Below are 54,152 nucleotides of genomic sequence, written 5' to 3' on the forward strand. Positions count from 1 at the left end.
ACCGCCTCGTAGACGGTCTGGCGGGGGTTGAGCGAGCCCATCGGGTCCTGCAGGACGAGCTGGACCTGGCGGCGGTAGGACCGGAGCGCCTTGGAGCCGTAGTTCAGCGCGTTGCCGTCGTAGCGGACCTCGCCGGACGTGGGGCGTTCGAGGCCGAGCAGCGTGCGGGCCAGCGTGGTCTTGCCGCAGCCCGACTCGCCGACCAGGGCCACGATCTCGCCCTGGCCGATCGCCAGGTTGACGCCGTCGACGGCGCGGGCGCTGCGGCCCCGCGAGGAGAACGCGACGTGCAGGTCACGGGCCTCCAGCAGCGCGCCCTTGCCCGTCGAGACGGTCTCGGCCGCGGTCTGCGTCTCGGTCATGAAGCCTCGACCTCCTCCTTGGAGCGTACGTGCACGCAGGCCGCGGCGTGGCGGGGACCGGCGGGCCACAGCTCGACGTCGAGGCCCGCGCATTCGTCCAGCGCGACCGGGCAGCGCGGGTGGAACGCGCAGCCGGTCGGGAGCTGCATCGGGTCCGGCGGGTCGCCGCCGAGCCCCTTGGGGGCCAGCCGCGAGACCGGGTCGCCCACGGTGGGGAACGCGGCCGCCAGCGCCCGGCTGTAGGGGTGGCGGGCGTCGTGGAACACCTCGCGGGAGGGGCCGTGCTCGACCACCCGGCCGGCGTACATGACCGCGAGCTGGTCGCAGACGTCGGCCAGGACCGACAGGTCGTGGGAAATCATGATCAGGGAGATGCCGTGCTCGGCGATCAGCTCCTTGATCAGCGTCAGGACCTGCGCCTGGACCATCACGTCGAGCGCGGTGGTGGGCTCGTCGGCGATGATCAGGCGGGGCGAGCAGGCCAGCGCCATCGCGATCATCACGCGCTGCCGCTGACCGCCGGACAGCTCGTGCGGGTAGCTGCGGGCCCGCCAGGCGGGCAGGCCGACCTGTTCGAGCAGCTCGCCGACGCGCTTGCGGGCGCCGTCCGGCTTGGCCAGGCCGTGCACGAGCAGCGGTTCGGCGATCTGCTCGCCGATCCGGCGCACGGGGTTGAGTCCGTGCTGCGCGCCCTGGAACACGATCGAGGCCTCGGCCCAGCGCACGGCCCGCATGCGTCCCCACTTCATGGTGAGGACGTCGTCGCCGTCGAGCAGGATCCGGCCGCCGACGCGCGTGCTCTTGGGCAGGAGCCTGAGCAGCGCCATGGCCAGCGTCGACTTGCCGGATCCCGACTCGCCGGCGACTCCGAGCGCCGCTCCGGGGTCGAGGGTCAGCGACACGCCGCGCACCGCGGGCACCTCGCCCGACGCGATGCGGTAGGTCACCGACAGGTCGTCCAGTTCGAGGAGACTCATGCCGCCCTCCTGAGCCTTGGGTTCAGCACGGCCTCCAGCGCCCGTCCGACGAGGGTGAACGCCATGACGACCACGAGGATGGCCAGACCGGGGAGGATGATGTACCACCACGCGCCCTCGTTGGCCGCGCCGTAGTCGTAGGAGCCGCGCAGCATGGTGCCCCACGACGTCTTGTTCGCGCTGGCGCCGAGGAAGGCGAGCGTGGACTCGGTGACGATCGCGCTGGCCACCTCCAGCGTCGTGCTGGCCAGCAGCAGCGGCGCCACGTTGGGCAGCACGTGCCGGGTGGTGATGTGCCAGTGGCCGCCACCGAGCGCCTTGGAGCGTTCGATGTAGGGCCGGGCCTCGACGGCGAAGGTCTGCGCCCGGATCAGCCGGGCCGTGGACGGCCAGGTGGTGACGCCGATCGCCATGATGATGGTGAACGTGCTGCCGCCGAGGATGGCCGCCAGCACCAGCGCGGTCACCAGCGAGGGCAGCACCAGGAACCAGTCGGTGACCCGCATCAGCGCGCCGCCGAGCCAGCCGCCGAAGTGCCCGGCGGCGATGCCGATGACCATGCCGATCACGATGCTGAGCAGCGCGGCGAGGAAGCCGATGAGCAGCGAGGCGCGCGAGCCCCACCAGATCATCAGCAGGATCGACCGGCCCGACTCGTCGGTGCCGAAGGGGAAGTCCAGGCCGGGAGCTTGGAACTTCTCGCCCGGCGCGTCGATGACGCTCGTCACGCCCTCGTCGATGAACAGCGGCGCGACCAGCGCGAGCACCACGGCCACCAGCAGGACGACCATCCCGGCCACCCCGGCGCGGTGCTTGCGGAAGTCGGTCCAGAAGTTGGTCAGCGCCTGCCGCCTGCGCGTGGCAGCGACACTCGTCATGCCGACCTCACCCTCGGGTCGAGAACGTGGTAGAGCAGGTCGGCCAGCGTGTTCATGAGGATCACGGCCACGGTGATGAGCATGAACGTGCCCTGCATGAGCGTGAAGTCGGGGACCCGGACCGCCCGGTAGAACAGCTGCCCGAGGCCCGGCCAGGTGTAGATCGTCTCCACGGTGACCGCGCCGCCGACCACGAAGCCGATGCGCATGAAGACCAGCGTCACCGTGGGCAGCAGGGCGTTGGGCACCGCGTGGCGGCGGCGTACCTCGTCGTCGCGCAGGCCCTTGGCGCGGGCCACGGTGACGTAGTCCTGGCTGACCTCCTCCAGCAACGACGACCGCATGACCAGCAGGTACTGGGCGTAGATCACCGCCACCAGGGTCAGGCACGGCAGCACCATGTGCGAGGCCACGTCGAGCACGTAGGCGAACCCGTCGGGCGCGTCGACGCTCTCGATGCCGCGGAAGGGCAGGATGCCGGGGATCGGGCCGATGCCCACGCCCAGCACCATCATCAGCAGCAGGCCGAGCCAGAACGTCGGCACCGACCACAACACCAGCGACAGACCGGTGGAGAAGCGGTCGAACCGGCTCCCCCGCCGCCATCCGGCCCTGGTGCCCTGCCAGATGCCCAGGCTGACCGCGATGACCAGACCGGTCCCGGCCAGCAGCAGCGTCGGGCCGATGCGCTCGCCGATGAGGTCGAGCACCGGCCGCTTGTACTCGTACGACGTGCCCAGGTCGAGCCTGAGCGTCTTGCCGACGAAGTCGAGGAACTGGTCGAGCACCGGCTTGTCGAGACCGAGCCGGTGACGTTCCATGTCGAGCTGCGCCGGGGTCATGTTGCGGCCCTGCGCCAGGTTCCGCACCGGATCGCCGGGCAGCAGGCGGAAGACGAAGAACGTCCCGACGATCACCGCGGCGATGCTGAACAGCGCCCCGCCGACCTTCGACAACGCGTACTTCAGCGTGCCGCGGCGGGCGGGGCGGTCCTCACCAGGGCCCGCCGCCTGGACGGCGGCGGGCTCTGCTGCTTCGAGCGGTGTGGTCATTCGCGCTCGTCCGCGACGCTCTTGCGCCGCCTGGTCAGGAAGAAGGCCACGAGGCCGATGACGACCACGCCGCCGACCACGCCGACGATGAGACCGGTGTTGGAGCCGGAGTCGCCGCCCGCGCCGGAGCCGCCGGCCGCGGACGCCTTGACGTCGGCCGTGTAGAACGGCCAGTAGCCGCTGCCGCCGTACAGCAGGCCCTTGTCCTCGGGGATCGGGGTGATGCTGGTGATCCGGTCCTTGCGGTAACCCTCAAGGTCGTTGGGGTAGTAGATCGCGATGACCGGGGCGTCGGTGTAGAGCCGCTCCTCCATCTGCTTGATGATCTCGGCGCGCTTGGGCCGGTCGAGCTCCTTGAGCTGCTCCTGGTAGAGCTTCTCGAAGGTCGGGTCGCAGTAGAACGACTCGGTGCCGCCGCCCTCGCCACCCGGCGCCGGCCTGCGGCTGCACAGGTGGGTGGCCAGGATCTCCTCGGGGTCGGGGTTGACCGACCAGCCGCTGATCGCGATGTCGAACAGCGCCGTGACGCCGGTCTCCTCGGTGAACTTGCTGGAGTCGAGCTTCTGGGTGGTCAGCGTGATGCCGATCTCCTTCCAGAAGCCGGTCAGGTACTCGGCGAGCTTGTCCTCGATCGGCGTGTCGGTGTGGATGCTGAAGCGGAACTCCAGCTTGCGCTTGCCGTCGGGCATCGTCCGGACGCCGTCGGCGCCCTTCTTGTAGCCGGCGTCGTCGAGGATCTTGTTCGCCTTGGCCACGTCGAAGGTGACCTTCTTCTCGCCCGTGGCCTCCCAGAAGAAGTCCTTGTACATGGGCGGGATGATCGAGCCGTCGGCGGGCTTGGCCAGGCCGCTCTGGACCTCGTCGACCAGCTTCTGCTTGTCGATGGCGAAGTGCAGCGCCTGGCGCACCTTCGGGTCCTTCAGCGCCGGGTGGCCGTCGCCGATGGGCTTGTTGTCGGTGGTCGTGGCGCCGTGGTTGATCTGCAGGTACGCGGCCCGGCGGCCCTGGGTGTTCCACGCCTCGATGTTCGGGTCGTTCTCGATGGCCTGGAACTCCGGCGGCGTCATGCGGCCGAGCAGGTCGATGTCGCCCTTCTTGAGCCCGGCGATGGCGGCCTGCGGGTTGTCGTAGAAGATGAACTGGAGCTCGTCGATCTTCGGCTTGCCCCGCCAGTAGTTGGGGTTGGCCTGCAGCTTGACGTACTGGTCCTTCTTCTGCTCGACCGCGATGAACGGGCCGCTGCCCACGGTCGGGTACGTCTCCGCGTCGTAGTTGGCCATGTCGGTGACCTTCTCCCACACATGCTTGGGCATGATCGGGACCGGGTTCTCCAGCATGGACGCCTGCGGGGCCTTGGTCTTGATGACCAGGTCCTGACCGTTGGCGGTGACACTCTCGAAGTTCTCCACGGCGGGGCCGTTGGCCGTCTTGGCCGCCTCGTCCGTCATCATCTTGTTGAACGTCCAGGCGGCGTCCTCGGCCGTGACCGGCTGGCCGTCGGACCACTTGGTGTTACGGATCTTGAACGTCCAGGTGAGCCCGTCGTCGGACGTCGTCCACGACTCGGCGAGATCGGGGCTGGGCTGGAGCGTCTTGGAGTCAGGGACGGTGAGGAAGCCGTACATCGTGCGCTGGATCGCGGTGGAGACCAGCCGGACCGCCAGGAACGGGTTCATGGAGTCCATCGCCTGGGTGGCGCCGACGCGTAGGATCTTCTTCCCCGCCGCAGGTTCCTGGGCTTGGGCCGCCGTGGCGCCTTGGCCGGCCACTAACAGCGCGACGCCCAGCACAGCCAGGCGTGCGAACCATTTCCTCATGATGCCTCACCTTCAGGCGGGGGATTCCTGTGTAGATGAAGGCACACCATACGGAGACCGCGTGTCAACGAGTCGCGGAAAATTGTTTCATTCTCGTTTCCTTTTGCGGTGTAAATTTTCAGTAGGCTTGGCACTACCGTGATCGGGTGCCCCGCCTGCCCGTTCTCCTCGCCGCCGTCGCGACCGTCGTGGCCGGGCTCGGCGTCCGGGTGTTGTGGGACGGGCCCGTGCCCAAATACGCCGGTGACGCGCTCTACACCGTGCTGATCTACGCGCTCGTCGTGCTGGCGCTGCCGCGGGTGCGGCCGTGGGTGGCCGCGACGGTGTCGGGCGGGCTGAGCTGGGCGATCGAGTTCGCCCAGCTCGGTGAGATCCCGGCAGTCCTGCGGCCGCTGCTGGGCAGCACCTTCAACCCGCCCGACCTGCTCTGGTACGCCGTCGGCGCGGCCGCCGCGTGCGCCGCGCACACCCTGTGGGCCCGGCGCCGATCCCCCTGAGGGGTCAGTGGCAGCCGCCCGAGCCGCAGCACGACCCGGCCTGCGGCAGCAGGTCGCGACCGCCGCCCAGCTCGTAGCCGGCCTCGACGACGGCCGACTCGATGACGGCCTGGTCGATCGGCGCGCTGCTGGTCACGACCATCTCCTTGGCCGCGAGGTCGACCTCGACGGCCTGGACCCCGTCGACCTTGCCGACCTCGGCCCGCACCGAGCTGACGCAGTGGCCACAGGTCATGCCCTCGACCTGGTACGCGGTGATCACCATGCCCGAACTCCTCTTCTCTAGGCTTCGCGGCCCACTCTATACCCCCCCAGGGTAAGGAGTGCATACTTCCCCGGTGTCCGGATAGGGGAGGCGAAAACGAAGGGACAGTCATGTTGAACGGCAAGACCATCGCGTTCCTCGTCGCTCCCGAAGGGGTCGAGCAGGTGGAGCTCACCGAGCCGTGGAAGGCGGTCAAGCAGGCGGGCGGCACGCCCCGGCTGGTCTCCACGTCCTCCGGGAAGATCCAGGCGTTCAACCATCTGGACAAGGCCGACACCTTCACCGTGGACGCCACGGTGGACGACGCCGACCCCGGCGACTTCGACGCCCTGCTGCTCCCCGGGGGCGTCGCCAACCCCGACTTCCTGCGCACGGTGCCGCAGGCCGTCCGGTTCGCGCGCGCCTTCTTCGACGCCGGCAAGCCGGTGGCCGCCATCTGCCACGCCCCCTGGACGCTGGTCGAGGCGGACGTCGTGCGGGGGCGTACGCTCACGTCCTGGCCGAGCCTGCAGACCGACCTGCGCAACGCCGGCGCGACCTGGAAGGACCAGGAGGCCGTGGTCTGCACGGACGGCCCGAACACCCTGGTCACCAGCCGCAAACCGGACGACCTCAAGGCCTTCTGCCAGGCCGCCACGGACGCCTTCTCGGCCTAGCCCGGCACAACGGTCCGAGCCGGGCCTGCGGCCGCGCCGGCCCGGCCCGAGCCCGGCCCGAGCCTGGCCCGAGCCCGGCCCGAGCCTGGCCCGAGCCTGGCCCGAGGCCGCCTCGGCCCCTTGGTGGGATCAGGCGCGCAGGAGGGCCTCGGCGACGCCGCGCACCGAGGCCCTGAGCCGGTCGGCGCCGCCCTCGGCCATCACGTGCCGGGCGAGGTCGGCGTCGAAGGAGGCCAGCAAGGTGTGGGCGGCGAACTCGGCGTCGAGCCCGGGCGCCGCCGCCGCGACCAGCCCCGTCACGTGGGCGTGCCACCGCAGGTAGGTGGGGTCGCGGTATTTGTCGGCCGCGCAGGCCCGTTCGTGCGCGGCGAACAGCGCCAGGTTGCGCTCGGCCAGCCCGGCCAGCTCGTCCAGGAACGCGAGCAGCCGCTCCCGCGGCGGCGCCCCCGGCCCGAGCGGCGAGCCGGGCGTCTCGATGGCCTCGGCCAGGGCGGCGGCGCGCTCGGCCAGCAGCTCCTGGAACAGGCCGGTCCTGCTGCCGAAGCGGCGGAAGACCGTGCCCTTGCCCACCCCGGCCGCCGCGGCCACCCGGTCGAGCGAGATGTGCTCGGCGCCGTGGGCGTCCAGGAGCTCTTCGGCGGCCCGCAGGATCGCCTCCCGGTTGCGGGTGGCGTCTGATCGCACCAAGGCCCCTCCTTGCAAGCGGACTATCGGTCCCCATAGTATCCCGGCAACGAAGCGGACCGCCGGTCCGCATGATGGCGGGAGGATCTCGTATGCGCGCACTGGTGGTCGGCCCCGGGGCCGTGGGGCGGCTCGCCGACGTCCCCGAGCCCGTTCCGGGGGCCGGGCAGGCACTCGTCGAGGTGCGGCGGACGTCGGTCAACTTCAGCGAGCTGCGGCACATGGACCGCCTGCCGGAGGGCGTCGTGCTCGGCTACGACGCCGCCGGGGTGGTGCTGCGGCCCGCCGCCGACGGCACGGGCCCGGCCGAGGGCGCGCGGGTGGCGGCGTTCGGGGCGGGGGCATGGGCGGAGCGGGCGGCGTTCGACACCGGCTCGCTCGCCGTGGTGCCCGACGGGGTGGACCTGGCGGTGGCCGCCGCCCTGCCGATGTCCGGCCTGTCCGCCCTGCGCTCACTACGCGCCGCCGGCGTCTCCCTCGGATCGCGCGTGCTCGTGACGGGGGCGTCCGGCTCGGTCGGGACCCTGGCCGTGCAGCTCGCCAGGCTGGCCGGGGCCCACGTCGTCGCCTCGGTGAGCTCCCCCGCCCGCGCCGCGCTCCTCGGCCCGGACGTGGACGTCGTGACCGCCCTGGACGGCGTGGCCCCCGTGGACGTCGTGATCGAGCTGGTCGGCGGCCCGACCCTGGTGGCCGCCTGGGGCCTGCTCAAGCCGGGCGGCAGCCTCCAGAGCGTCGGCTGGGCCGGCGGGCAGCCGGCCGTCTTCCCGCCCGGCTCCACCTTCTCCCTCGGCCCCGCCCGTTCGATGAACTCCTTCGGCGACGTCAGCCCCCCTGGCCCCGACCTGGCCTTCCTGCTCGGCCTCGTGGCCGCGGGCGATTTGGCCGTCGAGATCGGCCGCCGCGTGCCCTGGGACCGCCTGGACGAGGCCGCCGCGGCCCAGCTCGACCGCACGGTCACGGGCAAGGTCGTGCTCGACGTCGGCCCGGCGGGACACGCTCTCTCCTGACCACGACGAAACTCGTCTGTCACGCCTTGTCCCTGGGGAAGAAATGGTCTAGACCTAGACCAAACAGAGCGTCCTCCGCGCCCCCCAGGGAGACCTCATGTCACTCGAAGAGGATTCCAGGCGACTCGCCGAGCTCGGCTACAAGCAGGAGCTGGCCCGGACCTGGAGCGGCTTCTCCAACTTCGCGATCTCCTTCTCCATCATCTCGATCCTCGCCGGCTGCTTCACGACCTTCGGGCAGGCCTGGAACAACGGCGGCCCCATCGCCATCTCGTGGGGCTGGCCGCTGATCTCCGCGTTCATCCTGATCATCGGTTTCTGCATGTCGGAGCTGGTCTCGGCGTTCCCGACGGCGGGCGGCATCTACTGGTGGGCCGCCACCATGGGCAAGCCGATCCACGGCTGGTTCACCGGCTGGCTCAACCTGATCGGCCTCATCGCGGTCACCGCGTCGGTCGACTACGGCTGCGCCACGTTCCTCAACATCACGATCAGCCGCCTGACCGGCGGCGCGTGGGAGGGGACGCTCCCCCAGGCGTTCCTGCTGTTCGTGATCATCCTCATCCTGCACGCGCTCATCAACATCTTCAGCCACCGGCTCATCTCGCTGCTGCAGAACATCAGCGTGTGGTGGCACGTCGCGGGCGCGGTCGTGATCGTGGCGATCCTGGTGTTCGCGCCGTCCGAGCACCAGTCGCTCGGCTTCGTGTTCGGCGGCACGATCAACAACTCCGGCTTCGGCGACGGCGACGGCGGCGTGCCCTTCTGGCTGTACGTGCTGCCGCTCGGCTTCCTGCTCACCCAGTACACGATCACCGGGTTCGACGCCTGCGCCCACGTGTCGGAGGAGACGCAGGGCGCGGCCAGGACGGCCGCCCGCGGCCTGTGGCAGTCGATCTTCTACTCGGCGATCGGCGGCTGGATCCTGCTGCTGGCGTTCCTGTTCGCCGCGACCAACGTGGACGAGATCAACAAGCAGTCCGGCTTCGTCGGCGCCATCTTCGAGACCGCGCTCTCCTCCCCGCTGGCCACCGCGATCTTCGCGATCTCCACGATCGGCCAGTTCTTCTGCGGGATGAGCTGCGTGACCTCGATGTCGCGCATGACGTACGCGTTCTCGCGCGACGGCGCGGTGCCCGGCTGGCGGCTGTGGTCGAAGGTGGACCGCAACCGCACCCCGGTCAACGCGATCCTGGCCGGCTGCCTGATCGCGGCCCTGATCACCCTGCCCGCCCTGTACGCCCCGGCCGGCTCGACGACGCCGGTCGCCTTCTACGCCGTCGTGTCGATCGCGGTCATCGGCCTCTACCTGGCGTTCCTCATCCCGATCTGGCTGCGCCTGCGCATGGGCGACGCCTTCCGTCCCGGCCCGTGGACGCTCGGCCGCAAGTACCGGGTGCTGGGCTGGATCGCCTGCGTCGAGATCGTCATCGTGTCGATCTACTTCGTCATGCCGTTCTCCCCGGCCGGCGTCCCGGGCAACAAGGACTTCACCTGGACGTCGGTCAACTACGCGCCGATCGCGGTCGGCGTCGTGCTGATCGGCATCTGGTTGTGGTGGAGCCTGTCGGCCAAGCACTGGTTCACCGGCCCGCGCCGCACGATCGACGAGGTGCCGATCTCCTGAGCACCCCTGTGGGCGGGCACGGCCGATCCGGCCGTGCCCGCCCCTTTTTGCTGCTTGACACCGCTTGGCTAAAGGCTTTAGCTTTAGGGCTATAAGAGTTAGCCGAGAGGGGTTGGACATGACGGAGTTCCTGACGGTCGAGGGTGGACAGCTCGCCTACGAGGTGACCGGCGAAGGGCCGCTGATGGTGCTGGCGCACGGCATGGGCGTCGGGCGGCAGTCGTTCAGGTTCCTGGTGCCCGAGCTGGTGGCGGCGGGCTTCCGGGTGGCGACCCCCGACCTGCGCGGTCACGGCGAGTCCAGCCTCGACTGGCCCTCCTACACCCGCACCGACGTCGCGGGCGACCTGCTCGCGCTGGTCCGCCACCTGGGCGGCCCGGCGGTCCTGGTGGGCCACTCGTTCGCGGGCGGGGCCGTCACGATCGCCGCCGCGCAGGCGCCCGAGCTGGTCAGCGCCGTGGTGGAGATCGGCCCGTTCACCCGGGCGCAGAAGATCGACGGCGGCGGCCTGCTGCGCAACGCCCGCCATCGCAAGGGGGCCATGCTGCTGCTCGGCGCGGCGCTCCTGCGCAGCATCGGCCTGTGGAAGAAGTACCTTGACCACGCCATGCCGGGCGTCAGGCCCGCCGACCACGCGGAGCACATCGCGGCGCTCGAAGCCGACCTGCGCCGGCCCGGCCGGATGGCCGTGGTCTCCAAGATGGGCCAGGTGCCCCCCACCGACGCCGGCGCGCGGCTTCCCGACCTGACCCGCGACGTCCTGGTCGTGATGGGCACGCTCGACCCCGACTGGGCCGACCCGCGCGCCGAGGCGGAGGGCATCGTGGCCGCCATGCCCGCCGGGCGCGGCCGGATCGCCATGATCGAGGGCGCGGGCCACTACCCGCACGCCCAGTTCCCGGCCCAGGTGGCCGCCGAGGTGCTGGCGTTCGTCAAGGGGCGCGTGCATGCCTAGGGCGGCCTTGTCCCGGGACACGGTCGTCGACCTGGCGGTGTGCCTGGTGGACGAGAACGGGCCCGAGTCCCTGACGCTCTCGGCGCTGGCGGCCCGCGCCGGGGTCGCGACGCCGTCGCTGTACAAGCACGTGCGCAACCTGGCCGAGCTGCGCGAGCTGCTGTCGGTGCGGGTCGCCGACGAGATCTCCGCCGAACTGGCCCAGGCGGTGCTGGGCCGTTCCCGCGACGAGGCCGTCGGCGCGCTGATGGACGCCTGGCGCGCCTACGTCACCCGCCACCCGCACCGGTACGCGATGGTCATCCAGCAGCCGCACCCCGGCATGCGGGCGGCGGGCGAGCGCCTGGTGGGCATCATGCTCGCGGCGCTGCGCGGCTACGGGCTGGAAGGCTCCGACGCGATCCACGCGGCCCGCTGCCTGCGCGCGACGGCGCACGGGTTCGCGGTGCTGGAGGCGTCGGGCGGGTTCGGCCTGCCCGAGCGGCTCGACGACAGCTACGACCTGCTCAAGCACATGGTCGTGGCCGGGCTGACCACTCCCCGCTGAGCGGTCAGGACGCCTCGAAGGCGGCGGCCACGGCGGGCCGCACGTCCTGCATGGTGATGTCGCCCAGCTCGCGCTTGAGCGAGGTCATGTCCACGTCGGGCATGCCGCAGGCCACCGCCCAGTTCCAGGGCGTGAGGTCGCCGTCGACGTTGAGCGCGAACCCGTGGCTGGTGACGCCCCTGCTCTGGCGCATGCCGATCGAGATGATCTTGCGGCCGGTCGCGGACGTCCAGACGCCGGTCAGCAGCTCCGAGCCCGGCGGGGTGTCACGCCGCTCGGCGGGCAGGCCGAGCTTGCCCAGCGCCTCGACCAGGCGCAGCTCCACCTCCCGCACGTAGTCGACGATTCCCTCGTCCTCGCCGAGCTTGACGATGAGATAGCCCACGAGCTGGCCGGGGCCATGGTAGGTGAGCTGCCCGCCGCGCCCGGTCTCCAGCACGGGGATGCCGCGCGCGGGGTCGGGCAGGTGCTCGGCGGGGGTGCGCCGGCCGACGGTGTAGACGGGCGGGTGGCTGAGCAGCCAGAGCGTGTCCGGCCGTTCGTCGCGCTGGCGCTGCCCGACGAGGTCGGTCATGCGCGCCATCGCCGTGTCGTAGTCGACCAGATCGTCCTGCAGAAGTGTCAGCGGCCTTGCCCTCATCCTTCGAGGATAAGACGCATCCCGGACACCAGCGCACGCAGCCCGAACTCGAAGTCGCCGTCGGGGTCCTCCACCGGCCGCGCGTCGAGCGGCACGGCCGGGCCGCGCTCGTCGATCGCCGAGCCGAGGGCGAACCTGCCGACCGCGATCAGCGCCCTGACCGCCTGCTCGCCGGTGAAACCCGCCTCGGTCAGCGGCCTGATGAGCGCCGGGAGCTCGGCCAGCCGGCGCGGCGTGGGCCGGGACCCGGCGTGCACGAGCGCGCCGTCCCGGTACGACAGCAGCGTGCCGCGGATCGCCCGGCCGCGGGACATGAGCCAGTTGTCCCATTCCTGACCCGGTTCGGGCACGTCGAGACGCCCCAGCGTGTCGGCGAGCATCTCCTCGGCCATCTCGTCGAGCAGCTCCTGCTTGTTCTTGAAGTGCCAGTAGAGAGCCGGCTGCTTCACTCCCAGCTCGTCGGCCAGCCTGCGGGTGGTCAGCCCGTCGATGCCCACCTCGTTGAGCAGCCGCAGGGCCGCGCGTACCGCCGTCCGCCGTTCCACGCTTGACAACTTATCAAAGATAAGGCTTTATCACTGATAAGCATTTATCGCTGATAAGGAGACGTGGATGGACGTCGTCATCGCCGGGGCCGGGCCGGTCGGGCTGATGCTGGCCTGCGAGCTGCGCCTGCGCGGCGTGCGCACGCTCGTGCTCGAACGGCTCGCCGCCCCCACCGGCCTGTCCAGGGCGCTCAACCTGCACCCCCGCTCGGTCGACACCTTCGCCATGCGCGGGCTGCTCGACCGGCTCGGCGACGCGCCCCGCCTGGACCTGCAGCACTTCGCCGGCATGCGGGTGCTCGACCTGACGGCCACGCGGACCCCGCACCCGTACGGGCTGCTGGTCCCGCAGTCGCGGGTGGAGGAGATCCTGGAGGCGCGGGCGCTGGAACTGGGCGCGGAGATCGTCCGGGGCCGGGCGGTGACCGGCCTGGCGCAGGACGGGTCGGGCGTGACGGTCGAGACCGGCGACGGCACTGCGTACCGGGCGGGCTGGCTCGTCGGCTGCGACGGCGGCCGGAGCACGGTGCGCAAGCTGGCCGGGATCGCCTTCCCCGGCACCCCCGCCACCCTGGCCGCCTACGTCGGCGACGTCACCGTGACCGGCGGCACGCCGACCGGCTGGGTCCGCACCGGCCACGGCCTGTTCCAGTGGCCGTTCGTCCGGCCCGACGGCACGACCAGGATCCTGACCGTCGACCACGGCCGGGTGCACCCGGACAGGGACGCGCCCGTGACGATCGAGGAGTTCTCGGCCAGCGTGCGCCGGCACCTCGGGGACGCCGCCCCCGAGATCACCGGGGCGACCTGGCTGTCCCGCTTCTCCGACGCGGCCAGGCAGGCCGAGCGCTACCGGGCCGGCCGGGTGTTCCTGGCCGGCGACGCGGCCCACGTGCACATGCCGTTCGGCGGCCAGGGGATGAACACCGGCCTCCAGGACGCCGTCAACCTGGGCTGGAAACTGGCCCTGGCGGTGCGCGGGACGGCCCCGGCCGGGCTGCTCGACAGCTACCACGCCGAACGGCATCCGGTGGCCGCCGCCGTGCTGGCCAACACCCTGCAACAGGTCGAGCTGGCCGCGCCGGACGCCGGGACGACCCGGCTGCGCGACCTGTTCGCCCAGCTCATGACCGTCCCCGAGGCCAACAGGATGCTGGCCGAGGACGTGAGCGCGGTGTCGGTGCGGTACGCGACGGGCCCGAACCCGCTCGTCGGCGCGTTCATGCCCGAGGGCCTGCGGCTGGACGACGGGCGCGGGCTGCTCGTGACCTCCGACCCGGCCCTGCTCGCCGCGGGGGCGCGCTGGGCCGATCGGGTGGACGTGGTGCCCGGCGACCGCGGGCTGCTGGTGCGGCCCGACGGTTACGTGGCCTGGGCCGAACCCTGCGCGGAGCCCGCCGAGGCGGCGCTCACGCGGTGGTTCGGCGAGCCGGCGGACGCGTCAGTGGGAGTAGCCCCTCGGCTCCTCCGGGACGAGGATCCACATGGCGACGTAGACCACCCAGAGCGGCCCGGGGATGAGCGACAGCAGCAGCCAGAGGATGCGGACGAGGGTCGGGGGCAGGCCCATCTTGTCGGCGAGCCCGCCGCAGACGCCGGCCAGAATCCTGTGCTCCCTTGAGCGGTACATGCTGTTCCTCCGTGTCGTGATGACCTACCGGTAAAACGGACAGCAGTGCCGCCGATATCCCGCTAGGGACCCTGAGAAAACCCTGTAAGGGTCAGCCACTCATGAGCCATGCCCAGATGTTCCCTGGTCAGTCCATGTCTGGGATCGACGTGGATCAACAGGAAATTCTCCAGACCCTGATCGACCCTGAGGTACTGCTCGTCCTGCGCCCACACCTGGTCGTCGAACCACACGAACGGCCGCCGCCCGGCGTACGCGGCGACGTGCGGCGTCTTGAACATCTCGCCGTGCTCGGTACGGGTCCGCTCGGGGCCCATGGTGACGACCGGGAGCGTGGGCAGGCCGATCCTGGGAGAGATCCACTCGTTGGCGTGCTGCTCCCAGGTGGTGGCCCAGACCAGCTCGGCGCCCGTGGTCAGGGCCAGGTCGAGCAGCCGGCGGCCGTGGCGGGGGTTGAGGTGCACGGTGTAGACCTCGGTGCCGATCGTGCAGCGGTAGCGCCGGAAGTCGGGCGTCGGGCGGCCCATCGGGTTGAGCACGCCGTCGACGTCGAGCAGCAGCAGGGGCTTCACCTCGACGCTCCGGCCCGGTGCTCCTGGGGGCTGACGCCGCGTACGCGCTTGAAGGCCGCGCTGAGCGCGAACGGGCTGCCGTAGCCGACCTTCCTGGCCACCGAGCCGATCGTGGCGTCGGGCTCGCGCAGCAGGTCGGCGGCGAGCGCGAGCCGCCAGTCGGTGAGGAAGGACATCGGCGGCTCCCCCACCAGGTCGGTGAACCGCCTGGCCAGCGCCGCCCTGGAGACCCCCACCTCGGTGGCGAGGGCGGCGACCGTCCAGGGGTGGGCGGGGTTGTTGTGCAACATCCGCATCGCCCTGCCCACGATCGGGTCGCCCATCGCGCGGTACCAGGCGGGCGCCTCGTGCGTGGCGAACCATGACCGCAGCACGGCGATCAGCAGCAGGTCGAGCAGCCGGTCGAGCACCGCGGACTGGCCCGGGTCGTCCTTGACGATCTCGGCGCCGAGCAGCGCGATGACCGGCCCGCCGGGCTGCACGAGGAGCTGGGGCAGCGCGTCGAGCAGGCGCCTGCTGACCTCGCCCTCCAGCGTGTACGTGCCGGTGATCAGCACGGTGCCGCCCGCCGGGTCGTTGCCCCAGGTGCGCACGCCGAGGTCCATCGACTGGTACAGCGACTCGCCGTCGAGGGTGGTGCAGCGCTGGCCGGGGTGGATGACGATCTGCGGCGCGGTGCCGGGGGCGTCGGCCACCACGTACGGCTCCGGCCCCCGCAGGATGGCCACCTGCCCGGGTTCGAGGCGGGCCGGCTCGCCCTCGTCCGGCAGCACCCACGCCTCACCGGACACCAGGGCCACCAGCGTGAGCGGGGCCTCGTCCTGGATGCGCATCGACCACGGCGGGTCGAGGATGGACCGGAGCAGGAAGGCGCTCCGCGCTCTCGGTCCGTCGAGCAATGCCGCGAGCTGATCCATGGGCTAGACGATCGCATATGGCAACGCGCTTCTCAACCATGGAGAGTCTTATGGGTATGACGGCTTACTAGATGCATGACGATTTTGGTTCTGGGCGGAACCGGCAAGACCGGCCGCCGTGTCGCTGACCGGCTCACCTCTCTCGGCCTTCCCGTGCGGATCGGCTCCCGCTCGGCCACGCCGTCCTTCGACTGGGCGGACCGCTCCACCTGGGCCGCCGCGCTCGACGGCGTCGAGTCCGTGTACGTGGCCTACTACCCCGACCTGGCGTTGCCCGGCGCGTACGAGGACGTCCTGGAGCTCACCCGGCTCGCCGCGGACGCCGGGGTGCGGCGGCTGGTGCTGCTGTCGGGCCGGGGCGAGCCGGGCGCCGAGGCGAGCGAGCGGACCGTGCGGGAGTCCGGCCTCGACTGGACGATCGTGCGCTGCGGCTGGTTCATGCAGAACTTCAGCGAGGGCTTCCTCCTCGACCAGGTCCTCGACGGCGTGCTGGCGATCCCGGTGGCCGACGTGCCCGAGCCGTTCGTGGACGCCGACGACATCGCCGACGTGGCCGTGGCCGCCCTCACTCAGGACGGGCACGCGGGCCGCCTGTACGAGCTCACCGGCCCGCGGCTGCTGACGTTCGCCGACGCGGCGGCCGAGCTGTCGAAGGCCACGGGCCGCACGATCACCTCCATCGAGGTCACGCCGGAGGAGTACGTGGCCGGGGCCGTGGCGGCGGGCGTGCCGAAGGAGGAGGCCGAGGGCCTGACCGGGCTGTTCACCGAGGTGCTCGACGGCCGCAACGCCCACGTGGCGGACGGCGTCCGGGAGGCGCTGGGCCGTCCGGCCCGCGACTTCGCCGACTACGCCAGGGCGAACGCCGCGGCGTGGGCCGGACGCTGAGAACGGGCCGGCCCGCTCGACCAGCTGGTCTCCCCCGGCCCGCTCGACCTGCTGGTCTCCCCCGGCCTGCTCAACCTGCTGGGCGGGCAACTGCGCGGCCCCCGTTTCCGCTAACCTCACCCTGGTCACTCCCGTAACCGGAAGGTGTAGTCGTGATCGGCTGGCTCGAAGCGGTGGTGCTGGGGCTCATCCAGGGGCTCACGGAGTTCCTGCCGATCTCCTCCAGCGCCCACATCCGTGTGGTCTCGGCCTTCTTCGGCTGGCAGGACCCGGGGGCGGCCTTCACGGCGGTCATCCAGCTCGGCACCGAGGCCGCGGTGCTCATCTACTTCCGCAAGGAGCTGTGGGAGATCGTCTCCACCTGGGTCCGCTCGCTGTTCGACCGGGAGCTGCGCGGCCACTGGGCGGCCCGCATGGGCTGGTACGTCATCGTCGGCACGCTCCCGATCGGCGTGCTGGGCCTGGCGTTCAAGGACCAGATCGAGACCGTCTTCCGCGACCTGCGCGTGGTCGGCACGACGCTGATCGTCTTCGGCTGCATCCTGTGGTTCGCCGACCGCACCGCGCGCAACAAGCTGACGCTGGAGAAGCACCTCAGCTTCACCCATGCCATCGTCTACGGCTTCGCGCAGGCGCTGGCCCTCATCCCGGGCGTCTCCCGCTCGGGCGGCACGATCACGGCCGGCCTGCTGCTCGACTACCGCCGCGAGGACGCCGCCAAGTACTCGTTCCTGCTGGCCATCCCCGCCGTGCTGGCCTCGGGGGCGTTCGAGCTGAAGGACATCGGCGAGGGGCAGGCCCCCGCGTGGGGGCCCACCATCCTGGCGACGCTGATCTCGTTCGCCGTCGGCTACGCGGCGGTGGCCTGGTTCCTGAAGTACATCAGCACCCACCGGTTCACCGCGTTCGTGATCTACCGCATCCTGCTCGGCTTCCTCGTCATCCTGGCGGTCACCGCGGGCTTGATCCCGGCCGCCTAGGCCGAGACGGCCGTCCGGTCGAGGGCGGGCGAGGGGTAGTAGGCCGCCCACGCCTCGTCGCCCATGCGCAGCACCTTCAGGCCGGTCCAGCCGAGGCCGGCGACGGGCAGGGCCCAGAACAGCACGGTCACGGGGCCGTACTCGATGGGGAAGGAGACGACGTATCCGACGAAGACCAGCAGCGGCACCCACCAGCCGACGAACCCGGCCCGCCACACCGCGACGACCAGCAGCGGCAGGCCCAGCACGGCGAAGAACATCCACGGCATCTGGAAGCCGAAGATCACGCCGGGCAGGTTCAGCATCTCGTCGAGGATCTTCTGCGCCTGCTCCGGCGGGTTGTGCCGGCCCAGCCACCACTCGACGGGGTCGATCATCAGCAGGGCCGACGTCGAGATGTAGCCGATGGCCGTCGCCGCCCCGGCGATGTGGCCGAGCACGGTGGCCTTGCGCCTGGTGAGGTGCACCAGGGCGATGGCCGCCAGGCCCATGAGCATCCAGCTCCAGTGGTAGAGCGCCGACTCGGCCTGGGCCAGCGCGGGGTTGTCGCCGTAGCTGACCGCCTCGCGGGAGTCGCCCCACGTGCCGGGGTCGATGACGACGGCCACGAACTGCAGGAGCGGGGCCGCGATGAGCAACGTGCCCGCCGCGACGCGGCGGAAGGTCACCTGGTTCCTGAACATGGCGGCGACGGTACGTGCCGCCGCCGCCACCCGTCGTCCGCCTGCGGGGCGACCGCAGGTCACCTCCGAGGCGGAGAAGATCAGACCGCCACCGGCGTGCGCGGGGCGGCGGGGGCCGGCTGCGCCCGGCGGCCGGGCAGGGCGAGCAGGACCAGGCCGAGCAGCGCCCACAGGGCCAGCACCCCGACCGGCGTCCACAGGGCGGCCCCGCCGAAGAACACCGTGTTGCGCACCGCCTCGGCGGCCGGGCCCACGGGCAGGACGCGGCCGACGGCGGCGTACCACTCGGGGATGTAACGGGCGCCGAGCGGCCCGCCGCTGGCCGGGAGCCCGATCGGGACGAACAGCAGCGCCGCCACCCCCACCCCCGGCGTGCCGATGACCTTGACCAGCCCGGCGACCACCAGGCCGACCGCCAGCGCGATGCCCGCCGAGACCGCCACCAGCGGGACGAAGCTGCCCGGCAGCGCGCCGAACACCACGTCGGCCAGCCACGCGACGGCCGTGCCCGTCACCAGCGCGCCCGCGGCCAGGACGCCCGTCCGCGCCGCCGCGCCCAGGCCGGGCGCGACCCGGGCGAGCAGCACGGCCAGCGCGATCCCCGGCAGGAGCACGCTGAGCACGTAGAACATGCCGGCGATGCCGCCGGCGTCACCGGGCGGCAGCGGGACGGCGTCCTCGACCTCCAGGGTGCGGCCCTGCGCCTGCGCGGCCCCCTGGAAGGCGGCGGTGATCACCGTGGCGCCGGTGCGGCCGCCCGCGCTCGCCACCACCAGCCTGCCCTCCCCCGGGACGAGCACGGCGTCCACCTCCCGCTCCAGCAGCGCGGCCCGCGCGGCCTCGGCCGACCCGTACGGGCTCAGCGTGAACGCCCCCGGCCGCCGCCCGTCGATGCCGCTCTGGAGCTGCCGCACCTGCCCGGCGGGCGCGACGACGGCGACGGGCACGCCGTGCGGTTCCGGCGCGTGGAAGGCCCCGAGGAACGACCCGGCGAACACCATCCCCAGCAGCGCGACCCCGACCACGAGGCCAATGATCCTGCGCATTTTTCACCACCTGATGAGTTCATCGATGTTGAATTCGAGGGTAGATGAATTCCACGTGGTTGAATAGCCCCATGGCCGAGGAACGCGGAAGACGACCGGGAACCCCGCAGACCAGGCAGGAGATCCTGGAGGCGGCGATGGAGTCCTTCGCCGCCCACGGCTACGGCGGCACCACGATCAGGGCCGTGGCGCGGGCCGCGGGCGTCGATCCGGCGCTGGTGATGCACTTCTTCGGCAACAAGGACGGCCTGTTCGAGGCCGCGATCAAGGCCAGCATGCCGGTCGCGCTGATGGTCGGCGCCCTCGACGGCGACGCGTCCGGCATCGGCGAGCGGCTGGTGACCCGCTACCTGGAGCTGTGGGAGGACCCGCGGCACGGCCCCCGGCTCTCGGCCGTGCTGCACGCGGCCGCCGCCACCCCGGCGACGGCCGCGCTGCTGAAGGAGCTGCTGGGCCGGGAGCTGCTGGCCCCGATCGCCCGCCGGCTGCCCGGCGCCCATCCCGAGGTCCGCGCGCTGCTGGCGGCCTCGCAGCTGCTCGGCCTGGCCATGATCCGCTACATGCTCCGGCTCGACCCGCTGGCCTCGCTGCCCGCCGGCCAGGTCGCGGCCCTGACCGCGCCCAACGTCCAGCGTTACCTGACGGGCACGCTCTCGCTCGACGAGATCGCCGCCGCCCGGGGGTAGGTCGCCAGGGTGAACAGCAGCGCCGCCACGCCGAGCCCGGTGGCCAGCACGACCACCCCGGCCCTGCCGTAGGCGTCCAGGGCCACGCCGCCCGCGATGCCGGCCGCGAACAGGCCGACGTACTGGGCGGACGACAGCAGGCCGAGCCCGATGGGCACGTTGTCCGGCACCGCGGCCACCGTCCTGAACTGCTGGGCCGGCGCGACCAGCCAGCCGAGCGCGCCCCACAGGAGCGCCCAGACCAGCGCGATGGGCAGGGCCAGGTTCGCGACGGGGATCAGGGCCAGGAAGACCGTGGAGGCGGCCAGGCCGATCAGCACCATCCTGCGCGGCCCGTAGGCGTCGGTGAGGCGCCCGCCGAGCTGGTTGCCCACGATGCCGCCGAGCCCCCACGCCCACAACACGGCCGGCAGCGGCAGGTCGAACAGCGACCCGATGTAGGTGTAGGCGGTGAACCCGGCGCCGAACATCAGCAGCTGGGTGACCAGCACCACCAGCACCCGCCGGTCGGCCAGCGGCGCGAAGCGCTCGCCGAGCCGTCCCGACACGGCGACCCGCACGTCCGGCACGAGCGCCGCCACCCCGGCGAAGCCGATCACGCCCAGCCCGACGACCAGCCACATCGTCGCCCGCCAGCCCGAGACCGAGCCCAGCCAGGTGCCCAGCGGCACGCCGACGGCCGAGGAGACGCTCAGCCCGCCCATCACCAGCGCCAGCGCCCGCCCGCGCCGCTCGGGCGAGGTCAGCGCGTTGGCCACGCCCGAGGCGGTCGGGGTGAACATCGCCGCCCCGGCCGCGGCGACCACCCGCGTGGCCATGACCAGCGGGTACGTCGGAGCCAGCGCGGTCAGCACGTTGCCCGCGACGAACACGGCCAGCGCCAGCAGCAGCAGCCGCTTGCGCGACAGCCGGGCGGTGAGCGCGGCCAGCAACGGGGACAGCAGCGCGTACGCCAGGGCGAACACGGTCATGAGCTGCCCGGCGGCGGACGTGGAGATCCCAAGGTCCGCGGAGATGGGGGTGAGCAGCCCGGCGGTGACGAACATGCCAGTACCGATGGCGAAATTTCCGGCAGCAAGGGGGTAGAGCCGGGAACTCATGGAACCTCCAGCCAATTAGTTGGACGGGCATCAAACTGTCATCACAGTTGGATAGTTGTCAAACAATCAGAGCGAGGTAGGGTGCCACCATGCGCCTGCTACCGCACCCCGCGAAGGAGGACATCCAGCTCACCGAGGTCCTGCGTGCGCTCGCCGACCCCGTCCGGCTGGAGATCGTGGTCCGCCTGGCCACCCTCGGCGAGATGACGTGCACCGCCGCGGGCGACCATCTCGGCGTCCACAAGTCGACGGCGTCCCACCACTACCGCTCGCTGCGCGAGGCCGGCGTGATCGTCTCCAAGCAGGAGGGCCGGCTCAAGTACATCAGCCTGCGCCGCGGCGACCTCGACGAACGTTTCCCCGGCCTGCTCGACTCCGTGTTGTCGGCCTCGCATGCCCCCGCCTGACCGGCTGCCGATCCACGACGCGCTCCCCGAGCTGCTCGCCACACTGGAGCGCCACGGCACGGCGGTGCTCACCGCGCCGCCCGGCACGGGCAAGACCACGGTCGTGCCCCTGGCGCTGGCCGAAACCGGGCTGCGGGTGCTGGTCGCCGAGCCCCGGCGGCTGGCCGTCCGGGCGGCGGCCCGGCGCATGGGCGTCAGCTACACGATCCGCGGCGAGCGGCACACCGGGGCCAACCCCATGGTCGAGGTCGTCACCACCGGCGTGCTGCTCCAGCGGCTCCAGCGCGACCAGGAGCTCGCCGGGGTCGACGCGGTCGTGCTCGACGAGTGCCACGAACGCCATCTCGACGCCGACACCACCCTCGCGTTCCTGCTCGACGTGCGCGAGACGCTCCGCCCCGACCTGCGGCTGCTGGCCACCTCGGCCACCGCCGACGCGGCCCCCTGGTCACAGCTGATCGGCGGGCCCGTGGTGGCCGCCTCGGGAACGGCCCATCCCGTGGAGACCGTGTGGGCGCCGCCGGAGCGTCCGGTCGCGCCGCCCCACGGCCTGCGCGTCGATCCGGCGCTGCTGTCGCACGTGGCCTCGGTCGTCCGGCGGGCGTACGCCGAGCGCGACGGCGACGTGCTCTGCTTCCTGCCCGGTGTGGGGGAGATCGCCCGGGTCGCGGGGATGCTGGGCGACCTCGACGTGCTCCAGGTGCACGGCCAGGCGCCGGCCCGCGTCCAGGACGCCGTCCTGTCGCCCGGGGCCGGCCGCCGGGTCGTGCTGGCCACGTCGGTGGCCGAGTCGAGCCTGACGGTGCCGGGCGTCCGCGTGGTGGTGGACTCGGGGCTGGCCCGCGAACCCCGTACCGACCACGCCAGGGGGCTCGGCTCGCTCACCACGGTCCGGGTCTCGAAGGCGTCCGCCGACCAGCGGGCCGGCCGCGCCGGGCGGGAGGCCCCCGGGGCCGTGTACCGCTGCTGGACGGCGGCCGAGCACGAACGCCTGGCCGACCACGCGCGGCCGGAGATCGCGCTGGCCGACCTGACCGGGTTCGCCCTCCAGGCGGCCTGCTGGGGCGACGCGGACGCGGCCGGCCTCGCCCTCCTCGACCGGCCGCCGCCCGCCGCGATGGCGGCCGCCGTCCGCACCCTTGAGGCGCTGGGCGCGCTGGAGGCCGGCCGGGTGACCGGCCGCGGGCGGCGCATGGCGCTCGCCGGCGTGCATCCCCGCCTGGCCAGGTCCCTGCTCGACCTCGGCCCGCGGGCCGCCGAGGTGGTGGCGCTGCTGTCGGAGCAGCTGCCCAGGGACGCGGGCGACGACCTCGCGGAGGTCTGGCGTGCGGCCCGCGGCGGCGGCACCGGCTTCGCGGCCCGCTGGCGCCAGGAGACCAGGCGCCTCGCCCGCGCCTGCGGCCAGGGACCGGACGTGCGCGAGGTGGGTGACGACGCGCTGGCCGGCATGGCGGTGGCGCTGGCGTTCCCGGAACGGGTGGCGCGGCGGCGCGGCGGCGGCTATCTCATGGCGTCGGGCACGCAGGCCCAGCTCGCCGAGGGCTCCAGGCTGTCCACCGCGCCGTGGCTGGCGATCGCCGTCGCCGACCGGCCCACGGGCTCGGCCTCGGCCCGGGTGCGCCAGGCCGTGGTGATCGACGAGGAGATCGCCCGGCTGGCCCTGCCCGTCACGGTCGAGGAGGAGGTCGCCTGGCGGGTGCCGCCGGGCGAGCGGCGCGGCGACGTGTCGGCCCGCGTGGTCGAGCGCCTGGGCGCGATCGAGCTGTCCGCCACGCCGCTCAAGGACGCCGAGGTGCGCCCCGCCATCCTGCACGGCCTGCGCACCGAAGACCTCCTGACCTGGACGAGACAGGCCAAGGACCTCAAGGACCGCCTGACCTTCGCCCACCGCGCGATCGGCCCCCCGTGGCCCGCCACCGACGACCTGATCGCCCTGGCCGACCAGTGGCTGGAGCCGGAGCTGTCCAGGGCCTGCCGCCGCGCCGACGTCGAGCGCATCGACGTGGCCGCCGCCCTGCGCCGCCTGATCCCGTGGAGCGAGCGCCTGGAGAACGTGGCCCCCGAACGCGTCGAGGTGCCCAGCGGCTCGCAGATCAGGGTCGACTACTCCGGCGAGCAGCCGGTGCTCGCGGTGAAGCTGCAGGAGCTGTTCGGCTGGGAGGAGACGCCGCGGATCGCCGGCGCCCCCCTGCTGGTCCACCTGCTGTCCCCGGCGGGCCGTCCGGTGGCGGTGACCGCCGACCTGGCCTCGTTCTGGCGCGAGGGCTACCGGTCCGTACGGGCCGAGATGAGGGGCCGCTACCCTAAGCATCCATGGCCGGAGGATCCGCTGACCGCGCCGCCGACCCGCCGCGTCAACCGGAGCAGACCTTGATCGACGAAGCCGTCCGCGACAACGCCGCCTGGTGCGACACGATGTGCCGGGCGCACGGCCGTCCCGGCGTCTTCGGGCCGCTCGCCTGGACCAACCCGGCCAGGACGCCCGTCCTGTACCCCGACGCCGTCACGCTCTCCCCCGCCGCCGGGCCGGCCGACGTGCTCGGCCACATCGACGCGGGTTCGGGCGCCTCGGTCAAGGACAGCTTCGGCACGCTCGACCTGCCGGGCTTCGACGTGCTGTTCACCGCCCAGTGGATCGCCCGGCCCGCGCCCGGCGCGCCCGAGCGTCCCCTCCGGGCGGCCACCGGCGACCCGATCGTGTGGGAGGTGGCCGCCGACCCCAGGACGCTGGAGGAGTGGGCGCAGGCGTGCTTCTCCGGCGGCGCGCCCGGCCTGTTCCCGCCCGCGCTGCTCGACGAGCCGCAGGTGCGGCTGGTGAGCGGCCGCATCGGGGCCGACGTGGTCTGCGGCGCGGCGCTCAGCGCGAGCGGCACGGTGACGGGCGTCTCGAACGTCTTCGCCTCGGGCTGCGACGAGTCCGCCGCCTGGGAGGGCACGGTGGCGATGGCGGCCGAGCTGTTCCCCGGCCGCCCGCTGGTCGGCTACGAGAGCGACCCGTCGGCCGCCCTCGCCCACGGCTTCACCACCCTCGGTCCCCTGCGCATCCTGCTCAAGCCCTGACAGACCGGGCGCGGTCAGTCCGCCAGGTCGGCCACCGTCAAACCGGCGCGGACCGGATGGGCCGTCTCACCCACCCCCATGTCCTTGAACCCGCTGGACGTGCCCACGCACACCACCGGCCCGTCGAAGTCCCGGCGCAGCTTCCGGTAGCCCGCCAGGCCCGCCGCCCCCGACAGCTCCTGCCATATGCCCTGCCGCGCCAGGTCCCGCTGGGCGGCGCGCATCTCGTCGTCCGTCACGAGCACCGCCTCGCCGCCGCTGTCGCGCACCGCCAGCACGCCCCGGTGGCCGCCGACCGACCCCGCGATCCCGTAGGCCCGGCTGGCCCCCAGCTCGACGACCGCCGCGGGTGAGCCCTCGGCCAGGGCCCGCGCGTTGGGGCCGCCCGCGGCCGGCTCGCAGGAGAACATCCGCGGCACGTCCCCGGACAGCCCGAGCAGCCGCAGCTCGGTGAAGCCCTTCCACATCCCGAACAGCAGCTCGGCGTACCCGGTGGGCGCGAAGACCGCCGCGGGCACCCGTCCGAGCTGGAGGAACAGCTCGTACGCGATCGTCTTGTAGCCCTCCGGGCCGAACGGGTGGCCGGTGTGGGTCACGGTCTGGTTGCTGACCGGGTGGTAGCCCAGCCGGTCCACGACCTCCCGCAGCAGCGGCCACCGCTCCTCCGCCGGCACGGAGAACACCTTGGCCCCGTACGCCCGCACGAACGCCTGCACGCCGGCCGGCGAGTCCGCCGAGGCCAGCACGATGGCCGGCAGCCCGGCGCGGGCGGCGTACGCGGCGGCCGAGGCGCCGTGGTTGCCGGACGAGGCCACCACCACCCCCGCCGCCCCCTCCGCCAGGGCCGCGCTGACCGCCACCCGGTTCAGCCGGTCCTTGTGCGACCAGGTCGGGTTCCGGGACTCGTCCTTGACGTGGATCCCGTCGAACTCCAGCAGCGGCGTCCCGCCCTCGCCCAGCGTCGGCGCCTCCAGGGACGGCAGCAGCGGCGACCACCGCGCGATGTCCGGCCCAGGCTCCTGGTCGAACAGACCCTTGTCGACGCCCGCGTAGTCGTAGACGACCTCGACCGGATAGGCGATCTCGGCGGTGCTGGTGCGCGGGCAGCCCCTGGTGAGCGGCGGGGACAGCGGGAACTCGATCGAAGGGTCACCCAGCGAGCGCTGGCGGAGGGCAAGTGAGGATCCGTTCACGCGCATGGAGTTTATATGGCTATCATGGTGATATCACTTCGATAGCAAGGAGTCGCGATGGAACGTCGTGCTTTCCGGGTCAACGGATTCCTCGTCCTGCTTGTCCTCCTCCTGCTGGGCGGCGCGGCGCTGGTCTCGATCAAGACGCTCGGCATAGCCTGGATCGTGCTCTTCGCGCTCGTGGCCTCCGGCTTCACCGTGGTCAACCCCAACGAGGCCAAGGTCGTGCAGTTCCTCGGCCGCTACGTCGGCACGGTCAACGTGGCGGGCCTGCAGTGGGTGACGCCGTTCACCACCAAGCGCCGCATCAGCCTCCGGGTGCGCAACTTCGAGACCGCCAAGCTCAAGGTCAACGACGCCGACGGCAACCCGGTCGAGATCGCCGCGGTGGTGGTCTACAAGGTCACCGACACGGCCAAGGCCGCCTTCTCCGTCGACGACTACGAGGAGTACATCGCGATCCAGTCCGAGGCCGCCGTGCGCCACCTCGCGACCACCCACCCGTACGACTCGCACGAGCCCGAGCGCACCAGCCTGCGCGACGGCGCCGAGGTCGCCGGCGAGCTGACCGCCGAGCTGCGCGAGCGCACCGAGCTGGCCGGGATCGAGATCCTGGAGGCCCGCATCACCCACCTGGCCTACGCGCCGGAGATCGCCCAGGCCATGCTGGTGCGCCAGCAGGCCAGCCAGGTGGTGGCCGCCCGCACCAGGATCGTCGAGGGCGCGGTCGGCATGGTCCAGCTCGCGCTCGACCGGCTGGCCGCCGAGGGGGTCGTGGAGCTCGACGAGGAGCGCAAGGCCCAGATGGTCTCCAACCTCCTGGTCGTCCTGTGCGGCGACCGGGCGACCCAGCCGGTGGTGAACGCCGGCAGTCTGTATGCCTGAGCGGAAGAAGCTCCTCCTCCGCCTCGACCCGGCCGTCTACGACGCCATCGCCAAGTGGGCGGCCGACGACCTGCGCAGCATCAACGCGCAGATCGAGTTCGCGCTGCGGCTGGCGCTGAAGGAGGCCGGGCGCGAGCCCGGCAGGAGCTCTCGCAAGGAAGAGTGAAAACCTGCACACTCTAGACATGTTGTGGGCAGGCAGGACCGCCATCGAGATCGCGGCGGCCGTCCGGCGCGGCGACGTCACGGCCACGACCGTCGTGGAGGAGCACCTTCACCGCATCTCCGAGCGGGATTCCCGGGTGGGCGCCTTCCGGCTGGTCAGGAAGCAGGCGATGGACGAGGCGCGGGCCGTGGGCGACCGCCGCGACCTGGCCGACCTGCCGCTCGCCGGGGTTCCGGTGGCGGTCAAGGACAACCTGGAGGTGGCCGGCGAGCCCACCCGCGGCGGCTCGGCGGCCACGTCCGGCGCGCCCGCCCGGGAGGACCATCCGGCCGTGGCCCGGCTGCGCGCGGCGGGCGCGGTGATCGTCGGGCTGACCAACCTGCCGGAGCTGGGGCTGGTCGGCTTCGGCGACAGCCCGTACGGCGTCGTGCGCAACCCCTGGAACCTCGCCCGCACCGCCGGCGGCTCGTCCTCGGGCAGCGCGGCGGCGGTGGCGGCCGGGATGGTGCCGATCGCGCTCGGCAACGACGGCATGGGGTCGCTGCGCATCCCGGGCGCCTGCTGCGGCGTGCTGGCCGTCAAGCCGGGGACGGGCCTGGTCCCCCCGCCCGCCGACGACTGGGACGGGCTCACCGAGAACGGCCCCCTCGCCACGACCGCGGCCGACCTGTCGCTCGCGCTGTCCGTCCTGGCCGCCGACCCGGCGCTGGCCGAGGCGTGGCGTACCGGCCACCGGGTCGAGCCGAAGCCGCGCATGCTGCGCTCGGTCTGGGCCGACGACGACGAGGTGTGGGAGCCGCAACCGCCGCAGGACAGCCCGGAGCCGTTCGACCTGCGGGTGGCCTACGCCCCTCAGCCGCTGCCGCCGGGCCTGCCCGTGGACCGGGAGTTCCAGGCGGCGGTGCGAGCGGCCGCCGAGACGTTGCGGCACGCCGGGCACACCGTGGTCGAGCACCCGCACCGCCTGCCCGCCTGGCTCGGCCCCGCCGCCGTGGCCACCTGGCTCGGCCGGGCCGCCGCCGCCGCGGACGGTCTCGATCCGCACGGACTGGAACGCCGCACCCGCGCGCTGGCCCGCGCCGGCCGCGTGCTCACCAGGATCGGCCTGGACGGCCGGCGCGGCCGCGAACGCTGGAGCGGCTACGGCGCCGACACCTGGTTCGGCGACGCCGACGTGATGATCACGCCGGCGCTCGCCGCCCTGCCGCCGCGCGCCGACCGCTGGGGCGGGCGCGGCCTCCTGCCCAATTTGCTGGCCAACGTCAGGTACGCGCCCACCACGGGCCCGTGGAACCTGTGCGGCTGGCCCGCGATGGCCGTGCCGGTCGCCACGCACTCCAGCGCGCTGCCGATCGGCGTGCAGCTCGTGGCGCCGCCGGGCGGCGAGCCGCACCTGCTGGCCCTGGCCGCCCAGCTTCAGGCGGCCCACCCGCCGCTACGCCCGCCCGGCTTCTCCTAGACGCCCGGCTTCTTCTGGACGCCTGTTTCTTCTAGACGCCCGCCGGGTGCCAGACGGTCTTGGTCTCCAGGAACCGCGTCATCCGCCCGAGCCCCGGATCGGCCGTCCAGTCCTCGCGCACCGGACGCAGCACCCGCTTGAGGTTCTCGGCCGCCTCCTGCTCGCAGCGCAGCGCCAGGTCGGCGTCCTCGACCCCGGTGAGGTCGAGCGCGTTGACGTCCATGTGCGCGGCCAGCCAGGGCGCCAGCTCGGCCTGCTGACCGGTCAGGATGTTGACCACCCCGCCCGGCAGGTCGGACGTGGCCAGCACCTCGGCCAGCGTGATCGAGGCGAGCGGCGAGGGCTCGGAGGCGACCACGACGCACGTGTTGCCGGTGACGATCACCGGCGCGACCACGGACACCAGCCCGAGCAGCGGATCGGCGGGCGCGACCACGGCCACGACCCCGGTCGGCTCCGGCGAGGACAGGTTGAGGTACGGCCCCGCCACCGGGTTCGCCGACCCGCGCACCGCCGTGATCTTGTCGGACCAGCCCGCGTACCAGACCAGCCGGTCGACCGCCGCGTCCACCGACTCAAGGGCGGCCTTCTTGCCCAGGCCCAGCTCCTCGGCGAACTGCCCGCGCCGTCCCTCCAGCATCTCGGCGACGCGGTAGAGGATCTGCCCCCGGTTGTAGGGGGTCGCGCCGGACCAGCCGGGGAACGCCTTGCGCGCGGCCACCACGGCGTCGCGCGCGTCCTTGCGCGAGGCGCGCGAGGCGTTGGCGAGGAAGTCGCCCTTGGGCGAGGTCACGGGATAGGACCTCCCACTCTCCGAGCGCGGGAAGGCCCCGCCGATGTACAGCTTGTAGGTCTTTCTGACGGACAACCTACTCATCGCCCCGACCTCTCCACGTGGACTCCTGCGACGTCTGGACCGGGGCGAACACCTGGCCGCACCTGCTGACGCCGCAGCGATGGGCGTACCAGCCGACGCGTACGGGCCGGCCGGCGCGGGCGAAGGCGTGCCCGCGGGTGGCCTGGGCACGCCGCCCGGACCGCCCGGCACGGCGATGATCACACGTCAAGGTAGGCCTCCAGCCCGGCGAGCCCGCCCTCACGGCCGTACCCCGACTCCTTGTAGCCGCCGAACGGCGAGGTGGGGTCGAACTTGTTGAACGTGTTGGCCCAGACGACCCCGGCCCGCAGCCGGTCGGCCATCCACAGGATGCGCGAGCCCTTCTCGGTCCAGACCCCGGCCGACAGCCCGTACGGGGTGTTGTTGGCCTTCTCCACGGCCTCGGCCGGGGTGCGGAAGGTCAGCACGGACAGCACCGGCCCGAAGATCTCCTCCCGGGCGATCCGGTGGGACTGGGCGACCCCGGTGAACAGGGTGGGCGGGAACCAGTAGCCGCGCTCGGGCAGCTCGCACGCGGGCGACCAGCGCTCGGCGCCCTCGTCGGCCCCGGCCTCGGACAGCTCGCGGATCTTGGCGAGCTGCTCGGCCGAGTTGATCGCGCCGATGTCGGTGTTCTTGTCCAGCGGGTCGCCGAGCCGCAGCGTGCCGAGCCGCCGCTTCAGCGACTCCAGCAGCTCGTCGTGGACGGACTCCTGCACCAGCAGCCGCGAGCCCGCGCAGCAGACGTGGCCCTGGTTGAAGAAGATGCCGTTGACGATGCCCTCGACCGCCTGGTCGATCGCCGCGTCCTCGAACACGATGTTCGCGGCCTTGCCGCCGAGCTCCAGCGTGAGCTTCTTGTCGGTGCCCGCGACCGCGCGGGCGATGATCCGCCCGACCTCGGTGGAGCCGGTGAAGGCCACCTTGTTGACGTCGGGGTGGGCCACCAGGGCGGCGCCGGTGTCGCCCGCGCCGGTCACGATGTTGACCACGCCGGGCGGCAGCTCGGCCTGCTGACAGATCTCCGCGAACAGCAGCGCGGTCAGCGGGGTCGTCTCGGCGGGCTTGAGCACCACCGTGTTGCCGCAGGCCAGCGCGGGCGCGATCTTCCAGGCCAGCATGAGCAGCGGGAAGTTCCACGGGATGACCTGCCCGGCCACGCCGAGCGGTTTGGTCCCGAACCCGGCGTAGGCCAGCTTGTCGGCCCAGCCCGCGTAGTAGAAGAAGTGGGCCGCGACCAGCGGCAGGTCGACGTCGCGCGACTCGCGGATGGGCTTGCCGTTGTCGAGGGACTCCAGGACGGCCAGCTCGCGGGCCCGCTCCTGGATCAGGCGCGCGATGCGGAACAGGTACTTGGCCCGCTCGGCGCCCGGCAGGGCGCTCCACCCGCCGAACGCCTTGCGCGCCGCCTGCACGGCCCGGTCGACGTCGTCGGAGGAGGCCGAGGCGACTTCCGCCAGCTTCTCCTCCGTCGCCGGGTTGACCGTCTTGAAGGGGGAGCCGGAGCCGTCCACGAACTCACCGTTGATGAACAACCCGTACGACGGCTTGAGATCGACAATGTCGCGCGACTCTGGCGCGGGTGCGTAGTCGAACATCGCCGTCACGCCAGGGTGAGGTATAGGGACATCACCTTGCCAGCGTAGACGGTCGGTCCGAGTGCTCAGAGGGGCCCGGAGCTCCTAGGACAGGAGTGACAGCCGATGCGCCGCCGCGGCGGCCTCTCCGCGCGTGGTGACACCCAGCTTGGCCAGGATGTTCGAGACGTGCACACTGACGGTTTTCGCCGAGATGAACAGTTCGGCGGCGATGTCGCGGTTGGTGCGGCCCTGGGTCACCAGGCGCAGCACCTCCAGCTCACGCGGCGTCAGCAGCTCCGACGGCGTCTCCTGCGCCTGCGGGCCGCCGCCCACGCGCCGCGACAGCGCCTCGATCTCCTCGGCGAGCGGGGTGGCGCGCAGCGCGGCGGCGAGCGGACGCGCTTGCCGGAGCCGGGACGCCGCGCCCTCCCGGTCACCGCTCCTGGCCGCGACGCCGGCCGCCCGCAGCAGCGCCTTGGCCTGGTTGTGCGGACGCATCAGCCGCTCCCACGCCGCCGCAGAGGCGTCGAAGTCACCGCTGTAGGACAGCCGGTACGCCTCCGCCACCGGCCCGCTGATCGTCAGCTCGGCCGCCACTTCCGCGGCGTGCGCCCGTACTGCGGCGGTCCGGCCGGGTTCGAGGTCCTCCGCCGCGTCGCAGACCGTGCGCAGCAGGGAGAGCAGCCGCCAGCCCAGCATGGCCTTGCTCGGCAGCCTCGGATGCGACAACGCCCGCTCGGCCACGGCCAGCGCCGCCCACGGCTCGCCCTTGAGCAGGTGCCAGCCGATGTGCAGCCGCGCGTTGCTGATCACGTCCTGGACGAAGTCCTCGGGACGGTCCTTCAGCACGCCGATCTCCGACAGGATGCCCTCGACGCGCTGCAGGTCGCCCCTGGCCAGCCCGATGTCGGCCCGGACGCGCAGCAGCGCGTACTGGGTGCGCAGGACGGGCCCGTAGTTGAGCGCGCTGTCCACGAGGTCGAGCGCCTCGTCCCAGCGGCCGAGCGACTCCAGCGCCTCGGCCCAGTTGTTGAGGATGAACAGCCCGCTGCCGCGCAGCCTGCCGTACTTCTTGGCGTACTCCCAGCCCTCCTGCGACAGGCGCAGGGCCTCCTCGGCGCGGCCCATGTCGATGAGGGAGTCGATGTTGTTGCCGATCGCCCTGACGATGATGCGGCCCGAGCTCTCGGTCTTGCCGACTGCCATCGCCTGCTCGTTGACGGCGATGACCCGCTCCAGCTCGCCTCTGAGCGAGTGGCCGAGCGCCAGGTTCATCAGCAGGTCGCCTTCGAGGCACTTGTCGCCGGACCGCCTGACCAGGTCGAGGCCCTCGTGGATCAGCTCCTCGCCCTCGGTGATCTGGCCGCGGAGCATGAGCTGCCTGCTCAGCGGCATGACGACCTCCGCGCGCACCGGGCCCGGCTCGGGCGCCAGCCGCAGGGCGTGCCGGAGCAGCTCGATGACGCCCATCTGGCCCTTCGACGCCTTGAACGACGCCTGCCGCACGATGAGCTGGGCCACCCGGCCCGGCTCCTTGGTCTCGTCCAGCTCGGCGAGGGCGGCCTTGACGAACTTCACGCCCTTGTCCACCTCGCCGCCGGCGTTCGCGGCCTCGGAGGCGCGTTCGAGCACGGCGGTGTGGTCGACGCCGATGCGCCGGGCGGCGTCGGGGACCCGGTCCCAGAGCATGAGCACGCGTTCCAGCAGCGGCACGGCCTCGGTGTAGGCGTACGCCTTGAACGACTTCTGCGCGGCCTCCCAGGCCGACACCAGGGCCCAGAGGTCGTTGCGGGCGCCGTACCAGTGGTGGGCCAGCTCGACGGCGGCGCGGCCGGGCGGGACGAGCGAGCGGTCCTTGGAGATCTCCTCGGCGTACCGGGAGTGCAGGCGCTGGTGCTCACCCGGCAGTAACTCCTCGTGCACGGCCTCCTGGATCAGCGCGTGCCGGAAGACGTAGGCGCGGTTGTCGGCGATCTGCAGCACGTTCCCGGCGATGGCGGGACGCAGGGCCGCCTCCAGCTCGATCTCCGACAGCCCGCTGACGGCCGCCAGCAGCGCGTGGCCGACCCGGTTGCCGCCGGCCGCGGCCATGCGCAGGACGCGCTGGGTGTCCTCGGGCAGCCGTTCGACGGCGCTGAGGATGAGGTCCTGCATGGACTCGGGGAACGTGCAGTCCTCGCCGCCGTCGAGCAGCGCCTCCACGAACAGCGGGATGCCCTCGCTGCGTTCGTAGACTTTCTGGACCTTCACATATTCCGGCGCGGAGCCGAGGATGCCGGCCATCTGCGCAGCCACCTCGTCGCGCGACAGGCGGGGCAGGTCGAGACGGTGGACGCCGTTCACCCGGCCGAGCTCGGCCAGCACGGGGCGGAGCGGATGTTGCCGGTGGAGGTCGTCGGAGCGGTAGGTCATGACGATGAGCACCTGCGGGGCGTGCAGGTTGCGGCTGAGGAACGCGATCAGGTCGCGGCTGGAGCGATCGGCCCAGTGGATGTCCTCGATGACGAGGACCGTGGGGCGGCTGTCCGCGAGGCGTTCGAGAAGGGTGAGGAACTGCTCGAAGAGCCGGGCACGGCCCGTTTCCGTCTCCCCGTCGCCGCTGGGCTCGCCGAACTCCGGCAGCAGCCTGGCCAGGTCTCGCTGGGCGCCTTCGGGCAGCAGCGCGGCCACCGCGGCGGGGCCCTGCTCCCTGACGAGCTGCCTGAGCGCGGCGGTGAAGGGCGCGTAGGCAAGGCCCTCGGCCGACAGCTCCACACAGCCGCCGACCAGCACCTGCGCGCCGTCGGCCACGCAGGACTCGGCGAAGCGCTGCACGAGCCGGCTCTTGCCGACCCCAGCCTCCCCGCCCATGAGCACGGCCGTCACCGTGCCCTTACGTGCCTCGTCGAAGCTCTCTGCGAGAGCGGCGAGCTCCTCCGCCCGCCCGACGAAGACGGGACTCACCGAACGTCCCAGCATGTCGTTCAGCATGCCATGCCCTATCAATCAGTTTCGACGGGGTTTCAGGGGGGTTCAGAGGCCCGGCCGCCACAACTGATGACGCGGCCGGGCTCTCTGGGGGCGGTCATGACGAACGGAGCTTGCCGAAGACCGAGCGACGCTCGGCCTTGTTTCCCTTCATGGCCTCGCGTACTCGGCGGTGCTCGGCGGCGGCCCGCCGGAGCTCGCTGGCGTGGGACTTCATGAGCTCGTACTCGAGTTCGGGGTTCATCGTGTTCTCCTGAACATTTGCTGCTTTTCCCTGACATCTTCAATGTTCGGCCTAAGGCCCGGCCCGCCACATCGGGTGGATGACCTATCTGCGGGCGTACGCGGGGCCGGACATACCTAGGACGGGGCCCGCCACGCCTTAGGCGGCGTTCCGTCCGTCCGGTTTGGAGGTAGTGGCCCTGGTCGGCGATGCTGTGAAGGTGTCAACTGTGACTACCTCGCTCGCGGACGTCGCCTCGTCCCACGCGACGCTGCGCGCCTTCCTGCACGGCCTTCCCGGAGTCGACCGGGTGGGCGCCGACCAGCGGGCGGCCATGCTCGGCACCCGTTCCATCAAGACCACGGCCAAGGCCCAGGCCATCGACCTGGCCATCTCCATGGTCGACCTGACGACGCTCGAAGGCGCCGACACGGCGGGCAAGGTGCGGGCCATGTGCACCAAGGCCGTGCACCCGGGCGGCGGCGCCCCCAAGGTGGCGGCGGTGTGCGTCTATCCCGACATGGTGGAGGTGGCCGTCCGGGCGGTGGCCGGGTCGGGCGTCAAGGTGGCCTCGGTCGCCACCGCGTTCCCCAGCGGGCGCTCCTCGCTGGAGGTCAAGGTGAGCGACACGGCGCTGGCCGTGGCCGCGGGCGCCGACGAGATCGACATGGTGATCGACCGCGGCGCGTTCCTGTCCGGCGACTACATGAAGGTCCACGACGAGATCGTCGCGGTGAAGGCCGCCTGCGGCGCCGCGCACCTGAAGGTGATCCTGGAGACGGGCGAGCTGGCGACCTACGACAACGTGCGCCGGGCGTCCTGGCTGGCCATGATCGCGGGCGCCGACTTCATCAAGACCTCCACCGGCAAGGTGTCCCCCGCGGCCACGCTGCCGGTGACCCTGATCATGCTGGAGGCGGTGCGCGACTTCCGCGACACCACCGGCCGACAGGTGGGCGTGAAGCCGGCCGGCGGCATCCGCACGACCAAGGACGCCATCAAGAACCTGGTGCTGGTCAACGAGACGGCGGGCGACGACTGGCTCTCCCCCGACTGGTTCAGGCTGGGCGCGTCCTCGCTGCTCAACGACCTGCTCATGCAGCGCCAGAAGCTCGCCACCGGCCGTTACGCGGGCCCCGACTACTTCACCCTCGACTGACGGCGACGGCCCTCGGGCGGCTCTACGAGGTGTTCGGAGCCGTCGCGAGGCCCGCGAGCGTGCCCGGCTGCCCCCACTGCGTCGAGCCGGGCGAGCAGGCGTGCCTGCTGTCCGGCCCGGTCTCGGCGATCGAGGCGGGCTCGCTGGCCCGTTACGCGGCCAAGGCGCTCACCACGTGGGGGGACGTCCCCGCCTTCCGCTACTTCCTGCCGCGCCTGCTCGAATGCGCGGCGGCCGACGCGTTCTCCTACCCCGACCCGGAGATCGTCCTCGGCAAGCTGGCCGTCGCCGGCTGGCACGGCTGGCCGGGCGGCGAACGCGCGGCCGTCACCGCGTTCCTGCACGAGTGGTGGCTCGGCACGCTGCGCCGCCATCCGTCCCGTCCGCCGGCCGGCACGGTGTTGTGCGCCGTCGCCGCCACCGGCGTTGACCTGGCGCCCTTCCTCGACGCGTGGGCCGCGCTGGAGAGCGAGGCGGCGATCGCCCACCTGCGCGACTTCGTCACCGACGGCCTGTCCGGGCGGCGGCTGACCAACGCCTTCTGGGATCGCGACGCCCCCGCCCACGCCCAGGTCCTCGCCTGGCTCGGCGACGGGCCCGCGGCCCGGGCGGTGGAGGCCGCCTTCGCCCGGGAGCGCCGCGAGCCCGTGCTCGACCTGCTCGCCGACGTCCACGAACGGCTGCCGCGCCGCTAGATCAGCGCCTCGACCAGCAGGATGACGCCGAACACCGCGAACGCGGCGGCGGCGCCGTACCGGATGACCTTCTCGGGGAGGTGCTTGCCGAGCAGGCGGCCCACCAGGATGGCCAGGGCGTCGGCGGCGACCATGCCCACGGTCGAGCCGATCCACGTGCCGACCCAGCCGTGCTGCGTGGCCAGGGTGATCGTGGCGAGCATCGTCTTGTCGCCCAGCTCGCTCAGGAAGAACGCCACGGTCACCGCGACCAGGACGTTCCTGGTCGTCCTGCGGGCCTTGTCCTCTTCCTCCTTGGTCAGCTCGTCGCCCCGCAACGTCCACAGGGCGAACCCGAGGAAGGCGATGCCGGCCACGATCGAGATGGCCGTCGTCGGCAGCGCCTTCCCGACCAGCCCGCCCACGGCCACGCTCAGCAGGTGCACGACGGTGGTGGCGATGGTGATGCCCGCGAGCACGGGCCAGGGCTTGAAACGGGTGGCGAACGTCATCGCCATGAGCTGGCTCTTGTCACCGAGTTCGGCCACGAAAATGACCGCGAGACTGATCCAGAACGCTTCCAACCGGTCCTCTTTCCCGCGACCAGACCGGAAGCAGGCACCCGGGGGATCTTCGGGCACGACTTTCGGCCCGGCAGCGTCTTTGTCCATGACTGCCAGGCCGAAGGTCTCGTCCGCCCGTCAAGGCCCGTGCGACCGGGCGCGATCACGCGCCAGTATGTCGATCACACGATTGGGACTACTCCCCTTCGGAATTACCAACACACCATAACAGCCCACGTAGAGCCGTCATTCCGCCGGCTGTTCCCCCGCCTCGGACACCGGCTCGGTCGTCAGTGTGCAGCCGACCAGCACCGGCTCGTTGACCAGCGTCACGCCGAACTTCTCCCGCACCCCGTCGCGCACCTCCACGGCCAGCCCCAGCAGGTCGGCCGTGCAGGCGGCGCCCGCGGGGTTGGTGAGGGCCAGCGTGTGCTTGGTGGAGATGCGCACCGGGCCGCGCTCGTAGCCCTTGGGGAAGCCCGCCTGCTCGATCAGCCAGGCGGCCGGCACCTTGACGCGGCCGTCGGGCATGTCCCAGCGCGGGTGGCCGGGAGCGCGTCCGGCCAGCTCGGCGGCCTCCTCGGCGGTCAGGATCGGGTTGGTGAAGAACGAGCCCGCGCTGCGGCTGTCGGGGTCGGCCGCCGGATCGAAGACCATGCCCTTGCCCCGCCGCAGCCCCAGAACGGCCTCACGGGCCGGCCCGAGGGGCACGCGGTCGCCGAGCTCCACCCCGAGCCGCCCGGCCAGTTCCTGGTAGGCCACCGGGCCGGACATGTCCGACACGTCCAGCGCGTACGTCACGGCGAGCACCACGTGCCGCGACAGGTCCCGCTTGAACGCGCTGTCGCGGTAGGAGAACCCGCACTGGCGCGCCTCCAGGTCGACCACCTGCCGGGTGAGCCGGTCGTAGGCCCGCACGCACCTGATGGTCTGCGCCACCTCCTGGCCGTACGCGCCGACGTTCTGGATCGGCGTCGAGCCCACCAGGCCCGGGATGCCGGACATGCACTCGATGCCGGACCACCCCTCGGCCACGGCCCGCTCGACCAGCTGATCCCAGTCCTGGCCGGCCTCGACCGTGAGCAGCACCTGCTCGCCGTCCCTGGAGACCGTCACGCCCTCGGTGGCCACCTTGACGACCAGGCCGTCGAAGCCTTCGTCACCGATCACCACGTTGCTGCCGCCGCCGAGCACCAGGGTCGGCACCCCGTTCATGTCGGCCTCGGCGACGAGGGACACGAGCTGCTCCGCCGTAACTGCCTCGGCGAAGTCGCGGGCGGGGCCGCCCAGGCCCAGGGTGGTGTGCGACGCGAGCATCTCCATGGCCCCCAAGCTTATGAGCCCCCCAGCCCCCACGACACCGCCCCGAACCACCACTCACGCTCAGCAGCCTCCTCCGACCCGGACCGCCAACCGCCCGCCCGTGCACGCGCCCGCGCCGACGCTGCCGATCGGCTCCACGGGGCATGGGCCGGGGGTCAGCTGTGGAGGGGCTGGTCGTGGTGGTGGGGTGAGCCGAGGCGGTGGACCGGGAGGGGACCCTCGGGCACCACCAGGCCGCCCTCCAGCGCGCGGGAGAACTCCAGATCGGCCTCCTCGCCGCGCTCCGCACCCTCGGGGAAGGCCCCCAGCGCCGCCGACCTGCGCACCGCCATCAGGTCGCAGCGCAACGCCCCCACCCTGCCGGGCTCCTCGGCCTCGGCCGCCTGCCACCCCGCCGCCACCGCCCCTTCCACGATGGCCGCCACCAGCGGCGTCAAGGCGTCCCCCGTCAGCGCGAGCGAGGTCTCCATCAGCACGTGCACCTCGGACTCGTCCAGCCGCAACAGCTTGGTACGACCTTCTCCCCACCCCGCCGTGCCCCCGGCCGCCCGCGAGGTCTCGGCGACGTGCCACACCACGATCCGCTCCGGGTGCCGTTCGGCCAGCTCGTCCAGGACGTCTCCCGCGCCGTCGACGTTACCCAGGTCGAGGGCCAGGATCCGGGCGCGCGTGTGCTCGATCACCGACTGGACGCACTCCAGCACGTCCCCGGGCCGGCCGTCCACGAGCAGCCCGGCCGAGACCGTCACGTCCTTGGTCTCGACCCGCTGGCGTTCGGTGTTGACGCCCAGGTCGTCCATGCGGTTCGTGGCGAGGGTGCCGTCCCAGACGCGCTGGGCGTGCAGCATCGTGTCGTCGGGGTCGCCGTGCTGGCCGGGGTCGCCGGAGAAGCCCAGCGCGGCGGCGGGGTTCCCGTGCGCGCCCGCGCCCCTGGGCCGGGCGCGGCCCGTGCCGACGCCGGTGGCCGAACCGCCCGTGGTGTCCCGTCCGGTGCCGCTGCTGCCCCCCACCTGTTCAGGGGAGGCGGGACGCAGGTGAGCAGGAGGCTTGGCATCGGTCACGGATGACACGGGGATGGAACGGACGGTGGGCCAGACCTGTCGCGGAACTTCACTCATAACAACACGGGCTACCCGCGACCCGCCCGACATATCACGGGATCAGGAGAGCTGTACCACCGCACGCGCCTTCGACAGGACCCTCGCGTCGCCCGCCTTGGCCGTCAGCCCGACGACCACCCGCTTGTCCTCCAGCTTCTCCTCGACGACCCCGCTCACCGAGATCGTCGCGCCCTGGTCGTCGTCGGGCACGATCACCATCGACGAGAACCGCACGCCGAAATCCAGTACGGCGCCCGGATCGCCCGCCCAGTCCGTGACGAACCGGCCTGCCTGCGCCATCGTGAACATGCCGTGCGCGATCACGTCGGGCAGCCCGACCGTCCGGGCGAAGCGCTCGTTCCAGTGGATCTGGTTGAAGTCGCCGGAGGCGCCGGCGTACATGACGAGGTTCAGCCGCCGGACGTTGTAGCCCACGACCGGGAGTTCCTGCCCGACCTCGACCTCGTCGTACCTCACCGTGGCCGCCATCTCAGCCCGCCCCTCCGCGCTCGACGATCGTGTTGTAGGTCGTGCAGACCGGCTCTCCGGCGACCGTCGTCACGTCGCTCCTGATCGTCAGCAGCTCGTTGCGTCCGGCGCTCCTGATGTCGGTGATCGTCGCGGTGGTGACCAGCTCGTCGCCCGCGCAGACCGGCCTGACGTACTCGAACCGCTGCTCGCCGTGGACCACCATCGCCAGGTTCAGGCCCAGCTCGGGGTCGACCAGCGCCTCGCCGCCCGCCTGCAGGCTGAACACGATGGGGAACGTGGGCGGCGCGATCACGTCGGGGTATCCGGCGGCCCTGGCGGCCTCCCTGTCGCGGTAGACCGGGTTGTTGTCGCCGATCGCCGCCGCGAACTCCTTGATCTTCACCCGGCTGACCTCGTACGGGGCGGCGGATGGATAGGTCCTGCCCACGAAGTCACGGTTCAAGGCCATCAGTGCTCCCTCGTATGTCTTCAACGAGCGCTGCTGAGGCAGACGGTAACAGAACAAGGTTCGGCTGTCGCCGCTCATGGCGTGCTTTTTGCCGGGACCCGGGTCAGCGCCTAGGAAGGCGCCTCAAAGCAGTGAAAACACGACAAACCGGCGCCCCGTCCGGGACGCCGGTTGTGCGATATGGAGGCAGAAGTACCGCTAGCGGGTTTCGCGGTGCGCGCGGTGGCAGCGGCAGTTCGGGCAGTACTTCTTCAGCTCAAGCCGATCCGGGTCGTTGCGCCGGTTCTTCCGCGTGATGTAGTTGCGGTGCTTGCACTCCTGGCAGGCCAGCGTGATCTTCGGCCTAACGTCGGTGGCAGCCACTTGGGAGTGCCTTTCTACGTTCGGGACATGGACACACCCGTACCCAGGCCGACCGACCTGGGATTGGGTAGTAGCGGAGGCCGGACTTGAACCGGCGACACAACGATTATGAGCCGTTTGCTCTGCCTGACTGAGCTACTCCGCCTTGGCCGGAAACTCCCGGCCCGTAGAGGATACCCGAAGCTGGGAGCACATTAGTAACTCACCTGATCGGGTGGGGTGCTACCAGTATGCCCCAGGAACCTCCGACAACCGAAATCCGATCATGCCACCTGGGTCTCGCCTGGGGAATCACCCGCGGAGGCCATCGTCACACTAGCAGCCCCCCTTTACCGACGCGAACCTCCGGACCAGGCACGCGGCAACGAACACACCACGACGACGCCCGTCCACGCGGTGGCCGGAAGGGCTCTCCCGGCGGCCGCCGGCGACGCCCGTCCGTACGGTGAACGGGCGTGCCCCCGGCGAACGCCGGCGGCGCGCCTCCACGCGGTGAACGGACCCGCGCGGGAGACGGAGGGGTGTCCGCGGCGGACGCCGACGCAGCGACGGAGAGGGCCCGCAGCGGACGCCTGCGCTCACCCGAAGGTGTCGCGCAGCCGAAGCCAGCGCAGTGGCGAAGCGGAGAGAGTCGAACAGCCCTGGACGGACAGCCCTGGCTGACGGCCCTGGCTGACGGCCCTGGCTGACGGCCCCGGGGGGACGGCCCCGGGGGGACGCGAGGGAGTGCGGTGGACAGCCGCGTGCCCCTGCAAGGGGAGCGCGTGCCCGGGTGGGCACAAGGGAGCGCGGTCGACACCCGTGCGACCGCGCAAGGGGAGCGCGTGCCCGGGTGGGCATGAGGGAGCGCGGTGGACACCCGGGCGACCGCGCAAGGGGAGCGTGCCGCACGGATGTCCGGCGAGGTGCCGCCCACCTCGACCGCGCTCCGGCTCCTCAGCGACGAGCCGCGCCCCACCCGCCCGCACCTCGGACCCGAGGGCGCATCCGAGCCCTGTCAGCCCAGCGCCTCGGGCCCGAGGGGCCCGGACCCGGGCGGGGCCGAGCGGGGTCTCATGCCTGGCGTTCGTCGACGCCTACGGCGCCGACGCCGCTGCCCCAGCTCGCGCATTTGCCCTCTGACCGGCCCGAGGCGCCGGGCCCGAGCGTGATCCACGGGCCGACGACGTCCGGGCTCCAGCCGCACGTGATCACGGCGCGGTAGACCCAGGTCTGGCCGGTCGGGTTGTGGCAGTCGGCGCGGCCGACGTAGCCGTCCTCCGGGGCCCGGCCGCTGTTGCACTGGAGGCTGCCGGCCGAGGCGGGGGCGGACGGGATGACAAGCCCGGAAAGGACGGCGGCGACACCTGCGGCGAGTGCCAGTTTCCTGTTCATGTCGTCTTCCTCTTCTGCACGTTCTGCTTGTGCTGCTCGGGGTTTCGGCGCTGGTCTGCGCTCGAATGCCAGGAAAGCGACCGGACGCCGGTGTCCAACAGCAGGGCGGACAGACTCGTCCGGAGTCGTCCACCCGCGAGCCTGACTCGGACGTCCCTGAAATCCCTCCGGACACGTACGGTCATCGTTCGTACACTGTCGGACAGAAGAAGGCCGGGTCGGGGAGAGGGGCGATGGGCGAGGACCAGGAAGGCGCGGAACCCGGCGTGGAGTCGGTGAGCTGTCACGAGGGTCTGGTGAGGCTCCTCGCCGAGCAGTTCGCGCGGGCGGACGTGTCGTTGCGGGAGCTCCAGGCGCGGGCGGACAGGGCGGGCGGGCCCCGGCTTCCCCGGGCGACCTGTGCGGACATGCTGGCCGGACGGCGGTTTCCGAAGAAGGCGGTGATGGTGACGTTCCTGCGGGCTTGCGGAGTGCCCGAGCATCGGGTGCCGGAGTGGGAGCGGGCCTGGGAGCGTGTGCGGATCAACCGCATGCCCCCGTCCGGCTTCCAGCTCACCCGGATGGCGCTGTCCCCCGGCGTTCCGCCCTTCGAGTATTCCGGGGTTCCTGACGTCGCCTCCGTCCATCCGCACGCCGGTCCCGTCGGGGGGCTGCCTCAGCCGGATGCCGCGCCTCCTGCGGGGCTGAGCCGGCCGGGCGCCGTGCCCGTCGACGGCCGTGCCGAACTCGGCACGACGCCGCCTGGAGGCCCTGACCAAGGGGCTGCACCTCTTGTTGGAGGCCCCGGCCATGGGGCTGCGCTTCCGGGATTCGCTGGGCCCAACGAAGGGGCAGAGGGCTCGACAGACGCTCAGATGGCGAGAAGTGGGGCACCTGAGGCATCTGCCCCGGCCGCGGCCCCAGCGGCCACGCCCGCCACCCCTTCCGCCGGCGGCACTCTCCCCGCCGATGGCCCCCTGGTCAAGGACCCCCCAATCACAGGTCCCCCGGTCGCCGCACTTCCGGCCGCCGGTCCCCCAGCCGGCGCACTTCCGGGCAGCGCACCTCCGGTGGGCGATCTCCCGGGCGGGGGTCTGCCCGGCGCAGGGCTGCCCGGCGCAGGGCTGCTGGCCCGGGGGCTGCCGGGCGAGGGTTTGCTGGGCGGGAGTCGGCCGGGTGAGGGGCGGCCGGGTGAGGGGTCTCCAGTGGGTGAGGCTTCGGGAGGTGGCCTTTGGGCGAGCGGGATCCCCGTTGACGGGATTGCGGGAGGCGGGGTTTCCGATGGTCTGTCCAGTGGGGGTGCTGCCTTCGGCGCTTCCCCGATGGGCGCTCCCTCCGGCGGCGCGCTTCCAGCCGACAGGCTTCCCGCTGAGGGGAGTTCTGGCGGCGGGCCGCCTTCAGGCGGGGTCGGGGCCGCCCTGCCCGTAAGCGGTGTCCCCGCCGCCAGCGGGCTGCCCGCCGGTGTCACTTCCCTGGTCGATGGCCTTCCCGCCGACGCTTCCCAGGTCGGCGGGGGGCCAGGCGTGCCGACAAGTGGGGCAGCGGCTCCGGCGGGTGGGGCGGCCGTCACGGCAGACGGGGCAGCGACTCCGGCGAGCGGGCTGGTGGCCCCTGCCGGCGAGGTGACCGTTCCGGCGGGTGGGGTGCCGGCCCCTGTGGGTGGGCCCGTTCCGGCGAGCGGGATGGCAACCCCTGCGGATGGGGTGGCCGTTTCGGTGGGTGGGGTGGTGGTCTCTGCGGGTGGGGTGGGGGCGTCTGCTGGAGGGAGGCGGGGGCGGTGGCGGGGGGTTGGGATTGGGGCTTTGGTGGTGATGGGGGCGGTTGGGGTTGGGGTGGTGGTGGGGTTGTGGGTGGCGCCGCGGCATGTGCAGCCCTTCGCGCTCGGCCGCCCGGTCTCGGACGACGGGCGCGCGTTCGGCCACGGAGGATCGAGCCGGTTCACCGTGACCGTTGACCCCGCCAACACCGGCGTACGGCTGATCCGCCGCCTGGACGCCGGCATCTCCATGCAGCAGGCCGCCATCACCGTGAACGGCGCCCCCGCCGGCGTGTGGCACCCCCTGCCCGTCGAGAACACCTACCGCTGGCGGGACCAGTCCGTGGACCTGCCGCCGGCGCTGACCGCGGGACGCCGATCGCTGACCGTGCTCAACACCTTCGTCTCCTCCTCACTCGACTTCAACGAGTTCCTCTACGTCGTCAAGCAGCAGGTGAGAGGCGTCTGGTCGATCGCCGACACCGTGGACGTGGGGCCGTACCACACCACCAGCGAGGCCGCCCACGGCTACCGGCTGACCGGCCCGCAGACCTTCGCCGACACCCGCCACTTCGCCTACCCGCCCCTCGACGAGACCGCCTAGCGCCGGGCAGTGAAACCCGCGGAACGCCCCAACGCCGAGCAGACGAAAGCTCCGGACGCTTCCCCGCGTCCGGAGCTTTCGGGTGTGGGCAACCAACCCTCACCGGCCTACTGCCCGCCGGTCCGCATTCTATGCTTTTGTCCGTTTTGCGTAGAGTTGTGGCGTGACACGCTGGCACGGCCCCCGCGGCATCCTCGTCGAGGTCATCACCCTCGGCGCGAGGCAGCGCATCAAGGTCACCCAGACGGTGAACGGCCGCCGCTACCTCCTCGGCTACTACGGCACCATCGCCCAGATCGTCCACCACGTGGACCTCGCCGACCTGGTCGAGGTGATCGACCTCCCCGCCTTCGCGTCCCGGAAGGCCAGAACATAAGAGCCGCACAACCGAAAAGCCGCCCTCCCCGCACGGGGAAGAGCGGCTCGCCCGCAGGACCTACAGGTCCTTGCACCACATCCATTTGCCGTCGATCAGGCATTTGTACCAGCCGTCGTTCGCCGGGTTCCACGCGTAGGCGGGACTGCTCGCCACGCTGATCGTCAGCACGGTCGAGACGGAGAGCAGGATCAGAGCCAGCGCCCGGCGCACACCACGGGCCGCGAACATGTTTCTCATGACCGTCATGGAACACGCCCGTGCTTGGAGCCTTCTTGGGGCTGACTGAAGCCCCGAGACAAGCGCCTCTCAACCCGCACAACGAAAAACGCCCGGCCCCAAGTCACCTTGGCCGGGCGTCGCAGCTGCTCATTACAAGAGCCCCCAAACGGAATCGAACCGTTGACCTTCTCCTTACCATGGAGACGCTCTGCCGACTGAGCTATAGGGGCCTGTCCGCTCGCTGCGGACAGGTGTAACCATACACGGCACTCAGCCATGATGCGAACTCGTACGGGCCTCCACCGCGCCGCCGGATCCGCGGCGCGCGGCGAGATCGATCACCTCGCACAGATCGGCCAGGTCGACGTGCATGGCCACCTCCGCCACCGAACGGCAGTCGGCGACCAGCCACCCGTTCCTGCGCACCCGCAGCACCTGCCGGCCCGCCCGCATCGCCGGCACGACCTCGACGCCGTCGAGGCCGACCCATCGCCTGTCCATAGCGGCACACCCTAGCCGCCGGGTCTCTCAATTTCCGTCCGCCACAGGCGTTACCGCCATGCCAAGTCGGCACCAAGAGGTGTCTAAGAGCCGCGTCCCACGCTGGTGCCAAACGGACAGAAGGAGCACCGAAATGGCACCCAACATGCTCGGCTTCCGCATCACGCACCGGGCCATGCGCGGGGACACCCGCCGACTGGCCGAGGTGATGAGCGCGATCGCCGCCGGCGAGCAGCCTGCCGGTCAGGAGCGGCTGCGGGCGATCGCGACGTTCACCGCCAAGCTGTGCGCGGGCATCCACCACCATCACCAGGCCGAGGACAACGTGTTGTGGCCGGTCATCGTGCGCTCGGCGGGCGCCGAGGTGGACCTGAGCGACCTGACCGACGACCACGCGGCGCTCGACCCGCTGCTGGAGGAGATCACGACGGCCGCGGCCCAGCTCGGCTCCGACGGGCAGGCGGCCCGGCGGATGGCCAAGTCCCTGGCCGCGCTCGCCGACCTGCTGGACGAGCACATCGAGGAGGAGGAGCGGCTGATCTTCCCGGTCGTCGCCAAGTACGTCTCGGAGGCGGACTGGGAGAAGGTCGAGACCGAGGTCAGAAAGGGCGGGGACGTCCGGTTCGACCTGCCGAGGATCGCCCAGTACGCGCAGCCGGAGGAGCTGGCCGAGCTGCGGCGCCTGGCCGGGCCGGTGCTCGTGGTGCTGCTCGCGCTCATGGGACGCGGACACCGGCGCCGCCAGAGCCTGATCTTCGGCACGCCGTGAGCCTCCTGAGACGGCTCAGCGGCGCGCCCGGCGGCGGGCGGCCTGCGCCCAGTGGGGCGAGCCGACGCGCTCGGCGACCTGCAGGGCCTGCGCGTAGTGGCCGTCGGCCGGCAGCCCGAGCAGCTCGGCCAGGTCTCCGAGCACCAGCGCGACCGGCCCGAGCGTGACGGACCCGCTGCTCATCCCGGCCAGCTCGTCCGCCCACGGCAGCAGGACGCGGTAGGAGCGTGCGGCCACCTCGCGGTCCTCCAGGGCGACGGCGGTCTGGCCGCGCAGCGCCTGCCACATCAGCCAGTAGTAGTTGCGCGGCAACCACGACTCGGGCCGCCACACCCGCCGGGCCGCGTCCAGCTCGCCCGCGGCCGCCAGCGCCCCGGCGTAGATCTCGTGCACGGTGGCGCTGTTCACGCGTTCCCGGATGGCGGCCAGCTCGTCGAGGGAGTCGCGGACGTTCCCGCGGGCCATCCGGACGGCGAACCTGCCCAGAGCGCCCATGGCCCGCGCGTTGACGCCGCCGCGCTCGGCCATCTGCTCGGTGAGCCCGGTGTAGACGGCCTCCGCCTCGTCGAACTCGCCCTCGACCAGCTTCCGCAGCGCGCCGAACAGCGCCAGGATGGCCAGCGACATGCCGAGCTGGCCGCTGGTGGACACCGCCACGCCGCTGTCGGCGTGCCGCCTGGCCGCCTCCAGGTCGGTGCGTCCGAGTGCGGCCATGAGCAGCGCGCAGTGGCCCAGCGTGAGGTAGCCGACGAGCCGGTGGGTGCGGCCCAGCTCCAGCAGCTCGGCGCCGACGGCCTCCAGCTCGTCCCGCCGTTCGGGGCTCAGCACGGCGAAGTAGCGGGCGTTGAGCGCCAGGCACAGCAGGTCGGGACGGCCGAGGCGGCGGGCCAGGGCCACGGCCTCGGCGCCGGCGGCGTCCACGCGGTCGTCGTCGTGCCCCTCCAGCTCGAACACGAGCGCGGCCAGCAGGCGGCAGCGCGTCTCGTCGTCGGGACCGGCGGCCAGCTCGCGTTCCACGGCCTCCATGAAGTCCCGGTTGTAGAGGGAGTCCACCTGGATCGTCCAGACCACGGGGGCTTCGTAGGAGGTCAGCGCGCGGGCGAGCGCGCCGCGCGGGGCGGCCAGCTCGACGGCCCGCGTCCTTGCGGCCAGCGCGCCCAGCACGTCGCCGGCGTGGCCCAGCGCCGACACCAGTCCGCACAGCAGGTCGAGCCGGGTCGCGTCGTCGGTGGCGAACTCCAGCGCGGCGCGCCACAGCGCCGCCGCCTCGCGGTGCGCGTGCAGGCCGGACGCCTGGACGGCCGCCGCCTTGGCGTACCGGACGGCGTCCGGCACGGCGGCCTCCAGCGCGTGGTGCGCCAGGGCCGCCACGTCGTTGGGCCGCAGCCGCTCCAGCACCGACACCACGCGCCCGTGCAGCCTGGTCCGGCGGATCCGCGCGGTGTCCTCGTACAGCGCCTGCCTGACCAGGACGTGCGTGAACCTGACGCGGCCCGGCCCCGGCTCGGCCAGCAGGCCCGTCATGACGCCGGCCTCCAGGCCGTCGAAGACGGTGTCCTCGTCGCCGTCGTGCAGCGCGATCAGCACGTCCACGTCGGCGTCCCTGCCGACGACGGCGGCGTTGCGCAGCACGGTCTGGGCGGTCGCGGGCAGGCGGGTGATGCGGCGGCGGATGAGGTCGCGCACGCCGGGCGGCAGCGCCTCGGCGGCCTGCGGCCCCTCGGAGGCCAGCAGGCGGGCGATCTCGCAGACGAACAGCGGGTTGCCGAGCGTGCGGTCCAGGACCGTGCGGACGGTGGCGGGGTCGAGGCCGGCGCGCTGTGAGTGGCGTTCGAGCAGCGTGGCGACGGCGGCCTCGTCGAGCCCGGCGAGCTCGACGTGCCTGCTGCCGGTGGCGAGCGCGGCCAGGGTGGCGGACAGGTCCTCGGTGGTCTCGGCCGGGCGGTAGGTGGCGACGACCAGGATCCGCGCGGCGGGGTCCAGGTGCCGCAGCAGGTGCAGGGTCTCGCCGTCGGCCCGGTGGACGTCTTCGAGCACCACGAGCAGCGGCGCGCAGCCCGCCAGGTAGCCGGCCACGGCCCTGGCGAGCTGGAACTGGTTCTGGATGGCGACGCCGTCGTTCAGGAGGGGGGCCAGGCGGGCCGCGTCGGCGGCGGCGGGCGGCCGTACGGCGGCGAGCTGCCGGACGATCTCGCTCCACGCCCAGGCGGGCGGCGCGTCACCGTCGATCTCGGGGCAGCGTCCGAACGCGACCCGCCACCCGCGCTCGGCCAGCTCGGCCGCGAACGCCTCGGCCAGCGCGCTCTTGCCCGCGCCCGGCTCGCCGCCCAGCCAGACCGTGCGCCGGTAGGGCCGCACGGCCTCCTCCCGCAGCGCGGCCAGCTCGCGGGCCCGGCCCACGATCGAGGGCTCCTGCGCGGCCACGGGCCGTTCCTGGACGTGTTCGACGACCTCGGGCGCGTGCAGGGACTCGGATTGGCGGAGGATGTCCTGTTCGAGCGCGCGCAGGGCCGGGCCGGGATCGACGCCGAGCTCCTCGGCCAGGTTCTCGCGGGCCTGGCGCAGCACGGCCAGCGCCTCGGCCTGGCTGCCGGCTCGGTAGAGGGCCAGGGCCAGCAGGCGGACGGCGTTCTCGCGCAGCGGGTGGGCGTCGGCGTGGCCGCGCAGCTCCGGCACGGCCTCGGCGTGGCGGCCCATCAGCAGCGCGGCCTCGGCGCGGTACTCGACGGCGACGAGCCTGAGCTCGGCCATCCTGGCCGCCTCGGGCGCGGCCCACTCCTCGGTGAACTCGGCGTAGGCGGCGCCCGTCCACAGGCCGAGCGCCTGGTCGAGCAGGTCGTGGGCGACGGCGCCCGCGCCCCGCTTGAGCGCCGCGCCGGCCGCGTCGATGAGGCCGGGCAGCCGCCAGGCGTCCACGGCCTCGTCGGGCAGGCAGAGCCGGTAGCCGGGCGGGGCGCTGACGATCACTCCGGCGGGGGCGCGCGGCGGCCGGTCGGGTTCGAGGACGCGGCGCAGGTTCGAGACGTAGACCTGGAGCGCGGCCAGGGCCTTGGGCGGCGGCTGCCCCTGCCACAGGTCCTCGATGAACCGGTCGGTCGAGACGACCTGGCCGTCGGCGGCGACCAGGCGGGCGAGCACGGCGCGCTGCCGGGCGGAGCCGAGGTCGAGCCGGCGGCCGTCCAGGGTGGCGTGGAGCGGTCCAAGGAGGTGTAACTGGAGCATGGCACCCTTTTTCCGTACCGGTAGCGCCCGCTTTCAGTACCGGTAGAAGCCCGCGAAGTCCGATCTTCGCCCAATATCGTCAATGCGCACCGAGGCCCCCGTCTCAGGCGCGTTCATCATCTTCCCACGACCCAGATAGATGCCCACATGATGCGTCTTGATCTTATTTTTCGTGATTTTTCCGAAGAAGACTAAGTCGCCCGGCAGGCCGCGCTCGACGGGCCGCATCCTGCGCACGTGGTCGTCGGTGTTGCCGGGGCCGAGCACGTCCCTTCCGTTGGCCAGGGCGTACACCCATCGGGCCAGGCCGGAGCAGTCGAGGCCGCGGGTGCGCGCGGCCGGGCAGGGCTTGATCCGGCCGCTGTAGCCCAGGCAGGTGCCCTTCGTGGGGCCGGGCCGCTCGCCGTGGCCGCCGCCCCACGAGTACGTGATGTCGTACCGCTCGATCTCGTACGCGATGCGCACGATCCTGGACGGCACGAACGTCGACAACGGCATGGACGCCGCGCCCGCCAGCAGAATGACCAGGGCGGTCACCGCCAGGACCAGCCGCCGCCGCGCCACCCGTTTCTCCCTTAAGCCGAGATCCCGGGTTTTATCCTACCTATCGCGATATTTCAGCTTTTGAGGTCAAGTGTGACCGTTCCTACCTCGACGACCATCCCGACCCGGCCCTTCGGCTTCGGCCTGGTGGTGAAGGTGAAGGCGGCCTTCTGGCCCCGCTCCAGCTTGCCGACCACGCAGCGCACCGCCGTGCCGCTGAACTTGCAGCCGGGGGCCTTGACCACCTTCTGGCCGCCGTACGCGCGCCCGGAGACCACGATGTCCTCGACGGGGTGCGGGCCGGTGTTCGTGATCGTGACCCGGTAGAGCTTCCTGCCCTTGACCAGGCCGGAGACCGACACCCGGGCGGGCGGGTTGGCCAGCGACCGCAGCTGGGACTCCGAGCCGTTGAAGGAGTTCTGGCCGCCGGCCAGCGAGCCCTTCTCCGCCGACTGCCAGAACGTGTGCCGCTTCCAGCTCTTCGGCAGCTCGCCGGGGTCGTTCCCCCAGCGGGCCAGCCAGAGCGGGTTGGCCTCGAACGCGCCGGAGTTGCCCGTGCAGGTCTGCCACCAGCTCGTGGTGGTGTAGATGATCGCGTCCCGGCCGGTCTGCTGCCGGTACTTCTTGGTGAAGTCCTTGATCCAGGTGACCATGTCCTCGGCGGACAGGTCGTAACAGTTGTTCTTGCCGTTCTTGTCCTTGTACGGGTTGTCCTCGATATCGAGGACTCCGGGCAGCGTTTGACCGTCGCTGGTCCAGTTTCCGCCGTTCTGCAGGAAATAGTCGGCCTGCGCTGTCCCGTCGGATTCATGCGGTTGCGCAAAGTGATAGGCGCCACGCACGAGCCCGGCCGTCGCGGCCCCGCCGAACTGCGGGTCGAACCGTGGGTTGCGGTAGTTCGTGCCCTCGGTGGCCTGCACGAACGCGAACTTGCCGCCGCCGGCGGCCACGCTCGCCCAGTCCACGTCGCCCGTCCAGTTGCTGACGTCGACACCGGGAACACCGTCGGCCGCCTCCGCGACCCCTGTCATGCCGACAGCGGCAATTACCGCAATTAACCACAAGCGTTTCACGCCCGAGATCATCGCGGAGCCGCCACTAACGCCGCAAGCACGGAAATATCACGTCTTTCCGTGAAAAAGCGCGAAACCCCATGTCGAGGCCCGGAAATCCGCCTTCCGCGACCACCTCTCCGGACGTCGTTTCCGCAGGTCAGAGCCGTATATGAACGTCACATTCGCGTTTGCCAAATCGATGCCACCCGGCCCAAACTGAACCGATCCCCGAAAGGGCCCCTGACCAGGGGCTTCTTCGCCATGCCCAGGAGGCACCACCCATGATCCACACCCGGGCCCTCACCCGAGTGTTCACGATGAAGAAGGAGACCGTCGAAGCCGTACGCGGCATCGACCTCGATGTCGAACCCGGCCGGCTCGTCGCCTTCCTCGGCCCCAACGGCGCCGGCAAGTCCACCACCCTCCGCCTGCTCACGACCCTGCTCCCGCCCACCTCCGGCACCGCCGTCGTCGCCGGCCACGACGTCACCCGCGACCCGGCCGGCGTGCGCTCCCGCATCGGCTACGTCGGCCAGAAGAACAGCGCGGGCGAGAGCTTCCGCGTCCGGGACGAGCTCGTCACGCAGGGCCGCTGCTACGGCCTGACCGTCTCCGACGCCGTCGCGCGGGCCGGCGAGCTGATGCGCCTGCTCGACCTGGAGGACCTGGCCAGCCGCAGGCCGGGCACGCTGTCCGGCGGCCAGCGCCGCCGCCTGGACATCGCGCTCGGCCTGATCCACCGCCCCGACCTGCTCTTCCTCGACGAGCCCTCGACCGGCCTCGACCCGAAGAGCCGCGCCGACATCTGGCGGCACATCCTGCGCCTGCGCGAGGCGTACGGCACCACGATCTTCCTCACCACCCACTACCTGGAGGAGGCCGACAACATGGCCGAACGGGTGATGATCATCGACAACGGCTCGATCATCGCCGACGGCACGGCCGAGCAGCTCAAGAACGACCTGGCCGGCGACACCGTCACGGTCACCACCGGCACCGCCCAGGACGCCGCCAGGGCCGCCGAGCTGACCGGCGGCCAGGCCGAGGGCGTCACCGTGCGGGTGCGGGTGGCGAACGCGCCCGCCGCGCTCCCCGGCTGCCTGCGGGCGCTGGACGCCGCCGGGATCAAGGTGACCGCCGCCGAGACCGCGCGCCCCACCCTTGACGACGTGTTCCTCACCCTCACCGGGAGAAGCCTCACCGATGACGACCTTCCTGCGTGACACCGCCACCGTCTTCACCCGCGAGTTCCGGCCGGTCCTGCGCGAGCCGGTCGCGCTGCTGTTCGAGATGGGCCAGCCGCTGCTGTTCCTGTTCCTGTTCGGCGCGCTGCTGGACGGCGCGGTGGGCTCGTCGTGGCAGTGGTTCGTGCCGGGCATCCTGGTCATGATGTGCCTGACCGGGCCGATGTCGGCCGGTTACACGCTGCTGGTCGAGCTGATCGGCGGCTCGCTGGAACGCATGCTGGTCACGCCGCTGAACCGGACGGCGATGCTGGTGGGCCGGGCGATGAAGGCGATGGTGGTGCTGCTGGCCCAGGCCGTGCTGATCATCGTGCTGGCCGTCCCGCTGGGGTTCGAGCTGTATCCGGCGGGCGTCCTGGCGGGGCTGGCGCAGCTCACCGTGTTCGGGGTGGGGCTGGGGGCGTTCTCGTTCGTCCTGGCCATCCGGTCGGCGCCGGGCGGGACGCTGTTCTACGTCGTCAGCCAGTCGATCCTGTTCCCCCTGCTGCTGCTGTCGGGCGTGCTGCTGCCCCTGGACACCGCGCCCGGGTGGCTGCGCGCCGTCGGCGCGGCGAACCCGGTCACGTACATCGTCGAAGGCCAGCGCGCGCTGTTCTCCGGCGACCTCGCGAACCCCTCCGTCCTGTACGGCACCGCGTCGGCCTGCCTGGTCGCCGCGATCGGCCTGTACCTGGGCAACCGGGCCATGCGCAAGGGCGTGTGAAATGGAGGCATGACCCGTGTGATGGCCTCCCGCACCGTGCCGTGGATCCCCGTCGAGCACCGCCTCGACGTGATCCTCTCCCCGGACCTCCCGCCCGCCGACGGCACGACCTCGGCGTTCGCGTTCGTCACCGACGGCGTCGGCAGGACCCTGCTCACCTGCGTCGACCGGCCCGGACGCGGCTGGGACGTGCCGGGCGGCCACCTGGAGGCCGGTGAGAGCGCCACCGAGGCCGCAGTCCGGGAGCTCCAGGAGGAGACCGGCCTGCTCCTGGAGCCGTCCGCCCTGTCGGTGTTCGCGTGGCAGCGCGTCGAGCTGCTGCGCCCGGCTCCGGCCGGTTACCGCTACGCGCCGCTGACGTACATGGTGATGTTCCGGGCGCGGCTGGCGGCGCCCGGCGCCGCGACCGCGCCGCCGGCCGGGTCGGAGAGCACCGGCGCGGAGTGGCTGCCCCGGGAGCGGATCAGGGAGCTGTGCGCCCACCGCACCTGGCTGCCGCTGCTGGAGTGCCTCTAGAGGGTGCGCGCGCGTTCGAGGTCGGCGCTGCGGTAGTGCCGCTCCGGGATGCTCGCCAGCGTGGACGGGTGCACCTGCGGGCCCAGGCCGTACAGCTTCTGGAAGCTCATGATGAGCGGACGCCAGGCGTCGGGGTCGATGTGGTCGTCGGTGCCCTTCATCCGGATGTCCTCGTGCACCCAGACCCGCTGCACCCGCACCTCGAACGCGAGCACCCCGCCGTCGCCGACCGGGTGCGTCTCCTCCACCACGACCTCCATCGCGACCGGGCACTCGGCCACCCGGGGCGCGGCCACCGTCTCCGACGGGACGGCGGTCAGCCCGGCCCGCCGGAACTTGTCGGGCACGAACCGGTAGCCGCGCTGGTGCTTGCGCTCGGGCACCGGGTCGCTCCCGGTGGTCAGCGCCAGCCGGTCCACCTGCGGGGCGAGCGCGTCGGACGGCAGGTTGAGCACGCCCTCGCCGGTCCGCAACAGGTTCTGGGACGTCTTCGACCTGGCCCCGAGCCCCAGCATGCCGCGCCAGCCCAGCCAGAAGGCCGACGACATGGGGGCGAGGTTGGGGGTGCCGTCCTCGTTCACGGTGGAGATCAGGACGACGGGGGTGCCGAAGTAGAGGATGTTGGGTTCAATGCGGACGTGCTGATCCACGACAGTGTTCATGCGTCCCACTGTCGCCGCCGGTGCGGGCCGGACGCTGGCGGCCTTCGGACCTGTCGTTGCCGGGCCGGTCAGGAGCGCGGCACGAGCCTGATCGTGGCGGCCCGCGCCTGCCCGCTGACCACCGAGTCCACGATGCTCTCCGGGTAGTGGCGGTACTTGGCCCGGTACGCGGCGTCGATCCGGTCGTTGAGCTCCTGGTCGGCGTCGGCGAACGTGACGCCCTTGTCGACGCCCCCGGCCTGGATCCGGCCGCGTCCGCGCTCCTGGGCGCCGCGGAACCAGGTGCCGTCCCGCCCGTTCACGGCCCGGACGTACAGGTCGTCGCCGAGGCGGACGACCCAGATCGTCACCGGGCGGCGCAGCTCGCCGTCGCCGCGCAGGGACGCGATCTGCAGCTCCTCGGCGGCGGCGATCCGGTCGAGTTCGTCGTTCGTCCAAGCAGTCATGGTGGGGGCCTACCCGGAACCGGTCGGCGGCGCCGGCGGTCATCGTCCGCAGTTGGTAAATCCGCCGGGGTCAGGGGAGGTAGCCGGCGCGCCTGGCCGAGACCACGCTCTCCATGCGGGTGTGGGTGCCGAGCTTGCGCATCGCGCTGCGCAGGTAGCTCTTGACCGTCTCCGGCTTCAGGTCGAGCCGCCGGCCGACCTCGGCGTTGCCGCAGCCGACCGCGACCAGG

At 72.1% G+C, this 54,152-nt stretch carries 58 protein-coding genes, 2 tRNA genes and 1 pseudogene (2 of these 61 only partly in view); 24 read left to right on the forward strand and 37 right to left on the reverse strand.

What is annotated here, in order from left to right; translation table 11 throughout:
• The 5 genes in view from ACFYUV_RS42550 to ACFYUV_RS42570 are tightly spaced (each overlapping or abutting the next) and all read right to left on the reverse strand, a layout consistent with a single transcriptional unit that may run on beyond the window.
• On the reverse strand, positions 1-362 hold the 5' end (the start) of the coding sequence (locus tag ACFYUV_RS42550; protein WP_387679667.1) for an ABC transporter ATP-binding protein. It extends 643 nt beyond the left edge of the window; 362 of the gene's 1,005 nt are visible here — the first part of the coding sequence; the start codon lies at positions 360-362; its stop codon lies beyond the left edge, outside the window.
• Positions 359-1,339: an ABC transporter ATP-binding protein gene (locus ACFYUV_RS42555; RefSeq protein ID WP_387679670.1), complete on the reverse strand. Its 981-nt coding sequence runs from the start codon at positions 1,337-1,339 to the stop codon at positions 359-361. Before ACFYUV_RS42555 ends, ACFYUV_RS42550 begins: the two co-directional genes overlap by 4 nt.
• A complete protein-coding gene (locus tag ACFYUV_RS42560; RefSeq protein WP_364326693.1) occupies positions 1,336-2,217 on the reverse strand; it encodes an ABC transporter permease in 882 nt (293 codons plus the stop codon). Before ACFYUV_RS42560 ends, ACFYUV_RS42555 begins: the two co-directional genes overlap by 4 nt.
• Positions 2,214-3,269: an ABC transporter permease gene (locus ACFYUV_RS42565; protein WP_387679674.1), complete on the reverse strand. Its 1,056-nt coding sequence runs from the start codon at positions 3,267-3,269 to the stop codon at positions 2,214-2,216. Before ACFYUV_RS42565 ends, ACFYUV_RS42560 begins: the two co-directional genes overlap by 4 nt.
• Positions 3,266-5,086, reverse strand: a complete 1,821-nt coding sequence (locus tag ACFYUV_RS42570) for an ABC transporter substrate-binding protein (RefSeq protein WP_387679677.1) — start codon at positions 5,084-5,086, stop codon at positions 3,266-3,268. Before ACFYUV_RS42570 ends, ACFYUV_RS42565 begins: the two co-directional genes overlap by 4 nt.
• Positions 5,087-5,232: 146 nt before the next feature.
• Here ACFYUV_RS42570 and ACFYUV_RS42575 point away from each other — a divergent pair, with 146 nt between their 5' ends.
• On the forward strand, positions 5,233-5,583 hold the full coding sequence (locus ACFYUV_RS42575) for a DUF2809 domain-containing protein (RefSeq protein ID WP_387679680.1): 351 nt from the start codon (positions 5,233-5,235) through the stop codon (positions 5,581-5,583).
• 4 nt (positions 5,584-5,587) lie between these two features.
• On the opposite strand, the gene ACFYUV_RS42580 is transcribed toward ACFYUV_RS42575, so the two are convergent.
• Positions 5,588-5,848 (reverse strand): heavy-metal-associated domain-containing protein, encoded by a 261-nt coding sequence (locus ACFYUV_RS42580; RefSeq protein ID WP_352355695.1) that lies wholly within the window; start codon positions 5,846-5,848, stop codon positions 5,588-5,590.
• 110 nt (positions 5,849-5,958) lie between these two features.
• On the opposite strand from ACFYUV_RS42580, the gene ACFYUV_RS42585 reads away from it, so the two are divergent.
• Positions 5,959-6,504: a type 1 glutamine amidotransferase domain-containing protein gene (locus ACFYUV_RS42585; RefSeq protein WP_387679683.1), complete on the forward strand. Its 546-nt coding sequence runs from the start codon at positions 5,959-5,961 to the stop codon at positions 6,502-6,504.
• A 129-nt stretch (positions 6,505-6,633) separates the two neighbouring features.
• Here ACFYUV_RS42585 and ACFYUV_RS42590 read toward each other — a convergent pair whose 3' ends face one another.
• A complete protein-coding gene (locus tag ACFYUV_RS42590) occupies positions 6,634-7,188 on the reverse strand; it encodes a TetR/AcrR family transcriptional regulator (protein WP_387679880.1) in 555 nt (184 codons plus the stop codon).
• Positions 7,189-7,280: 92 nt separating this feature from the next.
• On the opposite strand from ACFYUV_RS42590, the gene ACFYUV_RS42595 reads away from it, so the two are divergent.
• The 4 genes from ACFYUV_RS42595 (at position 7,281) to ACFYUV_RS42610 (ending at position 11,324) form a co-directional block, all read left to right on the forward strand.
• A complete protein-coding gene (locus ACFYUV_RS42595; RefSeq protein WP_387679685.1) occupies positions 7,281-8,195 on the forward strand; it encodes a zinc-binding dehydrogenase in 915 nt (304 codons plus the stop codon).
• A 97-nt stretch (positions 8,196-8,292) separates the two neighbouring features.
• Positions 8,293-9,822: an amino acid permease gene (locus ACFYUV_RS42600; RefSeq protein ID WP_387679688.1), complete on the forward strand. Its 1,530-nt coding sequence runs from the start codon at positions 8,293-8,295 to the stop codon at positions 9,820-9,822.
• 118 nt (positions 9,823-9,940) lie between these two features.
• On the forward strand, positions 9,941-10,777 hold the full coding sequence (locus tag ACFYUV_RS42605) for an alpha/beta fold hydrolase (protein ID WP_387679691.1): 837 nt from the start codon (positions 9,941-9,943) through the stop codon (positions 10,775-10,777).
• Positions 10,770-11,324, forward strand: a complete 555-nt coding sequence (locus ACFYUV_RS42610) for a TetR/AcrR family transcriptional regulator (RefSeq protein WP_387679693.1) — start codon at positions 10,770-10,772, stop codon at positions 11,322-11,324. The genes ACFYUV_RS42605 and ACFYUV_RS42610 overlap by 8 nt, the downstream gene beginning before the upstream one ends.
• A gap of 4 nt (positions 11,325-11,328) precedes the next feature.
• On the opposite strand, the gene lipB is transcribed toward ACFYUV_RS42610, so the two are convergent.
• On the reverse strand, positions 11,329-11,964 hold the full coding sequence (lipB, locus tag ACFYUV_RS42615; RefSeq protein WP_387679694.1) for a lipoyl(octanoyl) transferase LipB: 636 nt from the start codon (positions 11,962-11,964) through the stop codon (positions 11,329-11,331).
• Positions 11,961-12,509: a TetR family transcriptional regulator gene (locus ACFYUV_RS42620; RefSeq protein ID WP_387679697.1), complete on the reverse strand. Its 549-nt coding sequence runs from the start codon at positions 12,507-12,509 to the stop codon at positions 11,961-11,963. Before ACFYUV_RS42620 ends, lipB begins: the two co-directional genes overlap by 4 nt.
• 67 nt (positions 12,510-12,576) lie before the next feature.
• Here ACFYUV_RS42620 and ACFYUV_RS42625 point away from each other — a divergent pair.
• Positions 12,577-13,929, forward strand: a pseudogene (locus tag ACFYUV_RS42625) (FAD-dependent monooxygenase); the annotation flags it as partial.
• Between the two features lie 21 nt (positions 13,930-13,950).
• Here ACFYUV_RS42625 and ACFYUV_RS42630 read toward each other — a convergent pair.
• From ACFYUV_RS42630 to ACFYUV_RS42640, 3 genes are all read right to left on the reverse strand, one after another.
• Positions 13,951-14,139, reverse strand: a complete 189-nt coding sequence (locus tag ACFYUV_RS42630) for a PspC domain-containing protein (RefSeq protein ID WP_352325923.1) — start codon at positions 14,137-14,139, stop codon at positions 13,951-13,953.
• Positions 14,140-14,201: 62 nt separating this feature from the next.
• Entirely contained in the window at positions 14,202-14,711 is a 510-nt protein-coding gene (locus ACFYUV_RS42635) for an HAD domain-containing protein (RefSeq protein ID WP_358289653.1), read from the reverse strand.
• Entirely contained in the window at positions 14,708-15,628 is a 921-nt protein-coding gene (locus ACFYUV_RS42640) for an AraC family transcriptional regulator (RefSeq protein WP_387679700.1), read from the reverse strand. Before ACFYUV_RS42640 ends, ACFYUV_RS42635 begins: the two co-directional genes overlap by 4 nt.
• Positions 15,629-15,703: 75 nt before the next feature.
• Here ACFYUV_RS42640 and ACFYUV_RS42645 point away from each other — a divergent pair, with 75 nt between their 5' ends.
• Positions 15,704-16,516, forward strand: a complete 813-nt coding sequence (locus ACFYUV_RS42645; protein WP_387679703.1) for an NAD(P)H-binding protein — start codon at positions 15,704-15,706, stop codon at positions 16,514-16,516.
• A gap of 152 nt (positions 16,517-16,668) precedes the next feature.
• Positions 16,669-17,496 (forward strand): undecaprenyl-diphosphate phosphatase, encoded by an 828-nt coding sequence (locus ACFYUV_RS42650; protein ID WP_387679706.1) that lies wholly within the window; start codon positions 16,669-16,671, stop codon positions 17,494-17,496.
• Here ACFYUV_RS42650 and ACFYUV_RS42655 read toward each other — a convergent pair.
• Together ACFYUV_RS42655 and ACFYUV_RS42660 are read right to left on the reverse strand one after the other, a co-directional pair.
• Entirely contained in the window at positions 17,493-18,179 is a 687-nt protein-coding gene (locus ACFYUV_RS42655) for a hypothetical protein (protein WP_358289664.1), read from the reverse strand. The two genes, ACFYUV_RS42650 and ACFYUV_RS42655, sit on opposite strands and share 4 nt — an antisense overlap.
• Positions 18,180-18,259: 80 nt before the next feature.
• Positions 18,260-19,225 carry a hypothetical protein gene (locus tag ACFYUV_RS42660; protein ID WP_387679709.1) on the reverse strand — a complete coding sequence of 322 codons (966 nt, stop codon included), beginning with the start codon at positions 19,223-19,225 and terminating at the stop codon, positions 18,260-18,262.
• A gap of 71 nt (positions 19,226-19,296) precedes the next feature.
• Between ACFYUV_RS42660 and ACFYUV_RS42665 the strand changes: the two genes are divergently transcribed.
• Complete coding sequence (locus ACFYUV_RS42665) at positions 19,297-19,911, forward strand: TetR family transcriptional regulator (RefSeq protein ID WP_387679712.1); 615 nt, start codon at positions 19,297-19,299, stop codon at positions 19,909-19,911.
• Here the strand turns inward: ACFYUV_RS42665 and ACFYUV_RS42670 are convergent.
• Positions 19,860-21,011: an MFS transporter gene (locus tag ACFYUV_RS42670; protein ID WP_358289670.1), complete on the reverse strand. Its 1,152-nt coding sequence runs from the start codon at positions 21,009-21,011 to the stop codon at positions 19,860-19,862. The two genes, ACFYUV_RS42665 and ACFYUV_RS42670, sit on opposite strands and share 52 nt — an antisense overlap.
• Before the next feature lie 89 nt (positions 21,012-21,100).
• Between ACFYUV_RS42670 and ACFYUV_RS42675 the strand changes: the two genes are divergently transcribed.
• From ACFYUV_RS42675 to ACFYUV_RS42685, 3 genes are read left to right on the forward strand one after another with little or no spacing between them, the layout of a single operon-like run.
• Positions 21,101-21,418 carry a helix-turn-helix transcriptional regulator gene (locus ACFYUV_RS42675; protein ID WP_352321025.1) on the forward strand — a complete coding sequence of 106 codons (318 nt, stop codon included), beginning with the start codon at positions 21,101-21,103 and terminating at the stop codon, positions 21,416-21,418.
• Positions 21,405-23,792: an ATP-dependent helicase HrpB gene (gene hrpB, locus ACFYUV_RS42680; protein ID WP_387679715.1), complete on the forward strand. Its 2,388-nt coding sequence runs from the start codon at positions 21,405-21,407 to the stop codon at positions 23,790-23,792. The genes ACFYUV_RS42675 and hrpB overlap by 14 nt, the downstream gene beginning before the upstream one ends.
• The gene (locus ACFYUV_RS42685; RefSeq protein WP_387679717.1) at positions 23,789-24,478 is read left to right on the forward strand and encodes a hypothetical protein; all 690 of its coding nucleotides are present in this window, start codon (positions 23,789-23,791) and stop codon (positions 24,476-24,478) included. Before hrpB ends, ACFYUV_RS42685 begins: the two co-directional genes overlap by 4 nt.
• Before the next feature lie 14 nt (positions 24,479-24,492).
• Here ACFYUV_RS42685 and ACFYUV_RS42690 read toward each other — a convergent pair whose 3' ends face one another.
• Complete coding sequence (locus ACFYUV_RS42690; RefSeq protein ID WP_387679720.1) at positions 24,493-25,671, reverse strand: pyridoxal-phosphate dependent enzyme; 1,179 nt, start codon at positions 25,669-25,671, stop codon at positions 24,493-24,495.
• Between the two features lie 57 nt (positions 25,672-25,728).
• On the opposite strand from ACFYUV_RS42690, the gene ACFYUV_RS42695 reads away from it, so the two are divergent.
• From ACFYUV_RS42695 to ACFYUV_RS42705, 3 genes are read left to right on the forward strand one after another with little or no spacing between them, the layout of a single operon-like run.
• Positions 25,729-26,556 carry an SPFH domain-containing protein gene (locus tag ACFYUV_RS42695; RefSeq protein WP_358289681.1) on the forward strand — a complete coding sequence of 276 codons (828 nt, stop codon included), beginning with the start codon at positions 25,729-25,731 and terminating at the stop codon, positions 26,554-26,556.
• Entirely contained in the window at positions 26,549-26,722 is a 174-nt protein-coding gene (locus ACFYUV_RS42700) for a hypothetical protein (protein ID WP_357706347.1), read from the forward strand. Before ACFYUV_RS42695 ends, ACFYUV_RS42700 begins: the two co-directional genes overlap by 8 nt.
• 19 nt (positions 26,723-26,741) lie before the next feature.
• Positions 26,742-28,181 carry an amidase gene (locus ACFYUV_RS42705; RefSeq protein WP_358289684.1) on the forward strand — a complete coding sequence of 480 codons (1,440 nt, stop codon included), beginning with the start codon at positions 26,742-26,744 and terminating at the stop codon, positions 28,179-28,181.
• Positions 28,182-28,212: 31 nt separating this feature from the next.
• Here ACFYUV_RS42705 and ACFYUV_RS42710 read toward each other — a convergent pair whose 3' ends face one another.
• The 4 genes from ACFYUV_RS42710 to ACFYUV_RS42725 form a co-directional block, all read right to left on the reverse strand.
• A complete protein-coding gene (locus tag ACFYUV_RS42710) occupies positions 28,213-29,058 on the reverse strand; it encodes an aldehyde dehydrogenase family protein (protein ID WP_352355733.1) in 846 nt (281 codons plus the stop codon).
• Between the two features lie 179 nt (positions 29,059-29,237).
• Entirely contained in the window at positions 29,238-30,656 is a 1,419-nt protein-coding gene (locus tag ACFYUV_RS42715) for an aldehyde dehydrogenase family protein (RefSeq protein WP_387679724.1), read from the reverse strand.
• An 84-nt stretch (positions 30,657-30,740) separates the two neighbouring features.
• Positions 30,741-33,596, reverse strand: coding sequence for an ATP-binding protein (locus ACFYUV_RS42720; protein WP_387679726.1), 2,856 nt, complete (start codon positions 33,594-33,596; stop codon positions 30,741-30,743).
• Positions 33,597-33,702: 106 nt separating this feature from the next.
• Positions 33,703-33,849: a hypothetical protein gene (locus ACFYUV_RS42725; protein ID WP_358289730.1), complete on the reverse strand. Its 147-nt coding sequence runs from the start codon at positions 33,847-33,849 to the stop codon at positions 33,703-33,705.
• 208 nt (positions 33,850-34,057) lie between these two features.
• On the opposite strand from ACFYUV_RS42725, the gene deoC reads away from it, so the two are divergent.
• Positions 34,058-34,987, forward strand: a complete 930-nt coding sequence (deoC, locus tag ACFYUV_RS42730; protein WP_352355741.1) for a deoxyribose-phosphate aldolase — start codon at positions 34,058-34,060, stop codon at positions 34,985-34,987.
• A gap of 29 nt (positions 34,988-35,016) precedes the next feature.
• Positions 35,017-35,682, forward strand: coding sequence for a hypothetical protein (locus ACFYUV_RS42735; RefSeq protein ID WP_387679729.1), 666 nt, complete (start codon positions 35,017-35,019; stop codon positions 35,680-35,682).
• Here ACFYUV_RS42735 and ACFYUV_RS42740 read toward each other — a convergent pair.
• From ACFYUV_RS42740 to ACFYUV_RS42775, 8 genes are all read right to left on the reverse strand, one after another.
• Positions 35,679-36,245 (reverse strand): TMEM165/GDT1 family protein, encoded by a 567-nt coding sequence (locus ACFYUV_RS42740; protein ID WP_387679732.1) that lies wholly within the window; start codon positions 36,243-36,245, stop codon positions 35,679-35,681. The two genes, ACFYUV_RS42735 and ACFYUV_RS42740, sit on opposite strands and share 4 nt — an antisense overlap.
• Positions 36,246-36,470: 225 nt before the next feature.
• Entirely contained in the window at positions 36,471-37,547 is a 1,077-nt protein-coding gene (locus tag ACFYUV_RS42745) for a UDP-N-acetylmuramate dehydrogenase (protein WP_387679735.1), read from the reverse strand.
• Between the two features lie 155 nt (positions 37,548-37,702).
• Positions 37,703-38,608: a hypothetical protein gene (locus tag ACFYUV_RS42750; protein ID WP_387679737.1), complete on the reverse strand. Its 906-nt coding sequence runs from the start codon at positions 38,606-38,608 to the stop codon at positions 37,703-37,705.
• 99 nt (positions 38,609-38,707) lie between these two features.
• Positions 38,708-39,136 (reverse strand): MaoC family dehydratase, encoded by a 429-nt coding sequence (locus ACFYUV_RS42755; RefSeq protein ID WP_352355751.1) that lies wholly within the window; start codon positions 39,134-39,136, stop codon positions 38,708-38,710.
• 1 nt (position 39,137) lies between these two features.
• Entirely contained in the window at positions 39,138-39,587 is a 450-nt protein-coding gene (locus ACFYUV_RS42760) for a MaoC family dehydratase N-terminal domain-containing protein (protein WP_352320994.1), read from the reverse strand.
• 198 nt (positions 39,588-39,785) lie between these two features.
• Positions 39,786-39,950, reverse strand: a complete 165-nt coding sequence (gene rpmG, locus ACFYUV_RS42765; RefSeq protein WP_019632658.1) for a 50S ribosomal protein L33 — start codon at positions 39,948-39,950, stop codon at positions 39,786-39,788.
• Positions 39,951-40,021: 71 nt separating this feature from the next.
• Positions 40,022-40,095: transfer RNA gene (locus tag ACFYUV_RS42770), tRNA-Met, on the reverse strand.
• 908 nt (positions 40,096-41,003) lie between these two features.
• Entirely contained in the window at positions 41,004-41,324 is a 321-nt protein-coding gene (locus tag ACFYUV_RS42775) for a hypothetical protein (RefSeq protein WP_357966825.1), read from the reverse strand.
• A 1,922-nt stretch (positions 41,325-43,246) separates the two neighbouring features.
• Here ACFYUV_RS42775 and ACFYUV_RS42780 point away from each other — a divergent pair.
• Both ACFYUV_RS42780 and ACFYUV_RS42785 read left to right on the forward strand, forming a co-directional pair.
• On the forward strand, positions 43,247-43,663 hold the full coding sequence (locus tag ACFYUV_RS42780; RefSeq protein ID WP_387679741.1) for a hypothetical protein: 417 nt from the start codon (positions 43,247-43,249) through the stop codon (positions 43,661-43,663).
• A 163-nt stretch (positions 43,664-43,826) separates the two neighbouring features.
• Positions 43,827-44,039, forward strand: a complete 213-nt coding sequence (locus ACFYUV_RS42785; RefSeq protein ID WP_364326791.1) for a hypothetical protein — start codon at positions 43,827-43,829, stop codon at positions 44,037-44,039.
• Between the two features lie 60 nt (positions 44,040-44,099).
• On the opposite strand, the gene ACFYUV_RS42790 is transcribed toward ACFYUV_RS42785, so the two are convergent.
• The 3 genes from ACFYUV_RS42790 to ACFYUV_RS42800 all read right to left on the reverse strand — a co-directional run bounded on the left by ACFYUV_RS42790 (position 44,100) and on the right by ACFYUV_RS42800 (position 44,762).
• Positions 44,100-44,279: a hypothetical protein gene (locus tag ACFYUV_RS42790; protein ID WP_387679744.1), complete on the reverse strand. Its 180-nt coding sequence runs from the start codon at positions 44,277-44,279 to the stop codon at positions 44,100-44,102.
• A gap of 139 nt (positions 44,280-44,418) precedes the next feature.
• A tRNA-Thr gene (locus tag ACFYUV_RS42795) sits at positions 44,419-44,491 on the reverse strand.
• A gap of 40 nt (positions 44,492-44,531) precedes the next feature.
• Positions 44,532-44,762, reverse strand: a complete 231-nt coding sequence (locus ACFYUV_RS42800) for a transposase (protein ID WP_387679747.1) — start codon at positions 44,760-44,762, stop codon at positions 44,532-44,534.
• Positions 44,763-44,895: 133 nt separating this feature from the next.
• Here ACFYUV_RS42800 and ACFYUV_RS42805 point away from each other — a divergent pair, with 133 nt between their 5' ends.
• Positions 44,896-45,531, forward strand: a complete 636-nt coding sequence (locus ACFYUV_RS42805; RefSeq protein WP_387679750.1) for a hemerythrin domain-containing protein — start codon at positions 44,896-44,898, stop codon at positions 45,529-45,531.
• 15 nt (positions 45,532-45,546) lie between these two features.
• Here ACFYUV_RS42805 and ACFYUV_RS42810 read toward each other — a convergent pair whose 3' ends face one another.
• Genes ACFYUV_RS42810 through ACFYUV_RS42820 form a run of 3 tightly spaced genes read right to left on the reverse strand, consistent with a single transcriptional unit; the run spans position 45,547 to position 50,327 of the window.
• On the reverse strand, positions 45,547-48,753 hold the full coding sequence (locus ACFYUV_RS42810; RefSeq protein ID WP_387679753.1) for a BTAD domain-containing putative transcriptional regulator: 3,207 nt from the start codon (positions 48,751-48,753) through the stop codon (positions 45,547-45,549).
• 33 nt (positions 48,754-48,786) lie between these two features.
• Positions 48,787-49,317 carry a C40 family peptidase gene (locus tag ACFYUV_RS42815; protein ID WP_387679756.1) on the reverse strand — a complete coding sequence of 177 codons (531 nt, stop codon included), beginning with the start codon at positions 49,315-49,317 and terminating at the stop codon, positions 48,787-48,789.
• Between the two features lie 53 nt (positions 49,318-49,370).
• Positions 49,371-50,327 carry a lysozyme gene (locus tag ACFYUV_RS42820; RefSeq protein WP_387679759.1) on the reverse strand — a complete coding sequence of 319 codons (957 nt, stop codon included), beginning with the start codon at positions 50,325-50,327 and terminating at the stop codon, positions 49,371-49,373.
• A 305-nt stretch (positions 50,328-50,632) separates the two neighbouring features.
• On the opposite strand from ACFYUV_RS42820, the gene ACFYUV_RS42825 reads away from it, so the two are divergent.
• Genes ACFYUV_RS42825 through ACFYUV_RS42835 form a run of 3 tightly spaced genes read left to right on the forward strand, consistent with a single transcriptional unit; the run spans position 50,633 to position 52,814 of the window.
• Positions 50,633-51,574 carry an ATP-binding cassette domain-containing protein gene (locus ACFYUV_RS42825; protein ID WP_387679762.1) on the forward strand — a complete coding sequence of 314 codons (942 nt, stop codon included), beginning with the start codon at positions 50,633-50,635 and terminating at the stop codon, positions 51,572-51,574.
• A complete protein-coding gene (locus tag ACFYUV_RS42830; protein ID WP_352355773.1) occupies positions 51,555-52,298 on the forward strand; it encodes an ABC transporter permease in 744 nt (247 codons plus the stop codon). Before ACFYUV_RS42825 ends, ACFYUV_RS42830 begins: the two co-directional genes overlap by 20 nt.
• 9 nt (positions 52,299-52,307) lie before the next feature.
• Positions 52,308-52,814, forward strand: a complete 507-nt coding sequence (locus ACFYUV_RS42835; RefSeq protein ID WP_387679765.1) for an NUDIX hydrolase — start codon at positions 52,308-52,310, stop codon at positions 52,812-52,814.
• On the opposite strand, the gene ACFYUV_RS42840 is transcribed toward ACFYUV_RS42835, so the two are convergent.
• From ACFYUV_RS42840 to ACFYUV_RS42850, 3 genes are all read right to left on the reverse strand, one after another.
• The gene (locus ACFYUV_RS42840; RefSeq protein WP_387679768.1) at positions 52,811-53,476 is read right to left on the reverse strand and encodes a flavin reductase family protein; all 666 of its coding nucleotides are present in this window, start codon (positions 53,474-53,476) and stop codon (positions 52,811-52,813) included. The two genes, ACFYUV_RS42835 and ACFYUV_RS42840, sit on opposite strands and share 4 nt — an antisense overlap.
• A gap of 68 nt (positions 53,477-53,544) precedes the next feature.
• Positions 53,545-53,922, reverse strand: coding sequence for a DUF2255 family protein (locus ACFYUV_RS42845; RefSeq protein WP_358289818.1), 378 nt, complete (start codon positions 53,920-53,922; stop codon positions 53,545-53,547).
• Between the two features lie 70 nt (positions 53,923-53,992).
• Positions 53,993-54,152 carry the end of a LuxR C-terminal-related transcriptional regulator gene (locus ACFYUV_RS42850; RefSeq protein ID WP_358289821.1) on the reverse strand. The gene runs 716 nt beyond the window's last position, so only the last 160 of its 876 coding nucleotides appear in the window; its start codon lies beyond the right edge, outside the window; its stop codon occupies positions 53,993-53,995.

Origin of the sequence: Nonomuraea sp. NPDC003560 (assembly GCF_042878785.1) — a bacterium.
Lineage (GTDB): Bacteria > Actinomycetota > Actinomycetes > Streptosporangiales > Streptosporangiaceae > Nonomuraea.

Coding starts and splice junctions, on each gene's coding strand:
- ACFYUV_RS42555 (WP_387679670.1), bottom strand. CDS start 1,339: ATGAGTCTCCTCGAACTGGACGACCTGTCGGTGACCTACCGCATCGCG.
- ACFYUV_RS42560 (WP_364326693.1), bottom strand. CDS start 2,217: ATGACGAGTGTCGCTGCCACGCGCAGGCGGCAGGCGCTGACCAACTTC.
- ACFYUV_RS42565 (WP_387679674.1), bottom strand. CDS start 3,269: ATGACCACACCGCTCGAAGCAGCAGAGCCCGCCGCCGTCCAGGCGGCG.
- ACFYUV_RS42570 (WP_387679677.1), bottom strand. CDS start 5,086: ATGAGGAAATGGTTCGCACGCCTGGCTGTGCTGGGCGTCGCGCTGTTA.
- ACFYUV_RS42580 (WP_352355695.1), bottom strand. CDS start 5,848: ATGGTGATCACCGCGTACCAGGTCGAGGGCATGACCTGTGGCCACTGC.
- ACFYUV_RS42585 (WP_387679683.1), top strand. CDS start 5,959: ATGTTGAACGGCAAGACCATCGCGTTCCTCGTCGCTCCCGAAGGGGTC.
- ACFYUV_RS42595 (WP_387679685.1), top strand. CDS start 7,281: ATGCGCGCACTGGTGGTCGGCCCCGGGGCCGTGGGGCGGCTCGCCGAC.
- ACFYUV_RS42600 (WP_387679688.1), top strand. CDS start 8,293: ATGTCACTCGAAGAGGATTCCAGGCGACTCGCCGAGCTCGGCTACAAG.
- ACFYUV_RS42605 (WP_387679691.1), top strand. CDS start 9,941: ATGACGGAGTTCCTGACGGTCGAGGGTGGACAGCTCGCCTACGAGGTG.
- ACFYUV_RS42610 (WP_387679693.1), top strand. CDS start 10,770: ATGCCTAGGGCGGCCTTGTCCCGGGACACGGTCGTCGACCTGGCGGTG.
- lipB (WP_387679694.1), bottom strand. CDS start 11,964: ATGAGGGCAAGGCCGCTGACACTTCTGCAGGACGATCTGGTCGACTAC.
- ACFYUV_RS42630 (WP_352325923.1), bottom strand. CDS start 14,139: ATGTACCGCTCAAGGGAGCACAGGATTCTGGCCGGCGTCTGCGGCGGG.
- ACFYUV_RS42640 (WP_387679700.1), bottom strand. CDS start 15,628: ATGGATCAGCTCGCGGCATTGCTCGACGGACCGAGAGCGCGGAGCGCC.
- ACFYUV_RS42645 (WP_387679703.1), top strand. CDS start 15,704: ATGACGATTTTGGTTCTGGGCGGAACCGGCAAGACCGGCCGCCGTGTC.
- ACFYUV_RS42655 (WP_358289664.1), bottom strand. CDS start 18,179: ATGTTCAGGAACCAGGTGACCTTCCGCCGCGTCGCGGCGGGCACGTTG.
- ACFYUV_RS42660 (WP_387679709.1), bottom strand. CDS start 19,225: ATGCGCAGGATCATTGGCCTCGTGGTCGGGGTCGCGCTGCTGGGGATG.
- ACFYUV_RS42665 (WP_387679712.1), top strand. CDS start 19,297: ATGGCCGAGGAACGCGGAAGACGACCGGGAACCCCGCAGACCAGGCAG.
- ACFYUV_RS42670 (WP_358289670.1), bottom strand. CDS start 21,011: ATGAGTTCCCGGCTCTACCCCCTTGCTGCCGGAAATTTCGCCATCGGT.
- ACFYUV_RS42675 (WP_352321025.1), top strand. CDS start 21,101: ATGCGCCTGCTACCGCACCCCGCGAAGGAGGACATCCAGCTCACCGAG.
- hrpB (WP_387679715.1), top strand. CDS start 21,405: ATGCCCCCGCCTGACCGGCTGCCGATCCACGACGCGCTCCCCGAGCTG.
- ACFYUV_RS42695 (WP_358289681.1), top strand. CDS start 25,729: ATGGAACGTCGTGCTTTCCGGGTCAACGGATTCCTCGTCCTGCTTGTC.
- ACFYUV_RS42700 (WP_357706347.1), top strand. CDS start 26,549: ATGCCTGAGCGGAAGAAGCTCCTCCTCCGCCTCGACCCGGCCGTCTAC.
- ACFYUV_RS42705 (WP_358289684.1), top strand. CDS start 26,742: ATGTTGTGGGCAGGCAGGACCGCCATCGAGATCGCGGCGGCCGTCCGG.
- ACFYUV_RS42710 (WP_352355733.1), bottom strand. CDS start 29,058: ATGAGTAGGTTGTCCGTCAGAAAGACCTACAAGCTGTACATCGGCGGG.
- ACFYUV_RS42715 (WP_387679724.1), bottom strand. CDS start 30,656: ATGTTCGACTACGCACCCGCGCCAGAGTCGCGCGACATTGTCGATCTC.
- ACFYUV_RS42720 (WP_387679726.1), bottom strand. CDS start 33,596: ATGCTGGGACGTTCGGTGAGTCCCGTCTTCGTCGGGCGGGCGGAGGAG.
- ACFYUV_RS42725 (WP_358289730.1), bottom strand. CDS start 33,849: ATGAACCCCGAACTCGAGTACGAGCTCATGAAGTCCCACGCCAGCGAG.
- ACFYUV_RS42745 (WP_387679735.1), bottom strand. CDS start 37,547: ATGGAGATGCTCGCGTCGCACACCACCCTGGGCCTGGGCGGCCCCGCC.
- ACFYUV_RS42755 (WP_352355751.1), bottom strand. CDS start 39,136: ATGGCGGCCACGGTGAGGTACGACGAGGTCGAGGTCGGGCAGGAACTC.
- ACFYUV_RS42760 (WP_352320994.1), bottom strand. CDS start 39,587: ATGGCCTTGAACCGTGACTTCGTGGGCAGGACCTATCCATCCGCCGCC.
- ACFYUV_RS42775 (WP_357966825.1), bottom strand. CDS start 41,324: ATGAACAGGAAACTGGCACTCGCCGCAGGTGTCGCCGCCGTCCTTTCC.
- ACFYUV_RS42790 (WP_387679744.1), bottom strand. CDS start 44,279: ATGAGAAACATGTTCGCGGCCCGTGGTGTGCGCCGGGCGCTGGCTCTG.
- ACFYUV_RS42800 (WP_387679747.1), bottom strand. CDS start 44,762: ATGGACAGGCGATGGGTCGGCCTCGACGGCGTCGAGGTCGTGCCGGCG.
- ACFYUV_RS42805 (WP_387679750.1), top strand. CDS start 44,896: ATGGCACCCAACATGCTCGGCTTCCGCATCACGCACCGGGCCATGCGC.
- ACFYUV_RS42810 (WP_387679753.1), bottom strand. CDS start 48,753: ATGCTCCAGTTACACCTCCTTGGACCGCTCCACGCCACCCTGGACGGC.
- ACFYUV_RS42820 (WP_387679759.1), bottom strand. CDS start 50,327: ATGACAGGGGTCGCGGAGGCGGCCGACGGTGTTCCCGGTGTCGACGTC.
- ACFYUV_RS42825 (WP_387679762.1), top strand. CDS start 50,633: ATGATCCACACCCGGGCCCTCACCCGAGTGTTCACGATGAAGAAGGAG.
- ACFYUV_RS42830 (WP_352355773.1), top strand. CDS start 51,555: ATGACGACCTTCCTGCGTGACACCGCCACCGTCTTCACCCGCGAGTTC.
- ACFYUV_RS42835 (WP_387679765.1), top strand. CDS start 52,308: ATGACCCGTGTGATGGCCTCCCGCACCGTGCCGTGGATCCCCGTCGAG.
- ACFYUV_RS42840 (WP_387679768.1), bottom strand. CDS start 53,476: ATGAACACTGTCGTGGATCAGCACGTCCGCATTGAACCCAACATCCTC.
- ACFYUV_RS42845 (WP_358289818.1), bottom strand. CDS start 53,922: ATGACTGCTTGGACGAACGACGAACTCGACCGGATCGCCGCCGCCGAG.